At 59.9% G+C, this 57671-nt stretch carries 53 protein-coding genes, 2 tRNA genes and 1 other RNA gene (2 of these 56 running past the window's edge); 4 read left to right on the top strand and 52 right to left on the bottom strand.

The window, feature by feature from the left end; all coding sequences use genetic code 11:
• The 29 genes from infB to fabD form a co-directional block, all read right to left on the bottom strand.
• Positions 1-1713, bottom strand: partial view of a translation initiation factor IF-2 gene (infB, locus tag EO087_RS07565; protein ID WP_128898335.1) — the 5' portion only. 1092 nt of this gene lie to the left of the window's left edge; 1713 of the gene's 2805 nt are visible here — the first part of the coding sequence; it begins with the start codon at positions 1711-1713; the stop codon falls past the left edge of the window.
• Between the two features lie 127 nt (positions 1714-1840).
• Positions 1841-3346: a transcription termination factor NusA gene (gene nusA, locus EO087_RS07570; protein WP_128898336.1), complete on the bottom strand. Its 1506-nt coding sequence runs from the start codon at positions 3344-3346 to the stop codon at positions 1841-1843.
• A gap of 58 nt (positions 3347-3404) precedes the next feature.
• A complete protein-coding gene (rimP, locus tag EO087_RS07575; protein ID WP_128898337.1) occupies positions 3405-3932 on the bottom strand; it encodes a ribosome maturation factor RimP in 528 nt (175 codons plus the stop codon).
• Positions 3933-4172: 240 nt separating this feature from the next.
• Positions 4173-4249, bottom strand: a tRNA-Met gene (locus EO087_RS07580).
• A gap of 88 nt (positions 4250-4337) precedes the next feature.
• Positions 4338-5780, bottom strand: coding sequence for an NADH-quinone oxidoreductase subunit NuoN (gene nuoN / locus EO087_RS07585; protein ID WP_128898338.1), 1443 nt, complete (start codon positions 5778-5780; stop codon positions 4338-4340).
• Positions 5781-5792: 12 nt separating this feature from the next.
• Positions 5793-7301 carry an NADH-quinone oxidoreductase subunit M gene (locus EO087_RS07590; RefSeq protein WP_128898339.1) on the bottom strand — a complete coding sequence of 503 codons (1509 nt, stop codon included), beginning with the start codon at positions 7299-7301 and terminating at the stop codon, positions 5793-5795.
• Positions 7302-7581: 280 nt separating this feature from the next.
• Positions 7582-9621: an NADH-quinone oxidoreductase subunit L gene (gene nuoL / locus EO087_RS07595; RefSeq protein ID WP_128898340.1), complete on the bottom strand. Its 2040-nt coding sequence runs from the start codon at positions 9619-9621 to the stop codon at positions 7582-7584.
• A gap of 272 nt (positions 9622-9893) precedes the next feature.
• Positions 9894-10199, bottom strand: a complete 306-nt coding sequence (nuoK, locus tag EO087_RS07600) for an NADH-quinone oxidoreductase subunit NuoK (protein ID WP_128898341.1) — start codon at positions 10197-10199, stop codon at positions 9894-9896.
• On the bottom strand, positions 10196-10864 hold the full coding sequence (locus EO087_RS07605; RefSeq protein WP_128898342.1) for an NADH-quinone oxidoreductase subunit J: 669 nt from the start codon (positions 10862-10864) through the stop codon (positions 10196-10198). Before EO087_RS07605 ends, nuoK begins: the two co-directional genes overlap by 4 nt.
• Before the next feature lie 11 nt (positions 10865-10875).
• Positions 10876-11367 (bottom strand): NADH-quinone oxidoreductase subunit NuoI, encoded by a 492-nt coding sequence (nuoI, locus tag EO087_RS07610; protein ID WP_128898343.1) that lies wholly within the window; start codon positions 11365-11367, stop codon positions 10876-10878.
• 8 nt (positions 11368-11375) lie between these two features.
• Positions 11376-12404 (bottom strand): NADH-quinone oxidoreductase subunit NuoH, encoded by a 1029-nt coding sequence (gene nuoH / locus EO087_RS07615; RefSeq protein WP_128898344.1) that lies wholly within the window; start codon positions 12402-12404, stop codon positions 11376-11378.
• A 3-nt stretch (positions 12405-12407) separates the two neighbouring features.
• Positions 12408-14735, bottom strand: coding sequence for an NADH-quinone oxidoreductase subunit NuoG (nuoG, locus tag EO087_RS07620; protein ID WP_128898345.1), 2328 nt, complete (start codon positions 14733-14735; stop codon positions 12408-12410).
• A 178-nt stretch (positions 14736-14913) separates the two neighbouring features.
• Positions 14914-16224: an NADH-quinone oxidoreductase subunit NuoF gene (nuoF, locus tag EO087_RS07625; RefSeq protein WP_128898346.1), complete on the bottom strand. Its 1311-nt coding sequence runs from the start codon at positions 16222-16224 to the stop codon at positions 14914-14916.
• 276 nt (positions 16225-16500) lie between these two features.
• Entirely contained in the window at positions 16501-17028 is a 528-nt protein-coding gene (nuoE, locus tag EO087_RS07630) for an NADH-quinone oxidoreductase subunit NuoE (protein ID WP_128898347.1), read from the bottom strand.
• Positions 17029-17209: 181 nt separating this feature from the next.
• Complete coding sequence (locus tag EO087_RS07635) at positions 17210-18469, bottom strand: NADH-quinone oxidoreductase subunit D (protein WP_128898348.1); 1260 nt, start codon at positions 18467-18469, stop codon at positions 17210-17212.
• A 2-nt stretch (positions 18470-18471) separates the two neighbouring features.
• Entirely contained in the window at positions 18472-19200 is a 729-nt protein-coding gene (locus tag EO087_RS07640) for an NADH-quinone oxidoreductase subunit C (RefSeq protein WP_128898349.1), read from the bottom strand.
• 11 nt (positions 19201-19211) lie between these two features.
• A complete protein-coding gene (locus EO087_RS07645) occupies positions 19212-19769 on the bottom strand; it encodes an NADH-quinone oxidoreductase subunit B (RefSeq protein WP_115476777.1) in 558 nt (185 codons plus the stop codon).
• The gene (locus EO087_RS07650) at positions 19760-20116 is read right to left on the bottom strand and encodes an NADH-quinone oxidoreductase subunit A (protein WP_128898350.1); all 357 of its coding nucleotides are present in this window, start codon (positions 20114-20116) and stop codon (positions 19760-19762) included. Before EO087_RS07650 ends, EO087_RS07645 begins: the two co-directional genes overlap by 10 nt.
• Positions 20117-20443: 327 nt before the next feature.
• Positions 20444-20797 carry a PilZ domain-containing protein gene (locus EO087_RS07655; protein ID WP_128898351.1) on the bottom strand — a complete coding sequence of 118 codons (354 nt, stop codon included), beginning with the start codon at positions 20795-20797 and terminating at the stop codon, positions 20444-20446.
• 99 nt (positions 20798-20896) lie between these two features.
• On the bottom strand, positions 20897-21826 hold the full coding sequence (locus EO087_RS07660) for a PIG-L family deacetylase (RefSeq protein WP_128898352.1): 930 nt from the start codon (positions 21824-21826) through the stop codon (positions 20897-20899).
• The gene (gene holB, locus EO087_RS07665) at positions 21826-22761 is read right to left on the bottom strand and encodes a DNA polymerase III subunit delta' (RefSeq protein WP_128898353.1); all 936 of its coding nucleotides are present in this window, start codon (positions 22759-22761) and stop codon (positions 21826-21828) included. The genes EO087_RS07660 and holB overlap by 1 nt, the downstream gene beginning before the upstream one ends.
• The gene (gene tmk / locus EO087_RS07670) at positions 22758-23393 is read right to left on the bottom strand and encodes a dTMP kinase (RefSeq protein ID WP_128898354.1); all 636 of its coding nucleotides are present in this window, start codon (positions 23391-23393) and stop codon (positions 22758-22760) included. The genes holB and tmk overlap by 4 nt, the downstream gene beginning before the upstream one ends.
• Complete coding sequence (gene mltG, locus EO087_RS07675; RefSeq protein WP_128898355.1) at positions 23390-24430, bottom strand: endolytic transglycosylase MltG; 1041 nt, start codon at positions 24428-24430, stop codon at positions 23390-23392. The genes tmk and mltG overlap by 4 nt, the downstream gene beginning before the upstream one ends.
• Positions 24427-25242: an aminodeoxychorismate lyase gene (gene pabC, locus EO087_RS07680; RefSeq protein ID WP_128898356.1), complete on the bottom strand. Its 816-nt coding sequence runs from the start codon at positions 25240-25242 to the stop codon at positions 24427-24429. The genes mltG and pabC overlap by 4 nt, the downstream gene beginning before the upstream one ends.
• A complete protein-coding gene (locus EO087_RS07685) occupies positions 25242-26582 on the bottom strand; it encodes an aminodeoxychorismate synthase component I (RefSeq protein ID WP_128899849.1) in 1341 nt (446 codons plus the stop codon). The genes pabC and EO087_RS07685 overlap by 1 nt, the downstream gene beginning before the upstream one ends.
• 19 nt (positions 26583-26601) lie before the next feature.
• The gene (gene fabF, locus EO087_RS07690) at positions 26602-27840 is read right to left on the bottom strand and encodes a beta-ketoacyl-ACP synthase II (protein WP_128898357.1); all 1239 of its coding nucleotides are present in this window, start codon (positions 27838-27840) and stop codon (positions 26602-26604) included.
• A gap of 204 nt (positions 27841-28044) precedes the next feature.
• Entirely contained in the window at positions 28045-28287 is a 243-nt protein-coding gene (gene acpP, locus EO087_RS07695) for an acyl carrier protein (RefSeq protein WP_128898358.1), read from the bottom strand.
• Between the two features lie 295 nt (positions 28288-28582).
• The gene (gene fabG, locus EO087_RS07700) at positions 28583-29323 is read right to left on the bottom strand and encodes a 3-oxoacyl-ACP reductase FabG (protein WP_128898359.1); all 741 of its coding nucleotides are present in this window, start codon (positions 29321-29323) and stop codon (positions 28583-28585) included.
• Positions 29324-29353: 30 nt separating this feature from the next.
• Positions 29354-30301, bottom strand: coding sequence for an ACP S-malonyltransferase (fabD, locus tag EO087_RS07705; protein ID WP_128898360.1), 948 nt, complete (start codon positions 30299-30301; stop codon positions 29354-29356).
• 244 nt (positions 30302-30545) lie between these two features.
• Here fabD and EO087_RS07710 point away from each other — a divergent pair, with 244 nt between their 5' ends.
• Positions 30546-31547 (top strand): homocysteine S-methyltransferase family protein, encoded by a 1002-nt coding sequence (locus EO087_RS07710; RefSeq protein ID WP_128898361.1) that lies wholly within the window; start codon positions 30546-30548, stop codon positions 31545-31547.
• Here EO087_RS07710 and EO087_RS07715 read toward each other — a convergent pair.
• The 5 genes from EO087_RS07715 to EO087_RS07740 all read right to left on the bottom strand — a co-directional run bounded on the left by EO087_RS07715 (position 31520) and on the right by EO087_RS07740 (position 36800).
• Positions 31520-32689 (bottom strand): aminotransferase class I/II-fold pyridoxal phosphate-dependent enzyme, encoded by a 1170-nt coding sequence (locus EO087_RS07715; RefSeq protein WP_128898362.1) that lies wholly within the window; start codon positions 32687-32689, stop codon positions 31520-31522. The two genes, EO087_RS07710 and EO087_RS07715, sit on opposite strands and share 28 nt — an antisense overlap.
• A gap of 91 nt (positions 32690-32780) precedes the next feature.
• A complete protein-coding gene (locus EO087_RS07720) occupies positions 32781-33755 on the bottom strand; it encodes a beta-ketoacyl-ACP synthase III (RefSeq protein ID WP_128898363.1) in 975 nt (324 codons plus the stop codon).
• 165 nt (positions 33756-33920) lie between these two features.
• On the bottom strand, positions 33921-34115 hold the full coding sequence (gene rpmF / locus EO087_RS07725; protein WP_128898364.1) for a 50S ribosomal protein L32: 195 nt from the start codon (positions 34113-34115) through the stop codon (positions 33921-33923).
• 18 nt (positions 34116-34133) lie between these two features.
• Positions 34134-34565: a YceD family protein gene (locus EO087_RS07730; protein ID WP_343133209.1), complete on the bottom strand. Its 432-nt coding sequence runs from the start codon at positions 34563-34565 to the stop codon at positions 34134-34136.
• Between the two features lie 441 nt (positions 34566-35006).
• Complete coding sequence (locus EO087_RS07740; protein ID WP_240669161.1) at positions 35007-36800, bottom strand: glycosyltransferase family 39 protein; 1794 nt, start codon at positions 36798-36800, stop codon at positions 35007-35009.
• 258 nt (positions 36801-37058) lie between these two features.
• Here EO087_RS07740 and EO087_RS07745 point away from each other — a divergent pair, with 258 nt between their 5' ends.
• Positions 37059-37622 carry a Slp family lipoprotein gene (locus EO087_RS07745; RefSeq protein ID WP_128898366.1) on the top strand — a complete coding sequence of 188 codons (564 nt, stop codon included), beginning with the start codon at positions 37059-37061 and terminating at the stop codon, positions 37620-37622.
• A 71-nt stretch (positions 37623-37693) separates the two neighbouring features.
• On the opposite strand, the gene EO087_RS07750 is transcribed toward EO087_RS07745, so the two are convergent.
• From EO087_RS07750 to EO087_RS07785, 8 genes are all read right to left on the bottom strand, one after another.
• Positions 37694-38038, bottom strand: coding sequence for a histidine triad nucleotide-binding protein (locus EO087_RS07750; protein WP_128898367.1), 345 nt, complete (start codon positions 38036-38038; stop codon positions 37694-37696).
• 41 nt (positions 38039-38079) lie between these two features.
• Entirely contained in the window at positions 38080-38679 is a 600-nt protein-coding gene (gene recR / locus EO087_RS07755) for a recombination mediator RecR (protein WP_128898368.1), read from the bottom strand.
• A 50-nt stretch (positions 38680-38729) separates the two neighbouring features.
• Positions 38730-39053, bottom strand: a complete 324-nt coding sequence (locus tag EO087_RS07760; RefSeq protein WP_128898369.1) for a YbaB/EbfC family nucleoid-associated protein — start codon at positions 39051-39053, stop codon at positions 38730-38732.
• A 19-nt stretch (positions 39054-39072) separates the two neighbouring features.
• Entirely contained in the window at positions 39073-40746 is a 1674-nt protein-coding gene (gene dnaX / locus EO087_RS07765; RefSeq protein ID WP_128898370.1) for a DNA polymerase III subunit gamma/tau, read from the bottom strand.
• 100 nt (positions 40747-40846) lie between these two features.
• Positions 40847-40943: signal recognition particle sRNA small type (gene ffs, locus EO087_RS07770), an RNA gene on the bottom strand.
• A 77-nt stretch (positions 40944-41020) separates the two neighbouring features.
• A tRNA-Ser gene (locus EO087_RS07775) sits at positions 41021-41113 on the bottom strand.
• 288 nt (positions 41114-41401) lie between these two features.
• Entirely contained in the window at positions 41402-42160 is a 759-nt protein-coding gene (locus EO087_RS07780; RefSeq protein WP_128898371.1) for an MBL fold metallo-hydrolase, read from the bottom strand.
• Entirely contained in the window at positions 42157-42882 is a 726-nt protein-coding gene (locus tag EO087_RS07785) for a 3-deoxy-D-manno-octulosonic acid kinase (protein ID WP_128899851.1), read from the bottom strand. The genes EO087_RS07780 and EO087_RS07785 overlap by 4 nt, the downstream gene beginning before the upstream one ends.
• Before the next feature lie 82 nt (positions 42883-42964).
• Here EO087_RS07785 and EO087_RS07790 point away from each other — a divergent pair, with 82 nt between their 5' ends.
• Entirely contained in the window at positions 42965-44014 is a 1050-nt protein-coding gene (locus EO087_RS07790) for a glycosyltransferase family 9 protein (RefSeq protein WP_128898372.1), read from the top strand.
• Positions 44015-44018: 4 nt separating this feature from the next.
• Here EO087_RS07790 and EO087_RS07795 read toward each other — a convergent pair whose 3' ends face one another.
• The 7 genes from EO087_RS07795 to EO087_RS07825 form a co-directional block, all read right to left on the bottom strand.
• Complete coding sequence (locus EO087_RS07795; protein WP_128898373.1) at positions 44019-44420, bottom strand: DUF6165 family protein; 402 nt, start codon at positions 44418-44420, stop codon at positions 44019-44021.
• An 89-nt stretch (positions 44421-44509) separates the two neighbouring features.
• Positions 44510-45487, bottom strand: a complete 978-nt coding sequence (lpxK, locus tag EO087_RS07800) for a tetraacyldisaccharide 4'-kinase (protein ID WP_128898374.1) — start codon at positions 45485-45487, stop codon at positions 44510-44512.
• Between the two features lie 4 nt (positions 45488-45491).
• Positions 45492-47282 (bottom strand): lipid A export permease/ATP-binding protein MsbA, encoded by a 1791-nt coding sequence (gene msbA / locus EO087_RS07805; protein ID WP_128898375.1) that lies wholly within the window; start codon positions 47280-47282, stop codon positions 45492-45494.
• On the bottom strand, positions 47279-47710 hold the full coding sequence (locus EO087_RS07810) for a biopolymer transporter ExbD (protein WP_128898376.1): 432 nt from the start codon (positions 47708-47710) through the stop codon (positions 47279-47281). Before EO087_RS07810 ends, msbA begins: the two co-directional genes overlap by 4 nt.
• Positions 47711-47730: 20 nt before the next feature.
• Complete coding sequence (locus EO087_RS07815; protein ID WP_128899852.1) at positions 47731-48378, bottom strand: MotA/TolQ/ExbB proton channel family protein; 648 nt, start codon at positions 48376-48378, stop codon at positions 47731-47733.
• Positions 48379-48483: 105 nt separating this feature from the next.
• Positions 48484-50802 carry a DNA internalization-related competence protein ComEC/Rec2 gene (locus tag EO087_RS07820; protein ID WP_128898377.1) on the bottom strand — a complete coding sequence of 773 codons (2319 nt, stop codon included), beginning with the start codon at positions 50800-50802 and terminating at the stop codon, positions 48484-48486.
• Between the two features lie 135 nt (positions 50803-50937).
• Entirely contained in the window at positions 50938-51837 is a 900-nt protein-coding gene (locus EO087_RS07825; RefSeq protein ID WP_128898378.1) for a hemagglutinin repeat-containing protein, read from the bottom strand.
• 641 nt (positions 51838-52478) lie between these two features.
• On the opposite strand from EO087_RS07825, the gene EO087_RS07830 reads away from it, so the two are divergent.
• Positions 52479-53712 (top strand): IS3 family transposase gene (locus EO087_RS07830; RefSeq protein ID WP_240669153.1). Its coding sequence is split into 2 segments (ribosomal slippage): positions 52479-52750 and positions 52749-53712, totalling 1236 coding nucleotides; the frame shifts between segments, so codons are not numbered across the junction.
• Here the strand turns inward: EO087_RS07830 and EO087_RS07835 are convergent.
• The 3 genes in view from EO087_RS07835 to EO087_RS07845 are tightly spaced (at most 3 nt apart) and all read right to left on the bottom strand, a layout consistent with a single transcriptional unit that may run on beyond the window.
• On the bottom strand, positions 53624-54760 hold the full coding sequence (locus tag EO087_RS07835) for a hemagglutinin repeat-containing protein (RefSeq protein WP_128898379.1): 1137 nt from the start codon (positions 54758-54760) through the stop codon (positions 53624-53626). The two genes, EO087_RS07830 and EO087_RS07835, sit on opposite strands and share 89 nt — an antisense overlap.
• Positions 54761-54763: 3 nt before the next feature.
• Positions 54764-55069 carry a hypothetical protein gene (locus EO087_RS07840; protein ID WP_128898380.1) on the bottom strand — a complete coding sequence of 102 codons (306 nt, stop codon included), beginning with the start codon at positions 55067-55069 and terminating at the stop codon, positions 54764-54766.
• Positions 55069-57671: the 3' portion of a hemagglutinin repeat-containing protein gene (locus EO087_RS07845; RefSeq protein ID WP_128898381.1), read on the bottom strand. The gene runs 364 nt beyond the window's last position; the window shows 2603 of its 2967 coding nt (coding positions 365-2967); the start codon falls outside the window, past its right edge — the gene reads right to left on this strand; the stop codon is at positions 55069-55071. The genes EO087_RS07840 and EO087_RS07845 overlap by 1 nt, the downstream gene beginning before the upstream one ends.

The raw sequence follows: 57671 nt of genomic DNA on the forward strand, positions 1-57671 counted from the left end.
GCCACCCCACTCTTCCGGAATCACCTCGAGATTGCCGAGACCCTGCTTTACGTTGTCCGGGTTGGCGTCGGACTTGTCCATCTTGTTGACCGCGACAATCAGCGGCACCTTGGCAGCACGCGCATGTTGCACGGCCTCCTTGGTCTGCGGCATGACGCCATCGTCGGCAGCCACCACCAATACCACGATATCGGTGGACTGTGCACCACGTGCACGCATGGACGTGAACGCCGCGTGGCCTGGCGTATCGAGGAAGGTGATCACGCCCTTGGGTGTTTCCACGTGATACGCACCAATGTGCTGGGTGATGCCGCCCGCTTCGCCCGCCGCCACCTTGGTACGGCGGATGTAGTCGAGCAACGAGGTCTTGCCGTGGTCGACGTGGCCCATGATGGTGACCACCGGCGGACGCGCAAAGCGCTCGCCTTCGAGCTCGGCACTCTGCGTATGAGCGGCCAGCGCCGCCTCGGCACCCTGATCGCTGGCTTCCACCGTCTTGTGGCCGAGTTCTTCCACCACCAGCACCGCAGTGTCATGATCGATGGTCTGGTTGATGGTCGCCATGACACCCATCTTGAACAGCGCCTTGACCACTTCCGAGCCCTTCACGGCCATCTTCTGGGCGAGTTCGGCCACCACGTTGGCATCGCCCACCACCACTTCACGCACAACCGGCGCAGTGGGACGCGAGAACCCGTGTGTGCCGCTGGCTGCCGGTGAACCACCCGCACGCGGTATGTCACGCGCAGCACCCTTGCCTGGCTTGCCACGCTTACTGGAACGGCGCGCACGATCGGCTTCGGACAGATGCAGTTCACCTGCGGCAAAACGCTTGCCGCCTGGCACATCGTCGCGATCACGAACGCCGTGGCGTGTCTTGCCGCCACGACCATCCGCTCCCCCGCTCGACGCGGGTGCAGGAGTCGACGCGGGTGCAGGAGCCGGCGCCGGAGCGGCAACCGGCTTCTTTTCACGTTTGCGCGGCTCATGGATGCGCGGAAGGATCATGCCCAGCGAATGCTGGTCAATGCGCTGCACTGGCGGCGCTAGCGGCTCGAGCGCGCCCCTCAAGTCCGGTTCGGCTGACGCAACCTCAACTTCTGCATCGCCATCAGCGTTCGTTTCTTCGACAACGCGCAGCTGCGCCTCGGCAGCTGCGGCCGCCGCTTCTGCGGCGGCCGCAGCCTCCTGGCGCACACGCTCTACCTGGGCTTCGCGATGGGCTTCTTCCTCGGCACGCTGGCGCGCTTCTTCCTGGCGACGCCGCTCAACGCCGACGCGCTCGTTTTCTTCATGCTCGCGCTGTTGCTGCGATTCGTGCAATTTGCGCAGCGCATCTTCGCGTTCCGTATCCGCACTCGCTTCCTCGGCAATCACGCTGCGTTTGACATAGGTGCGCTTGGCGCGCACTTCCACGTTCACCGTTTTGGCGCTGCTCTGCGTGCCGCGACCACCTGGCGTAGCGACTTTCAATTCGCTGATCTTGCGGCGCTTCAGGGTGATCTGCCGCGGCGAGGAATCTTCCGTCTCGGCGGCCACGTCGGCCTTGCCGTGCGTGCGACGCAGGAAACCCAACAGCTTCACCTTTTCAGTGCTGCTGATGACTTGCTCCGGATCGGAGAACTTCATGCCCGCTTCGCCAAGCTGCGTAAGCAACCTGTCCACTGGCATACCCAGAACCTGGGCAAGTTGTTTGATTGTGACATCCGACATCGTGTTCTTTCTCCGCCGTTCCCGCGCTTATCGTCCGTACAAAAATACTTTGCACGGTTACCGCCATCCTTGGTGGAAACCCCGAAGGGTTCCTCGGCACGCTCATCCCGGGCGTGACCGCCCGCGGTTAGCCGCCCTTCTCCAGCTTTGCGATCATCGGCGCACGTGCGGCCATGATGAGTGCTGCAGCACAGTCTTCATCCATGCCGTCGATATCGATCAGGTCATCAACCGCGAGGTCGGCCAGATCGTCCACCGTCACTACGCCGCGCTCGGCGAGTGCATAGGCGGTGGCTTCATCCATGCCATTCAGTTCAAGCAGTTCCTGCGACGGTTGGTGCTCGTCCAGGTTTTCTTCCACGGCCAGGGCCTCCGTCAGCAGCGAGTCGCGAGCACGTGCGCGAAGCTCCTCGACGATGTCCTCGTCGAAGCCTTCGATCGCCAGCAGCTCGGCGCTTGGTACGTAGGCAATTTCCTCGACGCTGGAGAAACCTTCCTGCACGAGGATATTGGCAATTTCCTGGTCCACTTCCAGCTTGTCCATGAAGAGCTGGCGAGCGGATTCCTGCTCCGCTTCGCTCTTGGCTGCAACCTGATCCTGAGTCATCACGTTGAGCTGCCAGCCGGTCAGCTTGCTGGCCAGACGCACGTTCTGCCCACCGCGTCCGATGGCTTGGGAAAGCTTGTCCTCCGACACGGCGATGTCCATCGAGTGCTTGTCTTCATCCATGATGATGGATTGGACTTCGGCCGGAGCCATGGCATTGATCACGTATTGGGCCTGGTTTTCGTGCCACAGGATGATGTCCACGCGCTCGCCGTTCAGCTCGTTCGACACGGCCTGCACACGCGAACCACGCATGCCGATGCAGGCACCGATAGGGTCGGTGCGACTGTCGTGAGCCACGACGGCAATCTTGGCGCGATCGCCGGGATCACGAGCGCAACCCTTGATTTCAACCAGTCCCTGGCCGACTTCCGGCACTTCCAGCTTGAACAGTTCGATCATGAATTCCGGCGCGGCGCGCGAGACGAACAATTGCGGACCGCGCACTTCGGAGCGCACTTCCTGCAGATAGCCTCGCACACGGTCGCCGACGCGATGCGATTCGCGCGGAATGGTCTTGTCGCGAGGAATGAACGCCTCAGCGTTGCCGCCCAAGTCGAGGTAGATGTTGCCGCGCTCGACGCGCTTGACGATGCCAGTGACCAGCTCGCCCACACGATCCTTGAATGCATCCACCACCTGCTGGCGCTCGGCTTCGCGCACGCGTTGCACGATCACCTGCTTGGCAGCCTGCGCGGCGATACGGCCGAATTCGGCGTTTTCGATCTGCTGCTCGATGTACTCGCCGATGGCGGCATCCGCACGCTCATCGACGGCGTCCATCAGGCGCAATTGATGGAACGGCGATTCCATCTCGCCGTCGTCTGCGATGATTTCCCAGCGACGAAAGGTTTCATAGTCGCCGGAGGCACGATCGATGGAGACACGGATATCCGGATCTTCATCCGGGTAGCGCTTCTTGGCAGCCGACGCCAAGGCAGCTTCCATGGCCTGGAAGATCACGTCACGCGGCACGCCTTTTTCATTGGCAACCGCATCAACCACCAGCAAAAGCTCTTTGCTCATTGCAACCACTCCGTGAACGCCACCTGGCGCTCCATCGACAGATTGACCAGTTCAATACTCATTTCTTCTTGCCCGGTTTGCGACCACCGGGTTTGGGCTGCGGCACGTATCCGAGCGCTGTCCAGTCCGGCACGATGCGCGCGCTTTCCACTGCGTCGTGCCCAAATTCAAACATCTTGCCTTCCGCTTCCAGTGCGATCTGACTGCCTTCCACCGAGGCTACCTTGCCGCGCAGGCGGCGGCGGCCTTCCAGCGGCGCCTTCAACAGCAGTTTCACTTCCTTGCCGACGACCTTGGCAAACTGCTCGACAGTAAACAGCGGGCGATCGATGCCCGGCGAGGAGACTTCCAGTACATAGTGACCGGGAATCGGGTCCTCAACGTCGAGCAGCGCCGAGAGCTCGCGGCTGGCCACTTCGCAGTCATCGAGCGTAACTTCACGCCCTTCCCCGCTCTTATCCGCAATGTCCAAATACACGCGCAACGTACTTTGCCCTTGCGAAGGGCTGAATTCCACCCCGAGACATGCCAGCTGCAAATCAGCCAGAGCCTCGGTAAATCGTTGCGCGAGTGCTTGCGTATCCATGTATTGTGAGCCTGTTTATGGTCTCTGCGTAACCCGCGCAGAGACCATAAACAGGCCCACTGCACCATCAGAAACAAAAAATGGGCTCAAGCGGCCCATTCCCTTATCTCGCCGATGTACTGACTCTTCCAGGCTCTTTCCCTACACCTAATCATTGCCATTATGGCCCAATAAAGCGCATCGCATCCTTGCACCCAACAAAAAAGCCTCGCTAGGAGGCTTTCTTGTCTAAGAAAGATCTGGTAGCGGGGGCAGGATTCGAACCTGCGACCTTCGGGTTATGAGCCCGACGAGCTGCCAGACTGCTCCACCCCGCATCAGAGTTTGAGAATTCTAGCGATATGGTCGAATTCTTGCAAGCTTGAAATGGGCTCTTTCTCGTTTCACAAGTACGAAACACTCACCTCAACCCGCAAAAGCCTGCTTGCACCAACCCAGCAACGGGCCCCAGTACACACCCAGCACAAGCAGCACCAATGCATTCACCGACAACGCCACACGCAGGGTGAAATCCGGCTGAAGACGCACAGCAGTGCCTTCCACCGGCTTGTCGAAGTACATCACTTTCACGACGTGCAGGTAGTAGTACAAGCCGATGATGGCAAACACCGCACCAACGATCGCCAGCCACATCATGCCAGCGTGGATAGCAGCCTGCAGCACTAGCAACTTGGCGAAGAAGCCGAACAGCGGCGGCACGCCTGCCAGCGAGAACAGGCATAACATCATCAGGAAAGCCATCCACGGTGAACGCTGGTTCAGGCCCTTGAAGTCATCGATTTCTTCGCATTCGAAACCAGCCCGGCTGAGCGCAAGAATCACACCGAAAGCGGCGGTCGACATCAGCGCATAGCTGATCGCATAGAACATCGCCGAGGAATAACCTTCAGGCCCTGCATTGACCAGACCCAGCAGCAGATAACCCATGTGAGAGATGGTCGAGTAAGCGAGCAGACGCTTGAGGTTGGTCTGCACGATGGCAACCAGGTTACCCACGGCGAGCGACAGCACTGCCAGCACGGCAAGCATGAGCTGCCACTGATGGGCCATATCGCCCATACCCGTGGCCAGCAAGCGGAAGGCCATGCCAAAAGCAGCCAGCTTCGGCGCCGAACCGATGAACACGGTCACGGCGGTCGGCGAGCCCTGGTAAACGTCCGGAATCCACATATGGAACGGTGCGGCGCCCAGTTTGAACGCAATGCCGATGATCATGAAGATCAGGCCGAACACCAGCAGATGCGGCATCGCGCTGTACGGAATGGCTTCATGCAGTTGCATCAGATCAAGCGTACCGGTAGCACCGTACACCATCGACATGCCATACAGCAGCATGCCTGAGGCTAACGCACCCAGCACGAAATACTTGATGGCGGCTTCTGACGACAGCTTCGAATCACGGTTCAGCGCCACCAATGCGTACGACGAAAGCGTGAGCAATTCCAGACCCAGATAGATCATGATCAGGTTGCCGGCCGACACCAGCAGCATCACACCGATCACTGCAAAGATCATCAGCGTGTAGAACTCGCCGATGAAAAGCTTGCGATCACTCAGGTACGGCTTGGCATAGATGAATACCAGAACAGTGCTCAGCAAGGCAAAGACTTTAAGGATCTCAGCCACACCATCACGGATGAACATGCCATTGAAGGCTTTGACTGCGCCATCAGGCTGATGCGCAACCACCAGATAGATACAAACGACCAGCACAAAGATGGATGCCCAGTGGATAGTGGTAACACGCTGGTTGTCTGGCAGGAAGGCATCCGCCAGTAGGAGCACACACGCCGCGGCCACCAGATAGAACTCCGGTACCATGATGAGAATGTCGTTAAAAGTCGGCATGTTCGCTCTCGATCAGACCTTGTGAATGGCCAGCAACTGGACGAGCTGCGTAACCGAGCTGTCCATCAGATGGGTCAGCGGTTCGGGCCAGACGCCGACGATCAGCACCAGCGCGGCGAACGCGCCTAGCACGATAGTCTCGCGCCCATTGATATCCTTCATCTCAGCTACGTGGGCGTTAGTGACATCGCCCCACAGAACGCGCTTGACCAGATACAGCGTGTAGGCCGCGCCGATGATCAGAGTGAAGGCGGCGAACAGCGCAATCCATGGATTGGCGCTGAAGCTGGCCAGGATCACCATGAACTCGCCCACGAAACCGCTGGTGCCCGGCAGGCCGCAATTGGCCATGGCGAACAACACGTAGAAGAAACCGAACCACGGCATCACGTTGATCACGCCGCCGTAATCCTTGATCAGGCGAGTGTGCATGCGGTCGTACAACACGCCAATGCAGGAGAACATCGCACCCGAGACGAAGCCGTGCGAAATCATCTGCACCATCGCACCCTGCATGCCAAGGCGGGCGGCATTGGTATTGCCCTGCTCGCGCACCAGCATGAAGGCGATGAAGATACCCAGGGTGACGAAGCCCATGTGCGCCACGGACGAGTACGCCACCAGCTTCTTCATATCCTCCTGCACTAGCGCGACGTAACCGATGTAGACCACGGCGATCAAGCTCAGCAAGATCACCAGCCAAGCGAACTGCGCGGACGCATCCGGTACGATCGGCAGGCTGAAACGTAGGAAACCGTAACCACCAATCTTCAACATGACTGCCGCCAGCACCACCGAACCGCCGGTCGGCGCTTCCACGTGGGCATCCGGCAACCAGGTATGCACTGGCACCATGGGCACCTTCACCGCAAACGCGATCAGGAAGGCGAAGAACAACCAGCTCTGCTCGGTCAGCGTGAGCGGCAGCGTCGCGAGAGTGTGCAGATCCCAGGTGCCCGCCTTCAGGTACAGATAGATCAGGCCGATCAGCATGAAGATCGAGCCCAGGAAGGTATAGATGAAGAACTTCAGGGTCGCATAGACGCGGCGCGGGCCACCCCAGATGCCAATGAGGATGAACATCGGAATCAGCATCGCCTCGAAGAACACATAGAACAGCAAGGCATCGGTGGCGCAGAACACACCGATCATCAGGCCTTCGAGCACCAGCATGGCAGCCATGTATTGGTGCGGTTTGTCCTGGATCACTTCCCAGGCGCCGATGATGACCAGGATGCCCACAAAGGTGGTCAGCAGGATCAGAGCCACCGAGATGCCGTCGACAGACAACGCATAGTGCACGTTGAGCGCGGAGATCCACAGATGGTTTTCGGCCAACTGCATGCCGCCCGCATCCGCGTTGTACTGCGGGATCAAGTACAAGCTGACGGTAAAGGTGAGGATGGCCACCAGCAAGGATAGCCAGCGGGCCGTGTTGGGCCGGTCCGAACCGGCCAGCAGGACAGGCACCGCGCCTGCGATGGGCAGCCAGATCAGCAGGCTGAGCAGATGATTGAACATGAAGCCCTTCCCCTCAGTGCCCGTTTAGGGTCTTGGCGTAGCCCGCGTTGTCACGGTGCGTCCGCCAGGTGGTAGTGTGCGGCGCAGCGCTTGCCTGGCTGGCAAGCCAAGCCGCGCGTACACCGCTCGTGGGCGCACCGTGGCAACCCTTCGGGCCGGAGCTGTTCGCTCGCCGGGCTGCGTCCTCACTCAGTTGTGTATCGACATACACGTCTTCGTTCCTCCTTGCCCGACAAGCAAACAGATCCGGCGCGGGCCACGCCAAGACCCTAAACGGGCACTACTGTCCGACCAGCCAGTACCCACCCAGAAGCAGGATGAGGCCGAGGATCATCGCGAATGCATAGTGGTAGAGATAACCGGACTGCACGCGACGTACGCCGGAAGCGATGCGCCTGACCATGCTGGCCGACCCATCGATCAGCACACCGTCAATCACCGCGGCATCGCCCCCTTTCCATAGCATGCGACCCAAGGCGATACCACCACGTGCGAACACGATGTAGTAAACCGCATCGAACCAGTACTTATGGTTCAGCACGTTATAAAGCGGCTGGAACGCGCGACGCAGACGATCAGCGACAGACGGATTGAAGAGGTAGATGTAGGTGGTAATGATGAACGCCAGCACCACCAACCCGAATGGCAGGGTGATGAAGCCTTTCGCAACGGCGGAAAGCGCGTCATGGAACTCGTGCCCAAGCTCACTGAGTACATCGTTCGATTTATTAACTTTGATCGCCTGACCGAACCAGCCGCCGAACAGCATCGGCTTGGCGGTGAAGAAACCCACCAGCAAGGAGGGAATGGCCAGCAAGATCAGCGGCAGTGTAACCACCCACGGCGACTCCTTCGGGGCCTCGTGCATGATGCCGGCCTCATGATGACCATGATCGTCCTTATGAGACACATGATGGCCGTGGCCATGATGATCGTCATGCACGATGGTGAAACGTTCCTTGCCGTGGAAAGTCATATACATCTGGCGGAACGTATAGGTTGCCGTCACGAAGGCACCCGCCACCACGCAAAAATAGGCGTAATGCGCGCCCCAACGATGGGACTCACCTACCGCTTCGATGATCGTGTCCTTCGAGAAAAAGCCCGCCGTTCCCGGGAACGCCACGAGCGCCAGCGATCCGATCCACATAGTGATCCAGGTGATCGGCATGTACTTGCGCAGGCCACCCATGTAGCGCATGTCCTGCTCATGGTGCATGGCGATGATCACCGAACCGGCGCCGAGGAAAAGCAGCGCCTTGAAGAAGGCGTGGGTCATCAGGTGGAACACGGCGCCAGCGTAAGCCGACACGCCGAGTGCGACAGTCATGTAGCCCAACTGTGACAGCGTCGAGTACGCCACCACACGCTTGATGTCGTTCTGCACGATGCCGATCAAGCCAGTGAACAACGCACCGGTAGCACCGATAACCAGCACGAAGCTCAGCGCGGTTTCCGACAACTCGTACAGCGGCGACATGCGCGCCACCATAAAGATGCCCGCCGTCACCATGGTTGCCGCGTGAATCAGCGCGGAGATCGGGGTTGGGCCTTCCATCGAGTCGGGGAGCCACACATGCAGCGGCACCTGCGCCGACTTACCCATCGCACCGATAAACAACAGGATGCAAATCACCGTCGCCGCATCCCAGTGAATGTTCTGGGTGAGTGTCAGCGTCTTACCGACCAGGGTCGGAGCCGCAGCGAACGCGCTGGCGTAGTCCAGGGTGCCCAGGAAGTACAAAATCGCGCCAATACCCAGCAGGAAGCCGAAATCACCTACGCGATTGACTACGAACGCCTTGAGGTTGGCGAAGATCGCCGTTGGGCGCTTGTACCAGAAACCGATCAGCAGGTACGACACCAGGCCCACTGCTTCCCAGCCAAAGAAGAGCTGCAGGAAGTTGTTGCTCATCACGAGCATCAACATCGAGAAAGTGAACAGCGAGATGTAGCTGAAGAAGCGTTGGTAGCCGTCGTCATCCGCCATGTAGCCGATGGTGTACACATGCACCAGCAGCGAAACGAAGGTGACCACCACCATCATCATGGCGGTGAGGCGGTCGATCAGGAAGCCCACACTGGCGGTGTATTTGCCGATTTCGAACCACGTATAGATGTTGTGGTTGTAGACCGGCGCGTCGCCCGCGGTGATCTGATACAGGACGTAGAACGATAGGCCGCAGGAAACCAGCAGACCGAGAATAGTGACGCTATGCGCACCAACGCGACCGATCTGCTTACCGAGGAACCCGGCCAGCAGACAACCGACCAGCGGTGCCAGGGCGATGGTCAACAGAATGGAGGTGGAAAGTTCCATGGTTTAGAGCCTGTTTAGAGTCTCGGCGTAGCCCGCGTTGTTACGGTGCGTTCGCCAGGTGATAGTGCACGGCGCAGCACTTGCCTGACTGGCAAGCCAAGCCGTGCGCGCACCGCTCGTGGACGCACCGTAACAACCCGAAGGGCTGGGTCTGTTTGCTCGCCGGGCGGCGTCCTCTCTCAGTGGTGTATCGACATACACGCCTTCGTTCCTCCTTGCCCGTCAGGCAAACAGATCCCGGCGCGGGCCACGCCGAAACCCTAAACAGGCTCTCACCCCTTCATACTGTCGATTTCGGCAACGTTGACCGTGCCGCGGTTACGGAACAGCAGGACCAAGATCGCCAGGCCGATCGCGGATTCCGCGGCAGCCACAGTAAGAATGAAGAAAACGAAGACCTGCCCCGCCACGTCATGATTGAAACGCGAGAAGGCTACGAAGTTGATGTTGACGGCGAGCAGCATCAGCTCGATCGCCATCAGCAGCACGATGACGTTCTTACGATTGATGAACAGGCCGGCCACCGAGATGCAGAACAGGATCGCACCAAGCACGATGTAGTGTGAAAGCGTAATCACGGCTTGGACTCCTGTGTCGATGAAGTCTGGACCAGTGCAGCCTGGCTTTCAACCGGACGCTCGGCGGCCATCTTCACGACGCGGACGCGATCGCGCGGATTCACCGCCACCTGTTCGCTAGCCTGCTGGTGACGGACACCCTTGCGCTGGCGCAAGGTCAGAGCCACCGCAGCAATCACACCAACGGTAAGAATCAATGCAGCGACTTCAAACGGCAACAGGTACTGTGTATAGAGTGCCTGGCCAAGCCATGCGGTATTGGACATGCCGGCGGCGGTGGCCGGATTCTCGCCCATAGTCTGCGCGTGCATCACGCGCACGCCGATAAGGCCCAGCATCTCCACCAACATTGCCACGGCCACGATCAGGCCTACTGGCAGGTATTTTACGAAGCCCTCGCGCAGTTTTTCCTGATCGATGTCGAGCATCATCACCACGAACAGAAACAGCACCATCACCGCACCGACGTAGACCACGATCAGCGCGATAGCGAGAAATTCAGCTTCAGCCAACATCCAGATACAAGCGGTGCTGAAGAAGGTGAGCACCAACGCGAGCACGGCATGTACCGAGTTGCGCAGCGTCACCACCGACAGCGCAGCCACGACGGTGACCACCGCGAAGGCGTAGAAACAAACAAGTTGGAACACAGACGGATCGATCATCGATAGTGTCCTCAGCGATAAGCCGCATCTTGTGCGCGCGCCGCAGCGATGTCGGCCTCGAAGCGATCACCGATGGCGAGGAGCTGCGACTTAGTCACTATGTTCTCGCCACGATGTTCAAAGTGATATTCGTGCACATGCGTCTCGACGATCGAGTCCACCGGGCAGCTTTCTTCGCAAAAGCCACAGTAGATGCACTTAAACAGGTCGATGTCGTAACGGGTAGTGCGGCGCTGGCCATCGCTCGGGCGCGGAGCCGAATCGATGGTGATCGCCAGTGCGGGGCACACGGCTTCGCACAGCTTGCACGCAATGCAGCGCTCTTCGCCGTTGGCGTAACGGCGCAGCGCATGCAGTCCGCGGAAACGGTTGGACTTGGGAATATGTTCCATCGGGTAACGCATCGTGTACTTGGGACTGACCAAGTAGCGAGCCGTCAGCGCCATGCCTTTGAGCAATTCGATGAGCAGGAGGCTTTTGAAATAGTTGGTAATGCGAGACATGACTTTCTTTAGCCTCCCGTGCCGATGTGAACCCAGCCGTAGTACTTCATGCAGCCGGCGACAAACACCCACCCAATGGCAATGGGAATGAAGACCTTCCAACCCAGGCGCATGATCTGGTCATAGCGATAGCGCGGAAAGGTGGCGCGGAACCACAGGAACAGGAACGCGAAGAAGAATGCCTTGAGCAACAACCAGATGAAGCTAGCATGTCCAAGCACCGGCACACTTTCCGGGAACGGGCTCAGCCAGCCTCCCATGAACAGGAGCGAAGCCAGGAAGGCCACCAAAATCATGTTGGCGTATTCAGCAAGGAAGAACAGCGCGAAAGCCGAGCCCGAGTATTCCACATGGAAGCCGGCCACGATTTCCGATTCGCCTTCAGCCACATCGAACGGCGCGCGGTTGGTTTCAGCCACACCCGAGATGAAATAGACCACGAAAACCGGTAGCAGTGGCCACATGAACCAATCGAAGATGCCCTTGTGACCGCTCTGTGCGGTAACGATGTCGGTGAGGTTGAGGCTACCCGCCAGCACTAGCACGCAAACCAGGCACAGACCCATCGCCAATTCATACGAGATCACCTGCGCCGCCGAGCGCATGGCACCCAGCAGTGCATAGCGCGAGTTGGACGCCCAGCCGGCCAGAATGATGCCATACACGCCCAGCGAGGTCATCGCCAGCAGATAGAGCAAGCCTGCGTTGGCATTGGACAGGGCGACCTGCGCACTGAAGGGCACCACGGCCCACGCGGCCAGCGCTGGAATCAATGCCAGCAGCGGCGCCGTGTAATACAGAAACTTGTTGGCGTTGGTGGGGAGGATCACTTCCTTGCAAATCAACTTCACCACATCGGCGAAGGCTTGCAGCAAGCCCAATGGACCAACCTGGTTGGGGCCCATGCGCACGTGCATCCAGCCCAGCACCTTGCGTTCCCAGTACACGTACAGCGCCACCGTGAGGGTGAGCGGAATGACGACTGCCAGGGTCAGCAAGATAGGGATGATCAGTTGATGAATAATCTGGTCGCCCATGGTTTATGCCTTGCTCAAGGTGATGGCTGCGCCGTAAGGCGGCAGCGTCGCAGTCTGATCGTGGGCGGCTTCGATCCACACGGCGCCATCGGGCACCGTCGCATCAATAGTCAGCGGCAGCACAACACTGGCAAGCTTGACCTGATCGCCCTCACCCAACCCGTAGCGCTGCGCTTCGGCAGCATTCACGCGGATGGCTGCTGTGCGGTTGAGCGGATGCGCCTGCAACGCGGTCGCACGGCGCAGCACGGCATCGCTGCGATAGATCGGCCAGGTAGCGAGGCGGCTCAGACCCTGCACCGGCTTGCGCTCGACCAACCCCTGAGCTCCCACCGGATCGCTTTCCACGATGCCGCTGCGCAGACCAGCCAGATCGTCGAACTCAAAACCAGCCAGCTTCATCAGGCTACCCAGTGCACGCAGCACCTTCCAACCCGGACGCGTATCACCAGGCACCTTCGCACCTGCTTCAACGCTTTGTGCAAAACCGTCGACGTTGACCAGCGTGCCGTCGATTTCCGGCAGCAGGCCGATCGGCAGGATCACATCGGCGACATCACGCAGTGCCGAGCTGGCAAACGCGCTGAAGGAAACGATGTGCTGTGCGCCGTTCAGCGCGTTACTGACAACGGCGCCGTCGCCGAAGTCATGCGGGAATTCCAGGCCGTACAGCAGGTAAACCTTGCGCGGTTGCGCCAGCATGGCCTGTGCATTCAGGCCACCGTTGCCCGGCAGTACACCGACCTTGGCGAGACCTACGGCATTGGCGCCAATCGGCAGCTCGTTATAAGCCGCGCCGGTGGATTCGGCGACGAAACGGGCAATCGCGCGCAGCCACGACGCTTGCGGATGCGTCACGGCAACTTCGCCAAGGATCACCACGGCCTGACCGGACTTGAGCGCTTCGACAGCCTCGCGTGCCTTGTCGGTCACTTGCAGCGGCGCAAGCGCATCGTTGGAGATAAAGCCCAGTTGTGCAGCACCGTCTTCGATCAACGCCTTGGCGAGCACCAGTAGCGAGTCGACCAGGTAGTGCGGTGGCACCACGGCTTCGCCAGCCAGGTTGTAGTTGAAGTTGAACTCGGCCGGATTGACCGCGTACACCTTGGCGCCCTTCTTCACCGCTTGGTGGATGCGGTGGTTGAGCAGCGGCATTTCGTAGCGCAGATCGGAACCGACCAGCAGTGCCGCCTTCACCTTGTCCACGTCGGCAACCCGCATGGCGAAGGTTTGCGCGACCGCATTGTCGGCAAAGTCGAGCTGACGCAGGCGATGATCGATGTGCGTGCTGCCCAAGCCCTGCGCGAGGCGAACCAGCAGATCACCTTCTTCGCTCGTCGTCGCCGGATGCACCAGCATGCCGAGCTCACTGCCTGGCACGCTCTTCAGCGCTTCGACGGCGACGGCGAGCGCGTCGTCCCACGTGGTCGTCTGCCACTGGCCGTTGCGCTTCACTTCCGGGGCATGCAAACGATCGGCCGCATACAAGCCTTCGTGACTGTAGCGATCGCGGTCGGAGAGCCAGCATTCGTTGATGGCTTCGTTGTCGCGCGGCACTGTGCGTAGTACTTCGCCGCGGCGCGTATGCAGCCACAGGTTAGAACCGAGCGCGTCGTGATAGGCAATGGACGGCTTGGCGATCAATTCCCAAGCGCGCGCCTTGAACTGGAAGGGCTTGCTAGTCAGCGCGCCCACCGGGCAGACGTCGATGACGTTGCCGGAGAGTTCGGTTTCCAGCGCCTTGCCGATGTAGGTGCCGATCTGCAGGTTTTCACCACGGCTCATGCCACCGAGCTCGTAGGTACCGGCGATCTCGCTGGTGAAGCGCACGCAACGCGTGCACTGGATGCAGCGGGTCATTTCGGTGGCAACCAGCGAGCCGAGGTTTTCGTCGGCGATGGTGCGCTTGCGCTCGGTGTAGCGCGATACGCTGCGACCGTAGCCGAGCGCCACGTCCTGCAATTCGCATTCGCCGCCCTGATCGCAGATCGGGCAGTCAAGCGGATGGTTGATCAGCAGGAACTCCATCACGTCGCGCTGGAACTTCAGCGCTTTCTCCGAACGCGTGATGACCTTCATGCCATCGGCCACCGGCGTGGCGCAAGCCGGCTGCGGCTTGGGCATCATGCGGCCGCCCATCTCCACGTCCACCAGACACATGCGACAGTTGGCGGCGATAGGAAGCTTGCGGTGATAGCAGAAGCGCGGAATGGCGATACCTACATTGTCGGCCGCCTCGATGATCATGGCGCCCTTGCGGATCTGCGTGGGCTTGCCGTCGATCTCGATGCTCACCAAATCAGGTGCTTTATTGGCTGGCTGCGCACTCATACTGTTGCTCCGCAGCGGAAATCGGGAATCGGGAATCGGGAATCGAAAAAGCTCGCCAGCCCGCAGTCCGCCGCACTAAAAGAAGTTTGATCCGCTTCGTAGCTTCGGAAGAGCGGTGCGCTAACCACTGCCGGCTTTTTCCGATTCACGATTCTCGATGGACGATTCACGCAGCCGCTCATGCCGCAGCCCCCAACGTACGATCAACCATGGAGTGCCCATTCGCCACGTAATACTCGAATTCATTCCAGAAGTGATACAGGAAACCCTGCACCGGCCACGCCGCCGCTTCGCCGAAGGCGCAGATGGTGTGGCCTTCGATCTGGCCGGCGACTGCCTTCAGGCGATGCAAGTCATCCTGCGTGCCCTTGCCTTCGACGATGCGCGTCAGCACGCGATACATCCAGCCGGTACCTTCGCGGCACGGCGTGCACTGGCCACAGGATTCCTTGAAGTAGAAACGCGAGATGCGATGACAGGCTTTCACCATGCAGGTGGTGTCGTCCATCACGATCACGGCGCCGGAACCCAGACCGGAACCCGCCTTTTGCAGGCTGTCGTAGTCCATGGTGCATTCGAGCATGACGTTGGCCGGCAGCACCTTCATCGAGGAACCGCCCGGGATCACCGCCTTCAGCTTGTTGCCGTTGCGCACGCCGCCGGCCAGCTCCAGCAGATCCTTGAAGGAGGTGCCGAGGCGAATCTCGAAATTGCCCGGGTTATTGACGTGACCGGACACCGAGAAAATTTTCGGACCACCGTTGTTCGGCTTGCCCAGATTCAAGAACCAATCCGCACCGTTGCGCAGGATGGCTGGCACCGACGCATACGTTTCGGTGTTGTTGATCGTGGTGGGCTTGCCGTACAGACCGAAGTTGGCCGGGAACGGCGGCTTGAAGCGCGGCTGCCCCTTCTTGCCTTCCAGCGATTCCATCAGCGCGGTTTCTTCGCCGCAGATGTAGGCACCCGCGCCGAGAGCGCCATGGATGTCCACATCGATGCCGGTGCCCTGGATGTTCTTGCCGAGCAGGCCGGCGGCGTAGGCTTCTTTCAGCGCCTCTTCGAAATGCTCGAAGGGTTCGTGATGGAATTCACCGCGCAAGTAGTTGTAAGCCACCGTCGAACCGGTCGCATAGCAGGCAATGGCCAGACCTTCGACCACCGAGTGCGGGTTGTAGCGCAGAATGTCGCGGTCTTTCGCGGTGCCGGGTTCCGATTCGTCGGAATTGCAGAGGATGTACTTCTGCATGTTGCCCTTGGGCATGAAGGACCACTTCAAGCCGGTCGGAAAGCCTGCGCCGCCGCGGCCACGCAGGTTACTGTTCTTGACGATCTCGACGATCGAAGCAGGATCGGGCTTTTCGGCCAGAATCTTCTTCCACGCTTTGTAACCGTCCATTTGCAGGTAGCTGTCCATCGCCCACGGCTTGTCGAAATGCAGCGTGGTGTAGACGACCTGATGTTCCTGGGGTGCGGGTCCGACTGCCATATTAGAGCCTGCCTATGGGTTCCCAGTAGCCCGCGCCGAGAGCTGTTTGCGCGCAAGCCAAGGAAGAACGAAGGAGTGTATGTCGATACACAACTGAGTGATGACGCGGGATTGCGGGCAAACAGACCCGGCCCGGAGGGTTGTTCTGCAGCCGCCGCCATGCGGCAGCGCGCGGCTTGAGCAGGGAACCACCCTGATCTGCGCCACGCACTACCACCTGGCGGCGGCTGCAGAACAACGCGGACTGCTGGGAACCCATAGGCAGGCTCTCCTGCCTTACTTGAGGCCATCGAGAATCTCGTCGACCTTTTCGATCGTGAGACGCTCGTGGTAGTGACCATTGACCGTCATCGCCGGCGCGTACACGCACGCAGCAATGCATTCTTCTTCGCGCTTGAGGTACACGCGGCCATCAGCCGTGCTTTCATCCAGCTTGATGCCGAGCTTCTTCTCGCAATGGCGCACGATGTCCTCGGCGCCATTGAGCCAGCATGAAATATTGGTGCAGATCGCAACGTTGTTGCGGCCGACCGGCGAGGTTTCCAGCATCGAGTAAAAGCTGGCCACTTCGTAGGCCCACACGGCGGGCACGTCGATGTACTTGGCGACGGCGGTGATCAGTTCGTCGGTGAGGTAACCGTGGTTCTGTTCCTGCGTCGCGAACAGCGCCTGGATCAGCGCCGAGCGTTTGCGATCCGGCGGGAACTTGCCCAGCCAGTGATCGATGTGATGACGCGTGTGCTCGGAGAGTACGACGAGCGGATCGATGTGCTTGACCTGTTCGTAGTTGCCAGTGGCTTTCATGCTGCGAACTCCGGGACTCGGAACTCGGGACTCGGGACTCGGCAAAAGCCGAGCGAGCCCACGCGTTCGAATCCAATGACAGCGTTACTAATGCTTTGAAAATAAATGACACCGGCGACTTGGGCAGCGCAGCTAACCGCTCTACCGAGTCCCGAGTCCCGAGTCCCGAGTCCCGCAAAGGTCATCGATCCACCTCGCCAAACACCAAATCATAGGTGCCGATGATGGCAACCGCGTCGGCCAGCATGTGGCCACGCGCGAGGACGTCCATCGATGACAAGTGGGCAAAACCCGGTGCGCGCAGATGCACGCGGAACGGTTTGTTGGCGCCGTCGGAAACCAGGTAGCAACCGAACTCGCCCTTCGGCGCTTCGACTGCCGTATAGGTTTCGCCGGCCGGCACGCCGTAGCCTTCGGTGAACAGCTTGAAGTGGTGGATCAGCGCTTCCATGTCTTCCTTCATGGCTTCGCGCTTGGGCGGCGCGACCTTGAAGTTTTCCACCATCACCGGGCCAGGGTTGGCGCGCAGCCAGTTCACGCACTGCTTGATGATGCGATTGGACTGACGCATTTCCTCGACGCGCACCAGATAACGATCGTAGCAGTCACCGCCCACGCCGACCGGAATGTCGAAATCCACCTCGGCGTACTTGGCATAAGGCTGTTTCTTGCGCAGATCCCAGGCGATGCCCGAACCACGCAGCATCACGCCGGTCATGCCCCACTGCTGGGCCAGTTCCGGCGACACCACGCCGATGCCGACGGTACGCTGCTTCCAGATGCGATTGTTGGTAAGCAGTTCCTCGTACTCATCCACCTTGGTGAAGAAGTCGGTGGTGAACGCATCGAGGTAGTCGAGCATGGAGCCTTCACGCCAGCTATTCAGGCGCTTGAGGTCCGCGCCCTTATGCCAGGGCGACTCTCGATATTGCGGCATCTTGCCCGGCAGATCGCGGTAGACACCGCCCGGACGGTAATAGGTGGCATGCATGCGCGCGCCCGAAACCGCCTCGTAGCAGTCCATCAGCTCTTCGCGCTCGCGGAAGGCGTACAGGAACACGGCCATCGCACCTAGGTCGAGTGCATTGGAACCCACCCACATCAGATGGTTGAGGATGCGGGTGATCTCGTCGAACATGGTGCGTATGTATTGCGCACGCTCCGGCGCCTCGATCCCCAGCAGGGTTTCGATGGCGCGCACGTAGGCATGCTCGTTGCACATCATCGATACGTAGTCGAGACGATCCATGTAACCGATCGATTGATTGAACGGCTTGGATTCAGCAAGCTTTTCGGTACCACGATGCAGCAAACCCACATGTGGATCGGCACGGACGACGGTTTCGCCGTCCATCTCCAACACCAGGCGCAGCACGCCGTGCGCAGCGGGATGCTGCGGACCGAAGTTCATCGTGTAGTTGCGAATTTCTTGCCCTGACATGATTAGTTCTCTCGCCAATGGTCAGCGGCTTCCGCTTGGGCCTGGATCAGGTTGGCGTCGTCGCGAATCACGCGCGGGACGAGCACGCGCGGTTCGATGGAAACCGGTTCGTAGATGACGCGTTTCTGCTCGATGTCGTAACGCACTTCGACGTTGCCGATCAGCGGAAAATCCTTGCGGAACGGATGGCCGACGAAACCGTAGTCGGTCAGGATGCGACGCAGATCCGGATGGCCGTCATAGATGATGCCGAAGAGGTCGAACGATTCACGCTCGAACCAGTTCAGTCCTGGCCAAATGTTTACCAGCGACGGCACCACCGGCAGCGAATCGTCTTCGCAGAACACGCGCAGGCGCAGGCGCTGGTTGAGTTCGATCGACAGCAACTGGGCGACCGACGCGAAGCGGTTCGGGATTGACACCTCGCGTGGGCGATCGGCCCAGGTGAAGCGACCCACGGCCTCACCTTCCACGCCGCGCGAGAAACCGGTGCTGGTGACATCGGTGGTGTCCCACTCCGTCTGCCCGTAGCTCAGGTAGTCGACGCCGCACACATCCACCGCTTCGGTGAAACGGAAGCCCGGTTCGTCACGCAATGCCGTGGCTACCGTTAGAAGGTTGGCAGCCGACACCACCGCAGTGACCTGACCGTACGTGACGGTGATTTTCAATTGATCGCCAAATCGCGCGTTGAGTCGCTCGGCCAGCGAGTTCGTTTGTGTATCGCTCATGACGACGCCTTTCAGGAACGCGCGATGGTGCTGGTACGACGGATTTTCTTTTGCAACTGCAAAATGCCGTGAATCAACGCCTCGGCCGTGGGCGGGCAGCCCGGCACATAGATGTCGACCGGGACGATGCGATCGCAACCGCGCACCACGGAATAGGAATAGTGGTAATAACCGCCACCGTTGGCGCAGCTACCCATCGAAATCACCCACTTGGGATCGGGCATCTGGTCATAAACCTTGCGCAATGCGGGCGCCATCTTGTTGACCAGCGTACCGGCCACGATCATCACGTCGGACTGACGTGGGCTGGGGCGAAACACCACACCGTAGCGATCCAGGTCCAGGCGTGCGGCACCCGCGTGCATCATTTCCACTGCACAGCAAGCCAGACCGAAGGTCATCGGCCACATAGAACCGGTACGCGCCCAGTTCATCAGCGCATCAACGGTCGTCGTGACCGCGCCACGCTGAATGACAGGATTGTCGCCCGCGGGACGCAAGATGTCGTCCACCACGTTCAACGGCTGCGGGTTGTGCATCACCCGATCAATGGCGGAGATCACTCCCATTCCAGTGCTCCTTTCTTCCACACGTAGGCAAAACCGATCACCAGCAGCAACAGGAACAGTCCCATTTCAATCAGTGCAACGATGCCGATCTGCTTGAACACCACCGCCCAGGGGAACAGGAAGGCGATTTCCAAATCGAAGATGATGAAGAGAATGGCGAGGAGGTAATAGCGCACGTCAAATTGCATGCGCGCATCCTCGAAGGCCTCGAAGCCGCATTCGTACGGCGAGAGCTTTTCTGATTCGGGACGACGCGGACCGACTAGCAGGCCGAGCGTGATGAGGACGATACCCATTCCAGCGGCAACCGCAATGAACAGGAGAACGGGCCAATATTCGGCAAGCACGATTTAACTTACCTCCGCACCACGGGGGTGCATCAGTGACCGTTGGGACAAACGGTCCGGAGTTCGATTCAGCGGGCTGTCCAGCCCTGTACGCTGACGTGCAGAATGCAGGTGCTCGACAATCCACAAGGCAAGCCCCAGGGATCACGATATTGTATCAGCGCGCATGGGTGGCCCGACAAGCCTTGTGTGGCGCACCATGGAATATTTCTTGCAGTGAAGCCCACAGCAAAAAGTCGGCCGTATCTGTCAATACAGACATATTCCCTGCCTCGCACGCACATAATCACGCTCCACCCGACGCCATGACATCGATGAAGGCAGTCATCACATGGTCTGCGTGGCCCGCTCCGACCCCAGGGCACCGGCCAGCAAGGCTTCGATACGACTGCGCGCAGCTTCCCCGTCGGACGACTCATTGAACTGCACGCCGATGCCCGCCGTGCGATTGCCCTGCGCGCCGATAGGTGTGATCCACACCACTTTTCCGGCGACTGACAGACGCTCGCTCTCGTCGATCAGGCTGATCAGCAGGACCACTTCATCACCCAGCGAATAGCGCTGCGCGGTAGGTGCGAACAAGCCGCCATGCTTCAGGAACGGCATGTACGCGTTGTAGAGCGAAGCCGTATCCTTGAATTTTAGGGAGATGATGCCCTGGCGGGTGGCGACCGGGTTCATGCCTGCTCCTGTCGGATGACGCTATCGGCAGATGACGGAAACACATCGTAACTAGCCCGCTGGTTACACGCAAAGGTGTTGCCTTAAGGCAACACTGACTCACAACGCTTGCCAACCCCAGTGATCAAAGATCCAGGGCGAAGGCCAATCGAGGTGGAGTTTTGCAAAAGCGGGGCCGCTGACGGATGATCCCGGCAGCCATGACAGCCGGAAACCGCCATCGGGGTCGCGAACAAGCGGGGCCTCAGACCAGCGCCAGTCCTGGGCGCCGGCCGGCGTAACGATCAGGAGTCGCAACCACGGCCTCAGCGCGGCCGGCGGTCGCCAGCGCAAACACCCTGTTCCTGCTGATAGATCGACCTGCTTATAACGCTCCGGACTGAGCGCCATGCGCCGCATGCGCTTTCCGCTCAGCACCATTTGTGTCTGATGCTCGGCCATCGCCTGTAGCTTGCGCTGCTGCTGTTCCACGCGAGTGTCGATCAGGATCGGATACGCCGAAGCGTCCGTTTTGCCATGACCATGGACCAGGTAAGCCAGCAGCAATGGGGCGGGATCGGCATGAGCCAGTGCCAGCCGGGACAGCACGTGCGCCGCACTGTGATCAGGGTGGGCATCGGTCAAGGCCGGGCAAGCCATGATGCTCGGCTCGAAAGCGTGCATGGCAGCCTGCAGGGCGGCTATCGCACCCGAAGCGTTGTCACGCAACCGGCAGGTCAATCCAAGATCGGACCAGCCTAGCGGCTGCAGTGCGGATGCCGGCAGCCCCAATTGCTCCATGGCCTGCATCACTTCTTGCCGCCGCCGCTGTCCCCAACACCGCCGAGCCACGGCGTCCATATGCAAGCGGCGCTCGATAAAGCGCTGCGGCCAGGGATTGTTATCGCCGTCGGTCAAGAGCAGCAGGCGCACCACTCCACCTGCTGCCAATACCTGCTGGATCAGCAGACCACAGCCCAGGGTTTCATCGTCCGGATGCGGCGCCACGACCATCAATCGGGTCTGCGCAGAAACGGACAAGGCCGGCATCAGCGCCAGCGCCCCAGCAACTCCAGCAACAACAGATCACCACGCAAGGGACCACGAAGGGCTTCTCGCGCACGGTTGGCCGCGTCGTACCAAACTCCAAGGCCTTCGATATCCATCGTACTGCCCAGTGGACTGGCCTGGGCCGTGGCGCGAGCGCGCATTTCATCGGCGACGACCTGGGCGGCAAACCAGAGGCGCTGTTCGGGTGCGCCATCGAGCCAGCGCCTGCCCATTTCCATGGCATCGCCCCGACCTGCGGCGAGCGCAGCAAGGTCCTTGCGAACCTCTTGGCGTTGCGTCAAAGCGCCCTCTTCCGCCCAGATCCGTGCCAGCCCCGGGTTGCCGCCAGCAGCCGCCAAAGCGGCTTGTGCATCCCGCACACCCACTTGTTGCAGCCAAGTGAGCGACGTCTCCTGCGCAGGTAACGGGAAGTCGATGCGCTGACAGCGACTACGGATCGTGGCTGGCATGCGCCACGGCTCATCGGCCAGCAGGATCAACATGGTTTGCGACGCGGGTTCTTCCAATGTCTTCAGCAAGGCGTTGGCGGCGGCGACGTTCATCGCATCGGCCGGATCGATGCTGGCGATTTGCCAACCGCAAAACTGGCTGGCCGTGGCAAGTCGTGCCGATAGCTCGCGGAGCTGATCGACCACGATCTCCGAACGCTGCACTCCATCTTTGCGCAAGCCATAACTCATAGCGACGTAGTCGGGATGCGTCCCCGCATCAAACAGCAGGCAACTGCGGCAGGTACCACAAGCTTCACCATTATCCGGATGCTGGCACAACAACCCGCGCACAAAGCGCCGCAAAAAATCGCGCTTGCCCAAACCTCGCGAGCCACATAGCAACAAAGCATGCGGCAAAGCATCACGCTGACGACGCGACTGCAAGCGCGCCCAATGTTCCGCGTGCCAGGGAGGATTGCTCATGTCGCCGCCTCGAACAGATGCGTCGTCGCCGCGATAGCGGCTTGCAACACTTTATCCGCCGACCGGCTGGCGTCGATCACACGAAAACGCTGCGGTTCAGCCTCGGCGCGATAGCGATACGCTCGGCGCACGCGTTCGAAGAACGCATCCGCTTCCACTTCGATACGATCCGCTTCGCCACGGCCAGCGGCACGGGCACGCCCGGTCGATACCGGCAAATCCAGCAGCAAGGTGAGATCGGCCTTCAAACCTGCGCAGGCCCAGTTTTCCAGCGCGGCAATGCGATCCACGGGTTGCCCGCGGCCCGCGCCCTGGTAAGCATAGCTTGCGTCGACATAGCGATCACAAAGCACCCATTGACCGACCTCCAGCGCCGGCAAGATCCGTTCGCGCACAAGCTGTGCACGCGACGCGAACATCAGCAGCAACTCACTCTCTGGACTGATATGGGGATGCGCAGGATCGAGCGCGATCGAACGGACCGCCTCACCCAGCGTTGTACCGCCAGGCTCGCGCAGTTGCAGCAAGCTCACGCCACGCTGCAGCAAATGATCGCACAGGCCCGCAAGCAGGGTGCTTTTGCCTGCCCCTTCGCCGCCTTCCAGCGTAATGAAGCGTCCGCGTTGATTCATTGGCAATGCTTCAGTTGGTAACAAGCTACGTTTTTGTTCTGCTCTTCCAATGTCGAGGCAAAGATATGCGTGCCGTCGCCCTTTGCCACAAAATAAAGTTCATCGCCCGGCGCCGGATGCAAGGCGGCCTCAATGGCTGGCTTGCCAGGCATGGCAATGGGCGTTGGCGGCAGGCCGAGCCGTGTGTAAGTGTTGTAGGGCGTATCGGTGGTCAGATCGCTTTTATGAATGGTCCCGGCATAACTGGCGCCCATGCCGTAGATCACGGTGGGATCGGTCTGCAACAACATGTTCTTCTGCAACCGGCGAACAAAGACGCCTGCCACCCGTGCACGCTCATCAGCACGGCCGGTTTCTTTCTCAATGATGGAGGCAAGGATCAGCGCATCGTAGGGCTTGGTTAGTGACGACTGGGGGTCTCGTTGTGCCCATAAGGTAGCAAGCGCTTTGGTCATGGCGTCGTGTGCGCGGCGCAGCACATCCAGATCGCTGTCGCCCTTCACGTAAGCATAGGTTTCGGGCAGGAACTGCCCTTCGGGCTTTTGATCCGGCGCACCGATTTTTTGCATGATCGCGGCATCGTCCAGCCCCTCGGCATCGTGCTTCAGCTTGTCGGCCTTGGCCAAAGCCTGCCTTATGTCGTGAAAGGTCCAGCCATCCACAATGGTGACGTCACGCTGCATCACCCTGCCCTGAGCCATATTGGTCAGCAACTGCTGCGGCGTGATACCGGGAATCAGTGCGTATTCACCTGCGTGCAACCGTCCTGCCACGTGCATGCGCTCGGCAAGCAGGCGCCAATAGAACGGTGCGGAGGTGCTCAATCCTTCCGCGCGCAGTTGGTGCACGATGTCCTTGAAGCTGGTGCCACGTCCGATGTCGATGCTTTCACCCGTGACGCTGACCCTCAGTGGCGTGATGCCAAAGCGGTTGAAATCACGCCAGAACCACATTGCCGTGCCCGCCACAACCAACAACAGGATCAGTAGCAAAAGACGCCACGATGTGCGCCCCAGATTTGCACCGCTTCGATTCATGCCTGCTCCATCGGAAAGCCAAGGTCGCGCCAGCATTGCTGCATGGCGCGGGTCACCGGGCCGGGAGCGTACACGGTATCCCCCACGGCCTGAACCGGCAGGATGCCGCGAACACTGGAGCTGAGGAAGAGCTCGGAAGCATGCAGGCATTCCGCCAGCGGCAGATCACGGACCGCACAAGCCGGAAAAGCATCCAACAACGCGGCGCGGGCCACGCCGGCGATGCCGCAGCGATCCACGGAAGGCGTGACGATCACCCCATCGATCACGGCAAACAGATTCGCAGCAATAGCCGAGATGACGTGACCACGCTGATCGCAAACCAATCCTTCGGCAATCCGTGGATCACTCCATTCAGCACACGCCAGTACTTGCTCCAGCCGGTTCAGATGCTTGATACCCGCCAGCAAAGGCTGGTCGGCCAGCCGAATCGCACACAAACGCATGCGAATGCCCTGCAGGTAGATGCCGGCGGGTATAAGTGGCGCAGGAAATGCGGCAACGATACGCGTCGTTTTGCTGACCGACGGCAATGCATAACCGCGTTCGCCGATCCCGCGCGTCAACGTGATCCGTAGCACGGCATGCGGCAGATTTTTGCTGGCTTGCAAAGCTTCCTGCCAAAGCCGCGGGGGATCTGGCGCAGGTATCCGCAAGCGCTCGCATCCTAGCAGCAGGCGTTGCATATGCCTTTCCCACAGCGGCGCATGCGTCCCGACCAGCCGAATGGTTTCAAACAGCCCATCGCCGTAACTCAGTCCACGATCCAGTGCCGATACATGCTCCTGTGGCTGGCCGTTGATCAGCATCATCAGCCGGCCACTCCCAGTGCGCGCAGCATGCCGCGCGCCTTGGCGCGGGTTTCGTCCAGCTCTTTGGTCGCCATGGAATCAGCCACGATGCCAGCGCCGGCACGCAGACTTACATCATGACCCTGCAGGGTCAGTGTGCGGATGAGGATGTTCAGATCGAGGTCGCCATCGCGATCGAGATAACCCAGCGCACCGGTGTAGGCACCGCGTGGAGCATCTTCCAGCGCCGCAATGATCTCCATGCAACGCACCTTGGGGCAACCGGTGATGGTGCCGCCTGGAAAGGTGGCGGCGATCACTTGCCCTGGCGTCACGCCGTCGCGTAAACGACCTCGCACATTTGAAACGATGTGGTGCACGTGGGCGTAGCTTTCCACCACCATCAGCTCGTTCACTTCGACCGTGCCGGGCCGGCAAACGCGACCGAGATCATTGCGCGCCAGATCGATTAGCATGACATGCTCGGCGCGCTCCTTGGGGTGCGCGGTAAGCTCGCGGATGCGCGCCAGATCGTCATCGCCGGTAACGCGCGGCCGCGTGCCGGCGATCGGCCGGGTTTGCACCAAGCCACGCCGCACTTCGACCAGGCGCTCCGGTGAAGAACTGACCACCGCCCAGTCCTTCTGCTGCAGCATTCCCGCAAACGGCGCAGGATTGGCGCGACGCAGTGCGGCGTAAAGGCTTGCCGCAGTCGGCGCTTCGGTAAAGTGTGCATGCCATGCGCGCGACAGGTTCACTTGAAAAATATCGCCGGCATGCAAGTGTTCGTGAATGCGCGCCACGCCATCCAGAAAGAGCGACGGCGCGTCTTCTTCCATGGCATCAGGCACCGTGAGCGGCGGCATCAGCGGCATGGCATCCAGATCCGCTGCCATCGCATCCAACAAGCGTTCCTGTCCCGCCTCAGCGACCAGGATGGTGCGCTCATGCACGTAATCGACAATGATCGCCGCCGGGCAACGCACTGCCTGCGCCACCGGCAAGTGTTGTGGATGGTGTAGACGCAAGCTTGGCTCGATCTGCGCAGCCAACTCATAGGCGAGCAGCAACACCCAGCCGCCGTGGAAGGGCAATCCATCGTCTGGGCCATGCGGCAAACGCTCGGCGCGCCATGCCGCATCCAATGCATCAAGAAAACGACCGGAATGCACTTGGCCTTCGGCATCGCGCACGCAACCGTCCGCAGCCAGCGTGAGGGTAGCTTGCGGAAACGCGAACAGCATGTCGTAGCGTGCATGCGCACTACCCTGCGTGACGCTTTCGAGCAACGCAGGATAGCGCTCCGGAAATGCAGCGGCCGGCGCGAGCAGATCGCGCCGGCCGGCAAACGCACGATGAATGGTAGTCACTTAGATACGACTAGATACGACGGAAAACAAGCGTACCGTTGGTACCACCAAAACCGAACGAGTTGGAGATGGCTATGTCGAGCTTCGCCTCGCGTGCCGTATGCGGCACGAAGTCGAGATCGCAGCCTTCACCCGGCTCGTCGAGGTTGATAGTGGGGGGCACCACCTGGTCGCGCATGGCCAGGATGGTAAAGATCGCCTCCACGCCACCTGCCGCACCGAGCAAATGACCTGTGACGGATTTGGTCGAGCTCATCGCCAACTGGTAGGCGTGATCGCCGAACACACGCTTGGCGGCGAGCACCTCACACAGATCACCTGGCGGCGTGGAGGTGCCGTGCGCATTGATGTACTGCACATCGGAAGGATTGACGCCACCATCCTTCAGTGCCGCTTCCATGCAACGCGCCGCGCCCTCGCCACCCTCGCTAGGAGCAGTGATGTGATAAGCGTCGCCGCTCATGCCGAAGCCCACCAGTTCGGCGTAGATCTTCGCGCCACGCGCCTTGGCGTGTTCGTACTCCTCAAGCACCAGCACGCCGGCGCCATCGGACAGCACGAAACCATCGCGGTCCTTGTCCCACGGACGACTGGCCTTGGCCGGCTCGTCGTTGCGGGTGGACATGGCCTTGGCCGAGCAAAAGCCTGCCATGGCCGTGCCGGTGGTGGCGAACTCAGCACCACCGGCGATCATCACGTCGGCATCGCCGTACTGGATCATACGTGTAGCCAGACCGATGTTGTGCGCACCGGTGGTACAGGCAGTGACACAGGCGATGTTCGGACCTTTCAGGCCATACATGATCGACAGGTGGCCAGAGACCATGTTGATAATCGAGCTAGGCACGAAGAACGGCGACACGCGACGCGGCCCCTTGTCGTGCAGCTCAATGGAGGTATGTTCGATGGTATGCAGGCCACCAATGCCTGCCGCCACGGCCACACCGATGCGCGGGGCATTTTGTTCTGTCACTTCCAAGCCGGAATCGCGCAAGGCCTGGGTGCCCGCGGCAATGCCGTAGTGGATGAACGGATCCATTTTCTTGATCTCTTTCGGCGCAATCCACTGCACCGGATCGAAACCTTTCACCTGGCCGGCGATGCGCGTGGCATACGCGGTGGCATCGAAATGCGTCACAGGACCAATGCCGCTGACGCCCTTGAGGATATTGTCCCAGGCGGTGGCGATATCGTTACCCACCGGCGAGATGATCCCCATGCCGGTCACTACCACACGTCGTTTGCTCATGGATCGAATTCCTAAGCTGGTTCAGGAAAGATCAGCCGCAAGACATCACTTTCCATACATCGCAATGCATTCCGACCTTGTACAGGTGCAACCATACGTGATCGGACGTTACATCTTGCAGAAACGAAAACTGCGCCAAGATGGCGCAGCTTCCGATATCACTACGTAGCGCATGGGACGCGCGCATCACCACGACGCAGCAGATCACTTCTTCTTGGCGTGCTCCTCGATGTACTTCATGGCATCCTGCACGGTGGTGAGCTTTTCAGCGTCCTCGTCCGGAATTTCGGTTTCGAATTCCTCTTCAAGCGCCATCACTAGCTCGACCGTGTCCAGCGAGTCTGCGCCCAGATCGTCCACGAACGAAGCGTTCGGTGTGACCTTATCCTCCTCCACGCCCAGTTGCTCGACGACGATTTTCTTGACGCGATCTTCGATGGTGCTCATGTTGCCTTTACCTCCCAAGGGGATATTGTCTGTCTTGCCAGTTTTTCACCGGCAAACTCTTCGATATTGTAGTGGCTAAGCCATTAAGCCGCCACCCGCATGCCGGGGAATACAAACCGCCACGGCACCCGCACCGACGTGAAAGCGCAGATTGTCGCCTAAAACGAGCGCCATGACGACTCCTTATCTCAATCAGCCCTAGGCGGAACCGGGTGAGTTTCAAACGAAGCGGGCGCCCTCGCCTGCAAGCCGAAGCTTGCGCTGGCGCGGCCTTTTTCAAGACCGGCACCGCTGATCAGGGCATGTACATGCCGCCGTTGACATGCAGGGTTTCGCCGGTGATGTAACTCGCCGCCGGGGATGCAAGGAAGCCCACGGCCTTGGCGATATCGCTCGCCTCGCCCAGGCGACCCAGCGCGATCTGCCCCAGCAGCGCCTGCTTGGACTCCTCAGGCAGTCCGCGGGTCATATCGGTATCGATAAAACCTGGCGCGACCACATTGACCGTGATGCCACGTGAACCGATCTCGCGCGCCAATGATTTGGAGAATGCGATGATGCCTGCTTTGGCTGCCGCGTAATTGGCTTGGCCGGGATTGCCGGTCAAGCCAATCACCGAGGCGATCGAGATGATGCGTCCTTTGCGCGCCTTCATCATGCCGCGCATCACCGCCTTGGACATGCGATAGACCGAGGTGAGATTGGTATCGATGATGGCCTGCCAGTCTTCGTCGCGCATGCGCATCAGTAACTGGTCACGCGTGATGCCTGCGTTGTTCACCAGAATGGAAACGGCGCCGAACTGCTTGGCGGTGTCGTCGATCAGCGCATCCACCGCCGCCGCATCAGTGACATTGAGCACCCGGCCATGGCCACCATGCGCAGCCAGCCGCTCACCCATCGCCGCGGCGCCCGCGTCACTGGTCGCTGTACCGATCACGGTGGCGCCCATGGCAGCCAGCTCATCGGCAATCGCCGCGCCAATACCACGGCTGGCGCCGGTCACCAGGGCTATTTCACCTTGCAGTGTGCTCATACTTTCAGTTCCCTCGGTCGTTGGTTTTTGTCAGACCCATTCGCCGCGCGCAGCATCCAGCTCGACCGGTGCACCGATCGCACGGGCTTCGACGCTCTTGTCGATACGCTTGATCAAGCCGGTCAGCACCTTGCCTGGACCGCATTCGGCCAGACGCGTTGCACCGCCGGCAATCAGCGCCTGCACGCATTCGGTCCAACGTACCGGCAGATACAACTGGCACTGCAAGGCGCCGCGGATATCGTCAAGCGTGTTGTAAGCACGCGCTTCGGCATTCTGCACCACCGGCAGCGCAGGAAGTTTCCAGGCGATCGAGGCCATGCGCTCGCCCAGCTTGTCGGAAGCCTCGCGCATCAGTGCACTATGCGAAGGCACGGATACGGCAAGCTTTACAGCCCTCTTTACGCCCAATTCGGCCAGGCGCGCCAAGGCGCGATCCACCGCTTCGGCATGACCTGCAATCACCAATTGCCCGGGCGAATTAAAGTTGGCCGGCGCCACGACCTGCCCTTGCGCAACGTCAGCGCAGACATCGGCAATCTGTTGATCGTCACCGCCAAGAATCGCCGCCATCGCGCCAACTCCCGCCGGAACGGCAGCTTGCATCAGACGGCCGCGCTGAGCGACCAGAGCGGCGGCATCGTGCAGCGACAAGGCGCTCGCACAGACCAGCGCACTGTATTCACCCAGACTGTGTCCCGACAATTGTGCCGGTTGCGCGCCGCCGAGTTTCTGCCATACCCGCCACACCGCCACGCTTGCAGCCAGCAACGCTGGCTGGGTGTTTTCGGTTCGATTGAGCCGATCTTCAGGCCCCTGTTGGCTGAGCGTCCATAGGTCGGCTCCCGCACCTTGCGAAGCTTCGTCGAAAGTGGCTTTCACTTCGCCGTGCACGGCCGCCAACTCAGCCAGCATGCCGATCGATTGCGAACCCTGGCCGGGAAAAACGAAAGCAAGCGATGGGACGTTCTGACTCATGCGTGAGGTTTTAACGGTGAACGAAACCGCGAATCTTGCCAGCAATGCGCTCCATGCGCAGCCGTATTCGGAAAAATCGACCTAATTGTCTGATCGAACACTCAATTTTCGACATCGACCCGCCCCCCCTTTTTATTCACGCCATCTTGATCGGCTCGGTGAGGAAATCCAGTTAGCGACAGATCCCGTTCCCAGTGAATCCGGAACGCCCTTTTACTTGTGCGAGTATCGGCAAGAATTTGTGATGCACGGCAGCCACAACCACCTTCCTCAATTGAACGGTCGGCTGTTCATGACCGATGGCGGCCTGGGCACCACCCTCATTTTTCACGAACACCGCAACCTGCCGCATTTCGCCTCGTTCATGCTGCTGGGAGATGCCCGTGGCAGACAGGCACTCTGGCGCTATTACGCCAGCTATGCCGAACTGGCACAGAATTACGATACCGGCCTCGTGCTAGATAGCCCCACCTGGCGCGCCAATCGCGACTGGGGCGCAGCGCTGGGTTATGACACGGACGCATTGAAAGAAGCCAATCACAAGGCCATTACCCTGCTGCTGCACCTGCGTGAGCTCTACGAAACCGAACGCAACCCGATGGTGATCGGCGGCAACGTCGGTCCGCGCGGAGACGGCTACACCGCCTGCGACAGTGAAGGCATTCGTATTGCGGCCGATTACCATCGTCCGCAGATCGAAACCTTGATCGACGCCGGCGTCGACATGATCTCTGCCTTGACCATGACCCACTCACAAGAGGCCACCGGTATCGCCCTCGCCGCCTGGGCTTGTGCAGCGCCCGTGGTGGTTTCCTATACCGTGGAAACCAACGGACGGTTGCCATCTGGCGAAACCTTGCCCGATGCGATTGCCCGTACTGACGATTGCACCAGCGGTTACCCAGCCTATTACATGATCAATTGTGCACATCCGCAGCATTTCGCCCCCATGCTGGAGCAGTGCGACAAGTGTCGTGGCCGCATTCGCGGGCTGCGCGCGAATGCATCCTGCCGCAGCCATGCCGAGCTGGATGCCTGCCAGGAACTTGATGCCGGCAATCCTGAAGCCTTGGGAGAAGCACACCGATCGCTGATGGGGCTACTACCGAACATCGCCGTCGTAGGCGGCTGCTGCGGCACGGATACTCGCCATGTCGAGGCCATCTTTCGCCATTGCGCAGAAACGCAGGCACCACAGCAGGCGCGGGCAGCGGCGTCTTATCGCTCACCGGCGGCAAAGGCCTGATCGAGATCGACGATCAAGTCGTCGGCCAACTCCAGACCCACCGAAATGCGAATCAGATCATCATCGATACCAGCGCGGCGCCGGTCTTCGACACTCATCCCCGAATGACTGGTAAAAGCCGGACGCGTGATCAACGATTCGATGCTGCCCAGGCTCACGGCATCCGCATATAAATTGACCGCCGCTACGATACGCCCGGCGTCATAACGCTCCGAATCGACATCCATACTGAGCACCCCGCCAAAGCCATCGAACAAGGAACTTGCCAACGCGTGGTAGCGATTGTCGGATAACCCTGGATAGTTCACCCGTCGCACACCAGCATGCCTCGATAAGTACTCGGCAAGGCGCAACGCATTGGCATTCTGTTCACGTATACGCACAGCCAGCGTGCGCATGCCACGGTGGAGCAAAAAGCAATCCAGAGGATTGAGCGAGCAGCCCAGATGATTGACCTTGTGACGGATATGTCGGATGTGCTCCGCACTCCCCACGATCGCCCCAGCCATGACATCCGAATGGCCATTGAGGTATTTAGTGGCCGAGTGCACCACCAGATCGTAGCCCAGATGGAGTGGACGGAAGTTCACCGGCGATGCGAGGGTGGCATCGATCACCGAAACCAACCCGTATTGGCGTGCGAATGCAACCACCGCACGGTGATCAATCACCCGCATGATGGGATTGGACACTGCCTCGGTGTAGATCATGCGGGTGTTGGGCCGCAACACCTCGCGCCATTGGCCTGGATCATCAATGTTGATGAAATCGAAAGCAATGCCGTAATCGCCCAGGTCTTCCTTGACGAAAGCATGCGTACCGCCGTAGAGGCTTTCCTGCACCAGCACGTGATCGCCGCTGCGCAGACACCCCAGCATCACCGAGGTGATTGCCGCCATGCCGCTGGCAACCGCCAGCGCAGCTTCACCCTGCTCCAGGCGCACCAGCTTTTCATGCAAAGCGAGATGTGTAGGGGTGTTGTTGAGGCGGATGTAGCGAATACCGTCGTAATCCCCATCGTTACGATTGACGAAGATTGACGACTGGAAGATAGGTGTGACGATGGAGCCGTATTCGCGCTTGGCGTTTTCGCCAGCATGAATGATGTCGGTTTGCAGACTTTGCTCGCGCGAAGATGCCACGGAACGCTCCAGTCCAAACTATGCTTCTAGCCACTATTCCCCTGAAACGACTTGTCCTTTACGGATGGGACAAGGGGGAAAGACATTCCCATCAATACCGCAATAGTGCCGATGCCCAGGTGAAGCCGCCGCCAAAGGCTTCCAACAACAGATTCTGGCCGCGCTTCACCTTGCCCGAACGTACGGCGTAATCGAGTGCCAGCGGCACGGAGCCAGCGGACGTGTTGGCGTGTTTGTCGACGGTGACGATAACTTGGTCCATCGACATGTTCAGCCGCTTGGCCGTTGCCTCAATGATGCGCAAGTTGGCCTGGTGCGGAATCAGCCAGTCCAGTTGCGACGCTTGCATGCCGGCCGCGGCGAGTGTCTCTTCCACCAACGAATCAAGCGTCTTCACAGCGACCTTGAACACCTCGCGGCCGGACATGCGGATACGCACGCCATGGTTAGGTTCGTCTTTGAAACCGACGGAAACGCCGACCGGGTTGTAGAGCAGTTCCTTGTGGCCACCATCGGCATGCAGGCAAGTCGCATAGATACCCGGCTCACTGGAGACTTCCAGCACAACGGCACCCGCGCCATCGCCAAACAGCACGGCTGTCTCGCGCTCTTCCCAATTGACCATGCGGGTCAGCGTTTCCGCACCGATCACCAACACCTTCTTCGACTGACCGCTACGAATGAACTTGTCGGCCACACCCAGCGCGTAGACGAAGCCCGAACAAGCGGCATTGACGTCGAATGCGGCGCAACCGTTCGCACCGAGGCGGTGCTGAACCAGACAGGCGGTCGATGGAAAAATAATGTCCGGCGTGGTGGTGCCAAGGACAATGAGATCCAGTTCGGATGCCTTGACGCCCGCCGCGTCGAGCGCGCGCTGCGCGGCCAGCGTGGACAGATCGCCCGTGGTCTCTCCCTCGGCGGCGACATGACGCTGGCGGATGCCGGTACGTTCACGAATCCACTCATCGCTGGTGTCGACGAACTTCTCGAGATCAGCGTTGGTCAATACGCGCTCCGGCAGCGCGCTGCCGGTGCCAAGAAGACGGGAGTAGATCGGTGCCATTGAATATCCATCAGCAAGCGGCGGTGCTTTGCGCCATCCGCCGTGCAGGTGGCGCGATACACCAAGACCGCAACGTTACGTTGCCGCACGCCAGAACGCAAAGCGGCGCGTCACCGCGCCGCCTGTCGAACTGGCCCCTGAAGCCTGTAAGGCTCGGGGAATGACTTAGTCTTCCTCGACCACCGAAACGTGGGTGTCGATCACCTTCTTGCCGCGGTAGTAGCCATCGGCCGTCACGTGGTGACGACGATGCACTTCGCCGCTGGTCGGATCGGTGGCCAACTGCACGCTGCTCAGTTTGTCATGCGAGCGACGCATGCCACGGGTGGACGGGGTCTTGCGGCTCTTTTGAACGGCCATGGTGATTCTCCAGCTTAATCAGGTCTTCTTGAGTTCGCGCAGTACCGCGAACGGGTTATCGGGGCGCTCTTCGATGGATGTTGCTTCCATCGGCGGGCGAATGACTTCTTCAGGCAAGGCGCTGTCCGGATTCATCGGCACCAGCGGCAATGCCAACAACAATTCGTCCTCGATCACATCGATCGGGTTCAGTTTGTCGTCCTCGGCCACCAGCAGCGGCTCGACCCCGGCCGGCAACGCGGACTCTTCGCGCTCGGAACGGATCAAGCCCAATCGGCTGTCGACCGTGACAGGCATGACAAACGGTTCGAGCGTACGCTGGCAGATCAGCCGCAGGGGCGCCTGGACACGAACGTCAACATAGTTCGTGCCATATTCGTCCCGACCGAAGTCGAGCGCATACGTGGCCGAACCTGCATCATCCGCCAGCACTTCGCAGAGACGAGGCATTGCGGCGATGGGCAGTGACCCCTGGAACGAACGCCGCGCCGAAACCATGCGCCAAGCGTCCACAGACTCTGGCAGTGCGGCGGACATAACTAGCAAATAATAAGTTTTCAGGCTCCGTCTAGTCAACCGTAGCTGTTCCAGCCCACCGTGCGCAAACCGCATCACGACGCTAATCACCCGGCTTTGCCTGAATCCGGAACATACGGCAGACTGCGGTCTGTCCCAGCCTGAACTGCTCATTTTACGTGAACATCTATCTCTTGTTCGGCCTGGTTATCCTGTTCATCTTGCTGATAGTTGCCTTGGGTGGCGCCTTGCTACTGCGCCGGATGACCCGGCGCACCACCAGCCTACGGCAGCTCCTGGAACTGGCCGACCGACTGGAGGCCGATCTGAAATCCTGCCGGACCCGTCTGCAACAGGCCCATGCGGTGATGTCGCTCAACCCAGACCTGCCGGCGGCCAGCGAGCAAGAAGCCAGTCACGCCGTGGACGCTGGCCTGCGGGCACTGCTTCAGCAACGGATCTGGATCCGCGACCAGTCTCCCTCTGCGACCCAGGCCGAGTTGGATGCTGCGACCCGGGACATGGAGCAAACCCGCGAACGGCTGCGCCCCCTGCTCCTAGCGCTGGGCCAAGCCCAAAGTGAGCTGGATACCGCCATGCGCGAGCACATCCGCCAGGATCCCTCGCTATGACGGCATCACCACGATAAAACGCCACGCTCTTGCGGCCGTCGAACAAGCTGAGCCTTCGTAGCGGCTGCAAATGAGCGATACGTGTGCAGAGCGAGCCAAACCATGGCGCGCGCTCGCGCTCACGCAGGGCATGCTCATCCACCACAAGCAGCACAGGTTCACCGGCGTGCCTCTGACGCAAGGCGCTTTCATCCAGCGCCCATAGCGCAACTTGCGGCGCACGCCCGTATTTGACATTCAACGGACTATCTAATGTGTAGACCGGACGTTGCCCGTCGAACTGAAAATCCAGTTCGGCGGCCATCATGAAATTGTCCGCCACCAAGACAGCCGGCTGTACGACAAGCTGCGCCTTCGCGATATCCGCGCTTTCCTCCCACCCGATGAAAGCGGTCGGGAAAGCACGTGCCGCGCCCAACCAGCTGGCCGTTGCCGGATGGGCGGCCAATCCGAGATAAGACAGGCCAACCAGTTGCGCGAACAAAGCTAGCCCGGCACCAGCCATCGCCACCCAGCGCCAGACGCGCACATCGCGCCACAACACAGGCAGGGCAGCCAGCAACGGTAGATAACCCGGCAGAGGCCAATGCACACGAAAGCGCTGGTCATCGGCAAACAAACCCGCCACGAAATACACCACGATAAACGTCAGTGACAGCAGTGCTATCACATCCCACGGACGGCCTTCATGTCTTCGACACCCGCAACGCCAGACTGTCCAGAGCAGACAGACGTACAGCAGAGGCGTGCAGGTAACGGCTTGCTCCAAAGGTTGCACAAGAGTGTCGGCATGAAAGCGCCACGGATTGCGCTGCATCAGCTGGAAAGCCAAACCGTCGCCATGTTGCTGCCAGTTGGAAATCGCCAGCGGCACCAAACCCGTTGCGGCAACAACCATCGCCAACCAGAAACCGCCACGTGTCCACTGCGCACGGCCACGTGGCGTCAGCAGGAACAAGAACAAGCCAGCCAGCATGAACATGGCAGCGCGATAATGGCTCATCCAACAGATAGCCAATGCCACACCCAGCAACAACCAGTCACACCAACGGTTGTTATCCATAGCGCGCAGCAGCGCCAGCATGGCTGCTGCGCCCGCCACTGTAAGTGGCACATCTGGCATGGCCAAAACACCCAAGCTCCCTGCCAGCGGCAAGCACAGGCAAAGCACACCCGCCTGCCAGCCGGCACGCACATCGAAAGCACGCCGACCGAAGGCCACCAGCAGCCAGGGCAGGCAGCTACCTAGTAGCAGGAATGGCCAACGCATCCCCAACACACCGTGCCCAGCCACGCTTTCGCCCAGACGAATCAGCCAGGCCGTCAACGGTGGCAGATCACTGTAGCCCCAAGCGGGATGCCGACTTTCCTGCCAATAGAACGCTTCGTCGCCAAAGGGCTGGAGCTTGGCAGCAAGCACCAGTTTCACACCCAGCAGACAGAGGAAGATCGTGACGAATGCCGCTCGCCAGCGCACAAGGCCGGCGACTACACTGGTGTCATCCCTCGTGTTTGTCCGCGCTTTGCCTAAACCCATGTCTGCCATCACTCCGCTTCGTGATGAAGCCCTGCAAAATCGATAACGAAGCACGTATTGCACGCCTCGCACGCTGGCATCGTCAACCATTGATGGAATCAAGGCGTTATCGGTTTTGATGTACTACGCCACTGTCGAACCTGCTCCTAAATCCTTGCGCACTTTTAGAAAAGCCGTACGGAATTTCCAACCGCATCGAGTGGTCTAATCGTCGCGCCACGATGTAGCATGCAATCGCCCATGATGGAGAAAAACACCATGTCTCCCCTCTTCCGAATTCTTAGCCTCGCAGCGGCCTGCGCCCTGTTGGCCGCTTGCGCCACGGTGCCCCAGCCGTTGCAGGGCAATTTCGCCAACGTCACCTCGCTGAATGCACAGCAGAGCAGCGCCAATGGCACACAGGTCCGCTGGGGCGGCGACATCATCAGCACCGAGCCCAGTCAGCAATCCACCTGCTTCTATGTGCTGGGACGCCCACTCGATAACGAGGCTCGCCCTGTTCGCAACAACAACAGCCAGGGTCGTTTCGTAGCCTGCCGCACCGGTTTCTACGATCCGGAAGTGTTCAAGCCGGGGCGCGAGATCACCATCACCGGCGCCATCCAGGGCACGATGACCCGCAAGGTAGGCGATTACGACTATGCCTATCCGCGCGTCGAGGCGGAGGTGATCTATCTGTGGCCGAAGCGCCCGGTGGTCGTGAACTATCCGTACTACGGACCGGGCTGGTACGACCCGTTCTGGGGTCCGTACTGGGGTGGCCCGTATTGGGGCTGGGGTGGCTTGTATGCCCCGGTGATTGTGGTGCGCCATCACCGCTGATCGTGCATCGATCCATCAATAAAAACGCCGGCATCCGCCGGCGTTTTTATTGACTTAAGCAGAATGCTCGATCAACCCGGCGGCCAGGTCATGCGGCGACCGGCGAGCAGATGCACGTGCAGATGAAACACCGTCTGCCCACCCTGTTCGTTGCAGTTGATCACGGTGCGATAGCCTTCTTTGTCGACGCCTTCGCGCTTGGCATAACTGGCTGCGGCCAGCAGCAGCTTACCGAGCAGATCGGCATCGGCCGCCGAGGCATCATTCAAGGTGGCAATCACCTGCTTCGGCACGAACAGCACATGCACGGGTGCTTGCGGATTGAGATCGCGAAACGCCAACACATCATCGTCCTCATAGACGATATCGGCCGGAATTTCGCGGCGGACGATCTTGCCAAAAATGGTGTCACCCATAAGCCTGCTCCTCTGTAGTCCGTTCCTGTGTTCCAGGCCGGTTATTCCATGGTTTGCCGGCTGCCGAACGCGTGCGCCAGGGTGCTGCGATCGACGTATTCCAATTCGCCACCCAGCGGAACGCCATGCGCCAGCCGCGTGGGCTTGATACCGGCAGCGCGCGCTAATTGCGCCAGATAGTGAGCCGTCGCCTCACCTTCCACGGTTGGATTGGTGGCAAGGATCAATTCCTCCACCTCACCTTCTGCGAGACGCTCACTCAACAAACCAAGCCCCAGCTCCTCGGGCCCCAGGCCATCCAGCGGCGAAAGCCGGCCCATCAGCACGAAGTATTGCCCACGGTAGCCCGTTGCCTGCTCGATCGCCGCCAGATCAATAGGTGATTCCAGCACACACAGCACATGACGATCGCGGCTGGAGCTGGCGCAGATCGCGCACACCTGAGTCTCGCTGAAATTGCGGCAGCGTGTGCAATGGTTGATCTTCTGCATCGCCTGCTGCAACACCGCAGCGAGTTTCAAACCACGCTCGCGCTCGCGCTCCAGCAAATGGAAGGCCATGCGTTGCGCGCTCTTACCGCCGACACCAGGCAGGCAGCGCAGGGCTTCGATGAGTTCGTTGAGGAGTGGGGATGCGCTCATGTGCTTTTCGTGCCCGCTCCCCAAAGGGGAGGGGAAATGGATGCGACATATCAGAACGGCATCTTGAAACCAGCTGGCAGATTCATGCCAGTCGTAATGCCGCCCAACTTGTTCTTGCTCGCTTCGGCCACTTTGTTCACCGCATCGTTGATCGCCGCAGCCACCAAGTCTTCTGCCATTTCTGGATCGTCGGCGAATAGCTTGCGATCGATCTGCACGCGACGTACTTCATGCGCACCGCTCATCACGACATTGACCAGCCCACCGCCGGAAGTGCCGGTAACTTCGAGCTTGGCGATCTCTTCCTGCGCGCGCTTCATGTCTTCCTGCATGCGCTGCGCCTGCTGCATCAACTGACCGAGTTGTCCTCTCATGATTTTTACTCCGGGTATATCAGGATTCAAAAGGTTTGATGGATTGCGGCACGACACGCGCACCGAATTCGCGCTTCAGCGCCTGCACCAACGGATCGCCGTCGATGGAGGCTTCTGCTGCCGACTGCGCTTCGCTACGCGCCACCGCTGCGCGTGCTGCCGGTGTTTGCGCGACGCCACGGTTGTCACTGATGAAGCGCAGCTTGATCGTGGCACCCATCACCTCGCTCAGGCGATCGGCGATCTGGCTCACCATCGGCTCCACGGCGAGGTGCATATACGCAGACTGCAACGCCAGCACCAACGTGTTGCCTTCCCTTCCATGCAAGGCTGAGTTTTGTGCAAGCTGACCAAGTGGGCCACGCAGATCAGCACGCTGAATCAGGATTTCCCAATCCGGCAAATCACCTGCGTCGGCAACCCGTTGCGCTGATGCAGCAGGCTCACGCGATGTTGCCGGATAGGGCACAGCCACCACTGCAGGGCTCGAACCTGGGGATGATGACGCAGGCGCCGCAGGTGCGGAAGTCATGGGTGCGCGCGGCGTCGGCAGCGCAGGCGCGCTGCGCTGTCCACCCGAGGCCGCAGCCGATGCTGCCATATCATCAGACGGACGAAACGCCAGCATGCGCAGCAGGGCCATCTCGAAACCGGTACGCGCATCGGGCGCCAGCGCCAGATCACGGCGACCGCTGGTGGCAATCTGGTAGTAGAGCTGCACGTCTTCAGCCGTCAGGCGCTCGGCCAGGCCAGCGAGCGCGCTGTCGTCGCCTTCATGGGCATCCGGCCGATAACCGGGCACCAACTGGATAAGCTGGATGCGGTGCAAGGCTGCAGCAAGATCATCCAGCACGCTGGCAAAGTCAGGCGAGAACGACGCAATACGTGCGCATTCCGCCATCAAGGCCTGACCATTACCCGCCGCCAATGCATCCAGCAAGCCAAGCACCTGCCCACGCTCGACGCTGCCGAGCATGGCCCGAACCTCATCAGCCTTCAGCGAACCGCCACCGTAGGCGATGGCCTGATCCAGCAAGGACAAACCATCACGCAGCGAGCCATCCGCGGCACGAGCCAGTTCGACCATGGCAGGATCTTCAAATTCGATATGTTCGGCACCGAGGATATGGCGCATCTGGCCGGCGATCTGATCAGGCAACAGGCGCTTCAGATTGAAACGCAGGCAACGCGAAAGCACGGTCACCGGCAGCTTCTGCGGATCGGTGGTGGCGAGCAGAAATTTCACATGCGGCGGCGGCTCTTCCAGCGTCTTCAACAAGGCGTTGAAGGCTGGCTTGGAGAGCATGTGCACTTCGTCCACCAGATAGACCTTGAAGCGGCCACGCGCAGGGGCGTATTGCGCGTTCTCGATCACCTCGCGCACATCGTCCACGCCGGTGTTGCTGGCGGCATCGATTTCAAGAAGGTCGACGAAACGGCCGGCATCGACCGCCGTACAGACTGAGCACTCACCGCAAGGATCGGCCGACTCGCCGCGTTCGCAATTGAGCGACTTGGCGAAGATGCGCGCAATCGTCGTCTTGCCGACGCCGCGCGTACCGGTGAACAGATAGGCGTGATGCATGCGCCCGCTATCCAGAGCGTTCGTCAAGGCGCGGACGACGTGTTCCTGACCGACGAGTTCGGCAAACTTGCGGGGGCGCCACTTACGCGCGAGTACCTGATAGGACATGCGATGAGGATGCTCAGAGGCAGTTGGGCCAGAATCCAATTGTGCCAAGTCGTTCAAGGCAAGTCATGCGTACTCGCCGCGGCCGCCCCAAAGGCGGCGGCCCCGCCAGCCACACCCCGGCACCCGAATCATCCGCTACCGTTGCTTCCTTCCGGACCTGGCGGGGTTTGCGAACTATCGTCGCGGAGGGACCGACGGGGCCACCATAGGGGTGGACTTTTAGGTCCGTGAAACCAACTTGCTTGCCTGTTTTAGCAAGCTGAAGCTTGATAACTGGCGGAGAGGGCGGGATTCGAACCCGCGATACGGGGATAAGCCGTATACACACTTTCCAGGCGTGCTCCTTCAACCACTCGGACACCTCTCCGGGATAAAACTCTTTTGCAACTTGTATTACCGGGCGGGATGGTTCGGCCCGTCCAGGGCCTCACCCCTCCGCGCTACGCGCTCCGGGGCCAGCCTACGGCTGTCCAAAATTCGTTCCAGACGAATTTTGTCGAACCCGCGATACGGGGATAAGCCGTATACACACTTTCCAGGCGTGCTCCTTCAATCACTCGGACATCTCTCCACACGCATTAACCACATTGCCACTGGCTTCCGGCAAAGGAGCGGAAGCATAACGGTTCGGCAGGGTCTGCGACAAGAGAGCGATTCAGCCGGCGTCTGGCCTTACCGGCCGCGGCATGGCCAAGGCGATGCGCTCGCCTGTACCTGCGACTTTGTAACCACGCGTTGCCAGTGCCGCGCCATCGGCAACGCTTCCGTAGTGATACAGCAGCAAACGCGCACGCAACTCTGCATTGTATTCACGTTCGATATCCTCAATACCGGTGTGGGAAGGATTGCCTATCAAGCCGCAGTCGTGGGCGATCCATACCTGTCCCTTTGCATAGTGCGCCAGCACTTCCGGAATGGGCCGGGTATCTCCGGTAAAGACAAAGCTTCCATCCAGGGCCAAACCGAACGACGTATCCGGCCGGTGATGACGCGTGGCAAAGACGTCGAACCACCAGCCATCCAACCAAAAGCCGCGTGTGCACGGCACCAACCGGAAAGCTTCCCAGTAGTTCACGCCACCTTCGGCCAACGCCCCCGGATAATCCGCCACGCGCATCTGCAGCCAGGGAATCAGCGCCGCATGGGCAAACACGCGCGTGCGGCCACGCAGCGCCTCGTTGAGCCACAGGCGCGTGAACAATCGCTCCATGCCACCCACGTGATCCATATGGGTATGCGTAATGTAGAGATTCCGCGGCGGCTCGCCGTAGGCAGCCAGATAGCGATCGAGCGTATCAGGGCCGCAATCGATCAGTAGCAACGGCTTGCCGTCGCGCTCAAGCACGGCGGACGAAGAACCCAGTTCGACCGCATGCGCGGCTCCTGTTCCCAAGAAGTGCAGATGCCAGTTCATGCGCTCAGCGTACGCTCATAGCCATACATCAGGGGCGTCCAGATCTTCCGGTCGAAAACCGTCTCGCCATCCGCCGCGGCGCCCAGTTTGAACAGCGAACGGCGTAAGCGTTGCAAGTTGGCTATGCGCCAGCCCTGTCCCGGTGCGCGCAGGCGGCCACGGTCGAAATCGATCAGATACAACGCAGAAGAAGCCATCAGCACGTTATGCGCGTTGAGATCGGCGTGCCAGACACCGGCGCGATGAAAGCGCGCCACCAGGGCGCCCACCTCTTGTGCCAATTCGGCATCCAGCCGGGCTTCGGCTAGGCACTCGGCCAATGTCTGCGTATGGGGGATGCGTCGTGTGATCAGGTCTGCGCGATAGTGCAGGCCAAGCCGTTGATAACGGGCCGCCACGACCCGCGGCGTTGGCAGTTCCAACCGCGCCATCGCTTGCAGCAGGCGGAATTCGGCGAAACTGCGCGTGCGATCCGCTCCTGTCCACCCATAGCGATCGCCCATCAGTGCCGCCACCATGCCTCCGCGCCGGTAGTGGCGCAGCACACATTCGCCGGCCGGCGTGGCGATCATGGCCACGCCACCACGGCCACCAGCCTGGGTGCTGAGCGCAGCCCGATCCCGCCAATAGGCGGGATCAAACCAGCGGCCGTCGACTTGTGGCGACAGGGTGGGGTCGAACAGAATCACACCTTCGGCGTCTTGGCGCAGTTGCTCGTGCATCGATGCTGCCGTGGCTCCGTCCTGATTCATTGCCCGACGATTGTAGAGTCGGGCCTCATCATCTAGATAGCCTGACTCTTCCATGTCTACTCCTCAATCCATATGCCTGCTCCGCACCTCCGCCATCGGTGACGTTACCCATGTGGTGCCGCTGGTACGTACGCTGCAGCAGGCATGGCCGCAAACATCGCTGACCTGGATCGTGGGCAAGCTGGAACGCAAGCTGGTCGGCGACCTTCAGGGGGTGAATTTCGTTACCTTCGACAAGAGTGCGGGCTGGGCCGGCATGCGCGTGGTGAAGGAAGCCCTGCGCGGACAGCGATTCGATGCTCTGCTGCAGATGCAGGTGGCCATGCGCTCGAACCTGTTGAGCCTGGGTATCAAGGCGAAGTGCCGGGTCGGTTATGATCACGCACGCGCTAAGGATTTGCATGGGCTGGTGATCAACGAGCGCATTCCCGCGCGCATCGGTGAGCATGTGCTGCAAGCCATCGGCAGTTTCTGCGAACCGCTGGGACTCAAGCAGACCGACGTGCGCTGGGATATTCCGATTGCCGAAGAAGATCATGCCTGGGCCGTTGAACAGTTGCCCGGCGATCAGCCCACGCTGCTCGTGAGCCCCACGTCCAGCCACGCCTTGCGCAACTGGCAGCCAGGGCGCTACGCCGCCGTCATGGATCATGCTGCCGCACACGCTTGGCGCGTGGTGCTGATCGGTGGCCCCTCTCCCGGCGAGCGCAGCATGGCCGATGCCGTGTTGGCCGCCTGCCACCATCCGCCGCTCGACCTTACCGGCAAAGACACACTCAAGACATTGATGGCGATGTTCTGTCGCGCGCAACTGCTGCTGACACCGGATTCCGGCCCGATGCACATGGCCAACACCGTCGGCATGAAAGTGCTGGGCCTGCACGCGGCAAGCAATCCGGCACGCTCAGGGCCTTATTCGGATCGTCGCTGGTGCGTCGACAAATACGACACGGCCTCACGCAAATACTTCGGCAAGCCAGCTAGCGAGATTCCGTGGGGCAGCAAGATCGAACGCCCCGGTGTGATGGACCTGATCGAAGTCGGCGATGTGATCGAACGCTTCGAGGCCGCGGCCGAGGCGATGGGTATCCGTACGCGTTAGCACGTCATCCCTTTTGCCGGTAATCCTGATACGACTTCTCCTCGACCAACTGCGAACCCAACTTCAGGTTGATTTCGCGCTTCACCACTGCACGCTCGTCGTTCTGGAAATACACCGAACGGGCCAGTTCGATGAAATCGGCATCGAATGTCTGCGCCTTTTCCTTCAGGCGGATGCGATCTTCGATATCCCACAGCGCTTCGTTGACGGCCAACAGGCGCGCGCGTTCCTTGTTGATATCAGTCTGCGACGCGTGATGGTTGGCCCATGTTGCATTGAGCAGGTTGAGCTCGTTATGCACATTGGCCAGCTTGGCCGGATCGGAAAAGTGGCGCGATTTGATTTCGAGAATGGTGATCTTGTCGATCAGCTCACCAAAAGATACCGGTACCTGGATCAGGCTCATGAAAACCTCACACGGAAAAATGCCGGCCCATCGCCGGAAACAGCGCTCATGATACCGCTCTGGGCCTGGAGGTTTAAGGCAACGCTGCCTTAAGCCTTTGCACCCAAACGTGCACAAAGCGCATCGTAAAAAGCTGCCGGCAGCTCTGCTTTCACCGGCACGCTCCACCAGTCCTTCTGGGCGAAAGCCTGGCATTTCACTGCATCTTTTTCGGTCATCAACACCTGCAAGCCGTCACCAAAGGCGAGATCGGCGGGCACGAAGGCATGGTGATCGGGAAAAGGATGCGGAATCACCTCCACGCTCTGCGCGGCCAGGCTCGTGAAGAAACGCTGCGGGTGACCGATGGCGGCGACCGCGTGCACACGTGCACCCGCAAAACGGCTCAAGGGTTGCTCATGCCCACCCAGCAAGGCACGCACCGTATGGCCACGCAAATGCATTGATATTTCACCAGCCATGGCTTCGCCACCATTGCAAATGCGAAAGTCCACTTCGTCGATACGACGCAAAGATTCGCGCAAAGGCCCCGCGGGCAGCAGCCTGCGATTGCCAAATCGGCGTCCGCCATCGATCACGCAGATTTCTACATCGCGCGCCAGCCGGTAGTGCTGCAAACCATCGTCCGCGATCAACACATCGCAGCCCGCATTCACCAGCAACTGCGCCGCGGCCGGTCGGTCACGACCCATCGCCACAGGAACACCCGCAGCGCGAATCAATACGGGCTCGTCACCAACCTCCGCCGGGTTTGGCCCATCGCCAAGCAGCATGGGCTCGTGCTGCATCCCCCCGTAGCCACGGCTCATTACGCCGGGCCGATAACCGCGCTGCCGTAGTGCTTCGAACAAGGCCAATGTCAATGGCGTCTTACCGGTACCACCTACCGTGAGATTACCGACCACGATCACCGGGCATGACAATCGCACCACTTTCAGCCATCCCAACCGATACAAGCTCCGGCGAATCGACACAACCGCGCCATAAAGTCCGGCCAACGGATAACACCACCAGGGCAGGCGCCCCTTGCCGTACCAACCCTGCTGGAGCTTCTCGGCCAATGTCATCGCATCAATCGGCAGCGACAGCCACAGAACGTTCGTTGAATTGCATGCGGTGCAAGGCGGCGTAGTGGCCACCTATGGCCATCAGCTCGGCATGCGTACCACGTTCGATGATGCGTCCCTGGTCCATCACAACGATCTGGTCGGCGTGTTCGATGGTGGATAGACGATGCGCGATCACCAAGGTGGTGCGATCTTGCATCAGGCGTTGCAACGCTTGCTGGATCAGGCGCTCCGATTCGGTATCGAGTGCGCTGGTTGCTTCATCCAGCACCAGGATCGGCGCATTCTTCAGGATGGCCCGCGCAATCGCGATACGCTGGCGCTGGCCACCGGAAAGCAGGTTGCCCGCTTCACCGATATGGCTATGGATACCCTTCGGCATGCGCTGAATGAATTCCATCGCATTGGCGGCTTCGGCGGCAGCGATAATGTCCTGTTCGCTCGTGCCGGCCAACTCGCCATAGGCAATGTTCTCAGCGACAGTGCCATCAAATAGCACAACGTTCTGCCCCACCCAGGCAATCTGCCGGCGCAGCGAGGGCAAGGTGTAGGACTCGTAATTGTCGCCATCCAACAGAATGCGGCCACTGGTCGGCGCATTGAAGCGCGGCAGCAGGCTGACCAGACTGCTTTTGCCACTGCCAGAACGGCCTACCAAGGCCGTGACCGTACCGGGGGCACAATGAAGATTGACGCCCGCCAAGGCTTCAAACTCGCCACGTGGATAAACCAGACGTACGTCTTCGTAGCGCAAATCGCCCTTGGTACGCTCCAACACCTTGATGCCATGATCGACTTCCGGCGGCAAATCCATCACTTCAAACAGATTTTCAGCGGCGGAAACACCCGTCTGAATGGTGGATTGCACATTGGCCAGGCGCTTCAACGACGGCAGCATCCCGCCCATGGCGGTCAGCACGGAGACAAACATGCCCGCCGAAATGCTGTCGATCACCGAGGGCCTCGAAGCCAGGAAGATCAGACCGGCCAAGCCGAACGAGGCCACCGTCTGCACGGATGCGCTGGATGTAGCGGCCGTGGCGACGATCTTGAGGTTCAAATAACGCGCGCGGCTGGTCACTTCCTTGAACCGCCCCGAGGCTTGCTGCTGGCCACCGTAAATGCGCAGTTCGCGATGCCCATCGATGGCTTCTTCCACCGTACCGGTCACCGAGCCCATCATGTTCTGGATGCGCCGGCTGATCGTGCGATAGCGACGGCTCACGAACAGGGCGATCAGCATGATCGGCGGTATGAGCAGGAACAGCACCATGGTGAGGTAGGCACTCTTGCTCAACATGACATAGAACATGCCAAGCACCGTAACGCCTTCCGTCACCGTCACCTTCAGAGCGTCCGTGGACGCACCCGCCACCTGTTCGCTGGTATAGGTGATACGTGAAATCTGATGGCCCGAATGCTCGTTGCCGAAAAATGTCGCCGGCAATCGCAGGTAGGCGGCGAACACGTCGCGCTGCATGGATTGCACCACGTTACGGCCGATATAACCGATACCGTAGTTGCTGATGAAGGTGGCAACACCACGTACCAAAAAGATGGCGATGATCCAGATCGGCATCCAGAAGATGAGATAGGGATCTTTTTTCGCAAACAGATCGTCGATGATCGGCTGCAGTTTGTTGGTGAACAAAGCCAGGCAAGCGCCATCCACCGCAAAACCAATGATCGTAATCAGGGCCACCGGCCAGAAGCGCGCGGAATAGCCCAGCAGCCGCTTGTAGGTTCGCCGGCTTTCCGCGCCCCACAACGAGACTTTCTTTTTGCCTTCGCTCATTGACCCGTTTCCGACGGCGTCGGTGTCGTGGCAATGGTGAGGTGAGTGAAGCCGAGCTGGCCCAGCGCATCCATCGCCGTTACCACGTTCTGATGTGCCGTCATCGCATCGGCGCGAATGGTGACGGTCCGGTTGCGATCGTCACCGGCCACGCGGGCAATCGACTGCTTCAGCGGATCCACGCCCTGCCCCACCACTTCGTCGCTACCCACGTAAAAATGGCCATCGCGATCCACCATCACGGTCATCGCTGGCGGTTGCATGTCGCGATCCTCCGCACTGGCCTGCGGCAGGTTCACTTTCAGGCGCGAGTGTTGCACGAAGGTGGTCGTGAGCACGAAGAACATCAACAGAGTCAACAGCACGTCGATCAACGAGACCACATTGATCTCGAAATCGTCACTGCGACGGTCGTTACCGATACGCATGGAAGAGCCTGCTCAGGGTCTTAGGCCGATGTCTTGTCGCCAGCCACTGCTGCATGACGCGGACGTGATGTAGCGACAAGTGCGGAAAACGTGAGATCGTCGAGCAGCAAGGTGGCCTGCTTTTCCATCTCCACGCAATAGCCTTCCACTTTCGAACGGAAGTAGCGGTGCAGCACATATGCAGGAATGGCCACGGTCAAACCCGCTGCCGTGCAGATCAGCGCCTCGCCAATGCCGCCGGCCATTTTGGTAGGGTCCGCCATGCCGCCCACCATCACCTGCATGAACATGCGAATCAGGCCGATCACGGTACCAAACAAGCCGAGCAGCGGACCGATCAGAGCGATGGTGCCGAGGGTATTGAGATAACGCTCCATGCGATGTACCACATGGCGACCGGTATCTTCGATGCGTTCCTTGATCAACTCGCGCGGACGAGTGCGCACGGCCAGTGTGGCAGCCAGCAACTCACCCAGCGGCGAACCCGTGGAAAGCTTTTCCAGATGAACCGGATCAAGCTGATCGGAACGTGCCCATTCGCGCACTTCCTGCGAGAGTCCGCGCGGCAGCACCGAGTTGCGTCGCAAGGTCCAGCACCGTTCCAACACGATCGCCAGCGCCACCGCCGAGCAGATCAGGATGGGCGTCATCGCCCAACCGCCTGCCATCAGAATCTGACCCAGATCACCCACAACCCACTCCCGGCCCTGCCGTCTGCCTGAAGAGGGCATCATAGCAGCGTAGTTGGAACATACCGTGCTGCGGGTGACCATTCATTCCCGCCAGTAACGGCGCTCCCGCAGGCGCCAATGTGCAGTCACTGAGGCCGGCGAAGTGGCCGGAAAATCAATTTGAACGGCACCTACCAATGCGGTATTGAACACCGGCACGTCGGCCTGCGCGTAGCGCTGGAGAACTTCGGGCCGCGGATGGCCAAAACGGTTGAGCCAGCCAGCAGAAACCACTGCCAGCTCGGGCTTGGCGGCAGCAATGAAGGCCGCACTGGAGGAGGTCCGGCTACCATGGTGTGGCACCTGCAACACCAGCCGTGGCCCCGATCCCAGGATATCTGCGAGGCGTGATTCGATCCCCGAGTCGATATCACCGGTCAGCAACAAACGGCCGCCCTTCCCTTCTACCAGCAGCACACAGGACCGATCATTGTCTGATGTTGCGACCCCGCCCCTGATCGGACTGAGCAAATGAAATCGCACGTCATCCCACTCCCAATGTTGCCCTGCCAGACACTGCTCGACAGATAGGGACATGCGATCCGGTTCGCCGCCATAGCGACGCGCCATGGGAAATGCCGCCGCGACGGCAGGTGCGCCACCGGCATGATCGTTATCAGCATGACTGACCATCAGCGCGTCCAGCCGGTCCATGCCCAGCGCATACAGCGATGGGATCACCACGGCTTCGCCCAGATCGAATCCGGACGGATAGCGCGCCCCGGCGTCGTAAACCAAGGCGTGGTGACGCGTACGAACAATCACCGACAAGCCTTGCCCCACATCCAGCACCCACGCCTGAAATGCACCCGCATCCGGTTGATGTCGCGCGGGCCAGAGCAAGGGAAGGAGTAACAAGACGCCGAACATTCTTAGTGGCACGCCGCGCGGCATGAATAGCCACGCGGCACCCAGCATCGCCAACACCAGCGACCAGGGTTGCACGGCAGGCAAAAACCAGTGCGTGCCCGGCCAGGTGGCTGTTTGTTCAAGCAGCCACCATTGTGCGTGCGCAAGCTTTCCCGCCAGCCACAACACTGGCGTTGCAAGCGGCGGGGCGATCAACAACAACAGCAATCCCATCAACGCACAGGGCACGATCACGAAACTGACGAAAGGCACGGCGACCAGATTGGACAGCGCACCGACAAGAGACGCCTCGCCAAAGAACCACAAAGTGAGCGGCAAAAGAGCTACCGTCATCACGATCTGACCCAACGTAAGCTCGCGCAGGAAAGCGCGAATACCGTGTCCCTGGGTTTGCAGGCACAAGATCAGAAAACCGACACCTACAAACGACAGCCAGAATCCCGCGTCGAGTACCGCCAAGGGATCGGCCAGCAGAATAGCGATCATCGCAAGCGCTAAGGCATGCCCAGCTCCGGACGCACGGCGGCTGCATCGCGCGAATGCAACGGCTCCAATCATCAAAACCGTGCGCACGGTCGGCATGCCAAAACCTGCCAATCCAGCGTAGGCAAAAGCCCATAGCAGCGCCGACATCGCCTGTGCTTGCACGCGTGGCCATCGCACCGCCAGTAATGGCCAAAGCCAGTAAACCAACCCGCAAAGCCATGCGCCAAATGCTGCCGCAACACCGACGTGGAATCCTGAAATGGCAATCAAATGGGAAACACCGTTAGCGCGTGCCACATCCCAGTCATGTGCACTCAAACCACCCGTATCACCCACGGTAAAAGCGCGCAGCAGCGCAGCATCGTGCGCATCACGTACTCGCGCCTGGATATCGCTGGATAGCGATCCACGCAGTCGATCCAGGCACCATAACGCCACCGCCTGCTGCTGATTGGACGGATCATCCCGCACATAACCCACCGCGGTGATGCCACGTGCCAGTGCACTGCGTTCACTATCGGCGCCACCGGGATTGATCATGCCGCGCGGACGGCGCAAGCGAAGCATCCATTGCCAACGTGAACAGGGTTCCAGCGCAGGCGGCGGTTTGCCATACCAGCTTATGCGAGCAAGTCCGCGCCAAGGTATGGGCTTGTCATTGAGCTTTGCCTGATCGATCCGGAAGAGAAAGCTGGTTGCATCAGCCTTGGTTTGGGCAAGCCCCTGGATATGGCCGGTGACGCTGAAATCTTGCCCTTCCCATTCGGCGGGCAAGCGTGCGTCCATGGCAACACCACCCCGCCAACAGGCCCATGCAAAACCAAAAAGCACGATGGCCAGCCAGCGCAAGCGCGATATTCGCCATGCAAGAAACAATGCAAGGACACATACGACAGCGACAAGCCAGCGCGGCGGCAACACTGAAAACCACTGCACGGAAAGCACGCCCGCCAACAGCGAAAGCGCTGCGACCATTGCACCCGGCCATATCCTTGCGTACGGCATATCCCTGCTGTTTTGCCTTTTGATAAAGCAAAACTAGCGCACGCGTGAACACCTCTATGTAGGAAATCCGCCCATGCCATTGAAGGTCCCGAGGCTGAGGTGAGGCACCTCTGCGCTTTGACGTTATCGGCACACTCAAAGAGCCTTAAGCGGGCTTAACCAAAAGAAGCCATCCGCTCCGATCGCCGCAGGTGAGAACTCGTAATCACATGGACTCGCCCCGCTCCGATCAGGCCACAAGGGCCAGCGGAGGAGAGTAAAACTGTCCACCGACCTGTAAAGAGCGAGGGCGAGGCCATAAATAAGCGTACTCCGGTTATCGAAGCGAGCGAATTGGCGATTGATCTGGCCAAGAACGTGTTCGAAGTGGTGGACGCCGATCGACACGGGCACGAGCTGTGGCATCGTCGCATTGCGACGCGCAAAGCCTTTGAAAACTTCCTGGCCGTGGTTTTCTTGTTGGCTCAGGATATTGAGGTTGTTGGCGGCGGCGAGGGCGACGTTGTTGCTCTGGATGTGGCTGCCGTAGGCGGTTTCGTCGTGGGTGGTGGTGCTACTGCTGGCGCTGCTGGCGCCAAGGCCAATACGTAAGCTGATGCCCTGACTGACATTCGTATCTGCCGATGCTGCCGCGCCAGCTGCGTCTTGGTAGGCGTTATACGCCTCGTAGGCGGTATAGGCGGCTTGGCTCGCATACAGCGCTTTGAGGCGGTCGTCTTCGGCGTGGTTGGCGGCTTGAGAGTGGCCGTAGACACTCTGCGTGGCGCTAGCCAAGCCCCCACCCAAACCCAGCGTGATCCCCGCTTGCTGTTGTTTGTAGCTCTGCGTGGTGTCTTGCGTGCCCAACGCCGCGTCGAGGGTGACGTCGTTGCCGACGATGGCGGTGCTGGTGTTGCTGATCACATCGCTGCCGGTGATGTGCACGCGGTTGCCGGCGGTCAACGTGACACCACCGTTCAAGCTGCCGATGACGCTGCCTTGCGGGGTGGTGTCGGTTTCGTTGGTGGTTTGAGTTTCCTTGGCTTCGCCGATCATCAGGTTCAGGCCGCTGGTGAAGACCCCGCTGGTCTTGGTGGTGCGGTCGTGCTGTTCGCTGTGCGTGTCGGTGGCGACGATTTGCGCAGCTTGGGTGGCGGATGAACCAGCACTAATCAGGTAATCGGAACGCCATCAGAGATGTATCGATAGCCTTTTCGTTGCATGCAGACCTCAAAGTAGTTCGATCTAGTTTTCATTGCATTGCGCATACGAAGTTTATCATCTGCTGGCATACTGCCTGGCCATTTTCTGGAGATATCAGCTGCCTCCTTGACCGCCGCCATATAGCGTGGGTCTTGCCGCAGCTCCCGAGAGCACCCCTGACTAGCCTCGGTGGCATCCTCATCCGTAGTGCCGGGTTTTATCCAATATCGCTTGGATGGCATCACTCTCACCACCGGATCACTAGCTCTGTATTCCCTTGATGCACATGCCACAAGAAACACGCAGCCCAATAGGGCAAGAACCATTCTGTTATTCATTGCCAATCGCCCCTTTGTTAGTGGGCGGCACATAAACGGGGATACTGTAGTTGCCTTCGCCCCATATCTTGTCCGTCAGTTTCCGTAAATCCGTAAAGTGGACCCCGGATTTGAGACACCAGTTTAGACTGTCCTCCGCGAGAGGATAACGAGCAGATGAGCGAAGGCAAGAAGCGTAAGACGCACAGCGCGGAGTTCAAGGCCAAGGTCGGCCTGGAGGCGGTGCGAGGGGTGAAGACGATCAACGAGATTGCCCAGCAGTACGGCGTCCATCCGGTGATGGTCAGCCAGTGGAAGAAGGAAATCATGGATCGGGCCGGCAGCCTGTTCGAGACCAAGCGCGGTCCCAAGCCGAACGAGGCGAGCGGTGATGACGACCGGCTGTACAGCGAGATTGGTCGACTGAAAGTGGAACTGGACTGGCTGAAAAAAAGTCCGGTCTGTGAGCATGGCGATGCGGATGAGTTGGATCGATGCGACGGACACGGCGCTGTCTATCACGCAGCAGTGCGTATTGAGCGCGGTGCCACGGGCAAGTGTGTATCGCCAACGGAGCGCGCAGACCCTACCCTGCGAGGAGGATTTGCTGTTGTGCAGGTTGATCGATGAGGCGTACACCGCAAGGCCGTTCTACGGCAGCCGGCGGATGGTCAGGACCATGCGTGCGCAAGGCTATCGGGTCAACCGTAAGCGCGTGCAGCGCCTGATGCGTGCGATGGGCTTGGCAGGCATGGCGCCCGGTCCAGCGACCCGCGTGAAGCATCCTGAGCACAAGGTCTATCCCTACCTGCTGCGTGGCGTGCCGGTCGTGCGCCCGGGTCAGGTGTGGAGCACGGACATCACCTACATCCGGCTACCGCGTGGTTTCGCTTACCTGGTCGCGATCATCGATGGGTACAGCCGCAAGGTGCTGAGCTGGCGGATCAGCAACAGCCTGGATGCCGCGTTCTGCGTCGACTGCCTGGAGGAGGCATTGAGCGTTTACGGCCGGCCGGAAATCTTCAACAGCGATCAGGGTGTGCAGTTCACCAGCAAGGCATTTACGGATGTGCTCAAACGCGAAGGTGTGCAGATCAGCATGGATGGTCGCGGACGCGCATTGGATAATATTTTCGTCGAACGGCTGTGGCGCACGGTCAAGTATGAAGACGTATATCTGAAAGGGTATTCCACGATGGCCGAGCTGATGATCGGCCTGACGAACTACTTCGCGTTTTACAATGCGGAGCGCCCGCACCAGTCCCTTGGCTATGAGTCGCCGGACACGGTGTACGCCACGAGGAATGGCGGCGGTGCGCTGATCATCGACAAGTACGGCAAGGATGATGTATCCATGTCGAAAACAGGGCAGCGCTGTTCCGCTGCGGATGAGGTTGTGGAAGCAGCTTAAACTGGACTAAAAACTGTCTTGACAGTGGGGTCCACTTTACCTGCACTTTCTGTGCATCGAAGATCGGCGCGAGCGCCTGGTTATCGAGGGTGGGATTTCGATCAAGGCCACTGAGATCAGTATTGCCATCTCGTTGAATGATCGTGCCTTGCGCAATGCCGCTGTTGGTATCGCTGCTGCTGTGGCCGCTCTGTGGCACGCCAAGCATGGGCGAACCACTGAAGCCGCCACCGGCACTGTAGCCCGCACTCACGCCCACATTACTGGCACTGTAGTTCGCTTCGTTGTGAAGGCTCTCGTAAGTGAGGCTGCCGGTATCCAGCAGGTTTTTGCTCGGGTCCGCCGTGCTGGCAATCACGCCACCAATCAAGTGCGTGTTGCCACCCACGGTGATATCGAACCCGCCGCTGCCGGCGCTGATACCACTCACATCGGTGACGCTGGCATAGTGACTGTTCACCTTACTCTGGTGGTAGCTGACGCTGCCGCCCGAGCCGTAGCCGATCACCATCTTGCCGCCCAGCTGTTGCTGTTGGCTGGCGTAGTCGTCGGTGTCTTGTTCGCTTTGGATCAAGAGGTTGCCGCCGATGGCACCGAGCACGGTGTTGCCGGTGAGTTGGGCGCCCTGGATGGTGGTGTCGTTGCCGCTGATCAGGGTGAGTGTGTCGCTGGCGTTGATGCGGCTGATCGCATGGGTGGTGCCGTTGCCGTGGGCGTTGCCTTGGCCGACGGAGCCTTGTGCATAGAAGCCGATGCCGTCGCTGCCGATCTGGATGCCGATGCCGCCGCTGGCGTTTTTGTTGCTGCTTTGCAGGCTGTGGTTTTCTTGCTGACTGAGGAGATTAAGGTTGTTTTGTGCGGCGAGGGCCACGTTGTTGCCATTGACCTGGCTGCCGATGATCGTCAGATCGCCGCCGGTGGCCGCCATGACCACGTCGCCGTTGCTTTGGATGCGGCTGCCGTAGGCGGTTTCGTCGTGGGTGGTGGTGCTGGCAATGTCACCGTCTGCGCGCAAACCTATCTGTCCGGCTACCTGACTCAGCTCCATGTCCTATCGTTCTTTAGAACGTTCTTTTGTTGATTCATGCGGCGTGAGTTTCGTACAGACCCACACAGCAAATGCCGCCAAAGCGCCAAGTACCGCTCCCACAAGCAATACCCCAAAAAATTTCTTGGATAAAATGCGATGGACGGCAATTACCCATCCGCCTTCGTAGACGCCAAGGATAAAAAATGCTAAGGGCGTCACGACAATGCAGAATACGAAGATCGCCGCAAGTCGAAACCTTCTTAAATAGTGGATTGCAAACGGGCCAAGCAGCCCACCAATAATTCCTGACCAGAATCCATCAAACACTATTTGTCCTCCCGCTTTTGCTCATGCGCCTGAACTGCACCCTGCGCGGCCATGTTCGCAACCTTGCCAGTGACAATAGTGTTGATACGGATGACTGCGCCGTCCGCAGTGAAGGCATTAGCCCATGAATTAGGCAAATTCGCCCACTGAAACATCTGTGTCGCAAACATGCCGTTCACTGCCCCCACGGTCATTGAGGCACCAAGACCAAGATAGGAGAAGCGCCGATCGAAGGCAGTGCCAAAATTTGCGTCATTCCAAATCCAATCCCAGCCCGCTCCGGCGACAGCTCCGCCGGTATATCCGGCGCCAGAAGCAATCGCTCCGGTACCCGCCGCAGCGCCTAGCGAGTACCCCTGCGTGGCAACCTGATAAGCAGCCCACGCCTCTTGCCCCCAAGCCAACGTCGCAGGCGCTGCAGCAACCGCGACAGCGGTACCCGCGCCCGCCACCGCCGGAGCAAACATCAACTGCCCATTCTGGCTGACGACGTGATCCGCATAGACCAATCCCCACTCTGATCGATGACTCAAATAATCCTGCAGGCTGATGTTCTGGTCCACTTGCAATCCCAACTGGGCAGCCATCGGATCGGTGGCATAAGCAAAAGCGTCGAGGATGTTTGCCTTGCACGTGCCGGAGAGGCTACTGGCGCTGCCGCCACAAGCGCTGATGAGTTGTTGTTCCTGATTGGCTGACAATATCTCCGCGTTGCTCTTGGCAGATTCGATGCAGACACGATCACCGTCGCATCGATTGATTTCCTTTTGCAGGTCGGTCAACTGCTGATGGGTCAGATAGTTGTACGTTGTTCCATCCAGCGCTGTCGCCGCGCCGGCACCGCCGCCTGCGGCTGCGCCTACCGCAGTGCTGGCCAGCTTCAACATCGTGGCAAATTCCGGTGATCCAGGTGTATAGCCTTGACTCACCAAATAGTCGGCCATCTTCTGGACCACGAGCTGATTGGCGGCAGCCCCCAGCACACCTTGCAGCACATTGCCACCACCTAGCGCTGCGATGCCAGCACCCACCACGCCATGCAGAATCGTTCGCTCCGGACTGCCTTCGGCCCAGCCCATCTGTCCAGCCAGGTCGCCGGCTGCTCGCATGCCCACCTGGCCGGCGACGTTGCCCAGCTCCATGTTCTCTTGCACTTTCTGCGCATCGAAGATCGGGTTTAGCGCTTGATTGTCGAGCGTGGGATTTCGATCAAGGCCACTGAGATCGGTATTGCCATCTCGTTGGATGATCGTGCCTTGCGCAATACCGCTATGCGTATCGCTGCTGCTATGGCCACTCTGTGGCACGCCCAACATCGGCGAACCACTGAAGCCACCACCAGCACTGTAACCCGCGCTCACGCCGACATTGCTGGCACTGTAGTTCGCTTCGTTGTGAAGGCTCTCGTAAGTGAGGCTTCCGGTATCCAGCAGGTTTTTGCTGGGGTCGGCACTGCTGGCCATCACACCACCGATCAGGTGCGTGTTGCCGCCCACGGTGATATCAAAACCGCCACTACCCGCGCTGATGCCGCTCACGTCGGTGACGCTGGCATAGTGACTATTCACCTTGCTCTGGTTGTAGCTGACGCTGCCACCCGAGCCGTAGCCGATCACCATCTTGCCGCCCAGCTGTTGCTGTTTACTGGCGTAGTCGTCGGTGTCTTGTTCGCTTTGGATCAAGAGGTTGCCGCCGATGGCGCCGAGCACGGTGTTGCCGGTGAGTTGGGCGCCCTTGATGGTGGTGTCGTTGCCGCTGATCAGGATGAGTGTGTCACTGGCGTTGATGCTGCTGATCGCATGGGTGATGCCGTTGCCGTGGGCGTTGCCTTGGCCGACGGAACCTTGTGCATAGAAGCCGAAGCCGTCGCTGCCGATCTGGATGCCGACACCGCCGCTGGCGTTCTGGTTGCTGCTTTGCAGGCTGTGGTTTTCTTGTTGGCTCAAGATGTTGAGGTTGTTGGCAGCGGCCAGCGCAACATTGTTGCCATTGACCTGACTGCCGATGATGTTCAGATCGCCACCGGTGGCTGCCATGACCACATCGCCGTTGCTTTGGATGCGGCTGCCGTAGGCGGTTTCGTCGTGGGTGGTGGTACTGCTGCTAGCGCTGCTGGCACCGATGCCCAGTTGCAGGTTGATGCCCCCTTGGCCTGTCGGCGTCTTGGTCGCGCCTTGCAGCCCGCCGGCCAGAGCGGTACCCATGCCATCTTCCACGGCATAGGCGGCTTGGGCGGCATACAGCGCCTTGAGGCGGTCGTCGCTGACTTGGCTGCCGCGCTCGGCGCTGGCGTAGGCACTGTTGACCGCATTGGCGACAGCACCACCCAAGCCCAGCGTGATTCCCGCTTGTTGTTGTTTGTACGTCTGCGTGGTGTCTTGCGTACCCACCGCCGCGTCGAGGGTCACATCTTTGCCCACGATCGCCGTGCCGGTGTTGCTGATCACCTCGCTGCCGGTGATGTGCACGAGACTGCCGGCGGTGAGCGTGACGCCACCGTTCAAGCTGCCGATCAGGCTGCCTTGTGGGGTGGTGTCGGTTTCGGTGTAGCTCTGACTCTCTTTGCTGCGGCCGATCATCAGATTCAGGCCGCTGGTGAAAA

It is taken from the genome of Dyella sp. M7H15-1 (genome assembly GCF_004114615.1).
GTDB lineage: Bacteria > Pseudomonadota > Gammaproteobacteria > Xanthomonadales > Rhodanobacteraceae > Dyella_B.

Coding starts and splice junctions, on each gene's coding strand:
- nusA (WP_128898336.1), bottom strand. CDS start 3,346: ATGAGCAAAGAGCTTTTGCTGGTGGTTGATGCGGTTGCCAATGAAAAA.
- rimP (WP_128898337.1), bottom strand. CDS start 3,932: ATGGATACGCAAGCACTCGCGCAACGATTTACCGAGGCTCTGGCTGAT.
- nuoN (WP_128898338.1), bottom strand. CDS start 5,780: ATGCCGACTTTTAACGACATTCTCATCATGGTACCGGAGTTCTATCTG.
- EO087_RS07590 (WP_128898339.1), bottom strand. CDS start 7,301: ATGTTCAATCATCTGCTCAGCCTGCTGATCTGGCTGCCCATCGCAGGC.
- nuoL (WP_128898340.1), bottom strand. CDS start 9,621: ATGGAACTTTCCACCTCCATTCTGTTGACCATCGCCCTGGCACCGCTG.
- EO087_RS07605 (WP_128898342.1), bottom strand. CDS start 10,864: ATGATCGATCCGTCTGTGTTCCAACTTGTTTGTTTCTACGCCTTCGCG.
- nuoI (WP_128898343.1), bottom strand. CDS start 11,367: ATGTCTCGCATTACCAACTATTTCAAAAGCCTCCTGCTCATCGAATTG.
- nuoH (WP_128898344.1), bottom strand. CDS start 12,404: ATGGGCGACCAGATTATTCATCAACTGATCATCCCTATCTTGCTGACC.
- nuoG (WP_128898345.1), bottom strand. CDS start 14,735: ATGAGTGCGCAGCCAGCCAATAAAGCACCTGATTTGGTGAGCATCGAG.
- nuoF (WP_128898346.1), bottom strand. CDS start 16,224: ATGGCAGTCGGACCCGCACCCCAGGAACATCAGGTCGTCTACACCACG.
- nuoE (WP_128898347.1), bottom strand. CDS start 17,028: ATGAAAGCCACTGGCAACTACGAACAGGTCAAGCACATCGATCCGCTC.
- EO087_RS07635 (WP_128898348.1), bottom strand. CDS start 18,469: ATGTCAGGGCAAGAAATTCGCAACTACACGATGAACTTCGGTCCGCAG.
- EO087_RS07640 (WP_128898349.1), bottom strand. CDS start 19,200: ATGAGCGATACACAAACGAACTCGCTGGCCGAGCGACTCAACGCGCGA.
- EO087_RS07645 (WP_115476777.1), bottom strand. CDS start 19,769: ATGGGAGTGATCTCCGCCATTGATCGGGTGATGCACAACCCGCAGCCG.
- EO087_RS07655 (WP_128898351.1), bottom strand. CDS start 20,797: ATGAACCCGGTCGCCACCCGCCAGGGCATCATCTCCCTAAAATTCAAG.
- EO087_RS07660 (WP_128898352.1), bottom strand. CDS start 21,826: ATGCCGGCCTTGTCCGTTTCTGCGCAGACCCGATTGATGGTCGTGGCG.
- holB (WP_128898353.1), bottom strand. CDS start 22,761: ATGAGCAATCCTCCCTGGCACGCGGAACATTGGGCGCGCTTGCAGTCG.
- tmk (WP_128898354.1), bottom strand. CDS start 23,393: ATGAATCAACGCGGACGCTTCATTACGCTGGAAGGCGGCGAAGGGGCA.
- mltG (WP_128898355.1), bottom strand. CDS start 24,430: ATGAATCGAAGCGGTGCAAATCTGGGGCGCACATCGTGGCGTCTTTTG.
- pabC (WP_128898356.1), bottom strand. CDS start 25,242: ATGATGCTGATCAACGGCCAGCCACAGGAGCATGTATCGGCACTGGAT.
- fabF (WP_128898357.1), bottom strand. CDS start 27,840: ATGAGCAAACGACGTGTGGTAGTGACCGGCATGGGGATCATCTCGCCG.
- acpP (WP_128898358.1), bottom strand. CDS start 28,287: ATGAGCACCATCGAAGATCGCGTCAAGAAAATCGTCGTCGAGCAACTG.
- fabG (WP_128898359.1), bottom strand. CDS start 29,323: ATGAGCACACTGCAAGGTGAAATAGCCCTGGTGACCGGCGCCAGCCGT.
- fabD (WP_128898360.1), bottom strand. CDS start 30,301: ATGAGTCAGAACGTCCCATCGCTTGCTTTCGTTTTTCCCGGCCAGGGT.
- EO087_RS07710 (WP_128898361.1), top strand. CDS start 30,546: ATGCACGGCAGCCACAACCACCTTCCTCAATTGAACGGTCGGCTGTTC.
- EO087_RS07720 (WP_128898363.1), bottom strand. CDS start 33,755: ATGGCACCGATCTACTCCCGTCTTCTTGGCACCGGCAGCGCGCTGCCG.
- rpmF (WP_128898364.1), bottom strand. CDS start 34,115: ATGGCCGTTCAAAAGAGCCGCAAGACCCCGTCCACCCGTGGCATGCGT.
- EO087_RS07730 (WP_343133209.1), bottom strand. CDS start 34,565: ATGCCTCGTCTCTGCGAAGTGCTGGCGGATGATGCAGGTTCGGCCACG.
- EO087_RS07740 (WP_240669161.1), bottom strand. CDS start 36,800: ATGGGTTTAGGCAAAGCGCGGACAAACACGAGGGATGACACCAGTGTA.
- EO087_RS07745 (WP_128898366.1), top strand. CDS start 37,059: ATGTCTCCCCTCTTCCGAATTCTTAGCCTCGCAGCGGCCTGCGCCCTG.
- EO087_RS07750 (WP_128898367.1), bottom strand. CDS start 38,038: ATGGGTGACACCATTTTTGGCAAGATCGTCCGCCGCGAAATTCCGGCC.
- recR (WP_128898368.1), bottom strand. CDS start 38,679: ATGAGCGCATCCCCACTCCTCAACGAACTCATCGAAGCCCTGCGCTGC.
- EO087_RS07760 (WP_128898369.1), bottom strand. CDS start 39,053: ATGAGAGGACAACTCGGTCAGTTGATGCAGCAGGCGCAGCGCATGCAG.
- dnaX (WP_128898370.1), bottom strand. CDS start 40,746: ATGTCCTATCAGGTACTCGCGCGTAAGTGGCGCCCCCGCAAGTTTGCC.
- EO087_RS07780 (WP_128898371.1), bottom strand. CDS start 42,160: ATGAACTGGCATCTGCACTTCTTGGGAACAGGAGCCGCGCATGCGGTC.
- EO087_RS07785 (WP_128899851.1), bottom strand. CDS start 42,882: ATGCACGAGCAACTGCGCCAAGACGCCGAAGGTGTGATTCTGTTCGAC.
- EO087_RS07790 (WP_128898372.1), top strand. CDS start 42,965: ATGTCTACTCCTCAATCCATATGCCTGCTCCGCACCTCCGCCATCGGT.
- EO087_RS07795 (WP_128898373.1), bottom strand. CDS start 44,420: ATGAGCCTGATCCAGGTACCGGTATCTTTTGGTGAGCTGATCGACAAG.
- lpxK (WP_128898374.1), bottom strand. CDS start 45,487: ATGACATTGGCCGAGAAGCTCCAGCAGGGTTGGTACGGCAAGGGGCGC.
- msbA (WP_128898375.1), bottom strand. CDS start 47,282: ATGAGCGAAGGCAAAAAGAAAGTCTCGTTGTGGGGCGCGGAAAGCCGG.
- EO087_RS07810 (WP_128898376.1), bottom strand. CDS start 47,710: ATGCGTATCGGTAACGACCGTCGCAGTGACGATTTCGAGATCAATGTG.
- EO087_RS07815 (WP_128899852.1), bottom strand. CDS start 48,378: ATGGCAGGCGGTTGGGCGATGACGCCCATCCTGATCTGCTCGGCGGTG.
- EO087_RS07820 (WP_128898377.1), bottom strand. CDS start 50,802: ATGCCGTACGCAAGGATATGGCCGGGTGCAATGGTCGCAGCGCTTTCG.
- EO087_RS07825 (WP_128898378.1), bottom strand. CDS start 51,837: ATGATCGGCGAAGCCAAGGAAACTCAAACCACCAACGAAACCGACACC.
- EO087_RS07835 (WP_128898379.1), bottom strand. CDS start 54,760: ATGGAGCTGAGTCAGGTAGCCGGACAGATAGGTTTGCGCGCAGACGGT.